The organism is Mycobacterium sp. E802 (genome assembly GCF_001666875.1).
Classification (GTDB): domain Bacteria; phylum Actinomycetota; class Actinomycetes; order Mycobacteriales; family Mycobacteriaceae; genus Mycobacterium.
The window spans coordinates 1-57671 of record NZ_LZJD01000185.1 but is presented as its reverse complement, the minus strand read 5'-3'; the positions used below and the strand labels follow the sequence as shown (position 1 = coordinate 57671).

Genomic DNA, 57671 nt, shown 5'->3' with positions numbered 1-57671 from the left:
GCCGCCGCCGACCGGCACGATCACCAGGTCCGGTTCCTCCTCGAGTTGGTCGAGGATTTCGGCGGCGATGGTGCCCTGACCGGCGATGGTGCGTACGTCGTCATACGGGGGCACCAGGGTGGCCCCGGTGCGCGCGACGTCGTCCAGCGCGGCGGCCGCCGCGAGATCGTACGTCGACCCCACGGCGATGAGGTCGATGAACTCCCGCCCGTGGTAGCGGATGCGGTCCCGTTTCTGTTTCGGCGTCTTGCCGGGTACGTAGACCCGGCCGTGGGTTTTCATCGACCGGCACGCCATGGCGAAACCCTGTGCGTGATTGCCCGCCGAGGAACACACCACCCCCGCGGCCAATTCGTCCGCCGAGAGCTGGGCCATCAGGTTGAATGCCCCCCGAACCTTGTACGAACGTACGGCCTGTAGATCCTCGCGTTTGAGGTAGACGTTGGCACCGGTGGCTTCCGACAGGCGTTCGTTGTATTGCAGCGGGCTGCGTGTGACCACGCCCGAAATTCGCTCAGCGGCCTCGTCGATGTCGGCCGCGGACAGCGGCGCAGTCGTGGGAGGCACTCGCGAGCTCTTGCTCAATTCGGCAGTCACCGTTCAATGGTGCCACTGGCCAGCGGTTTCACGGCACCGGGGTGAGCACAAACACCGGGATCTGACGCTCGGTCTTCTTCTGGTACTCGGCGTAGTCAGGGAATGCCTCCACCGCGCGCTGCCACCACAGCGCCTTCTCGTCACCGGTGACTTCGCGCGCCGTGTAATCACCCGACGCGGTGCCGTCTTGGAGTTCGACGTGGGGATTCTTCTTGACGTTGTAGTACCAGACCGGGTTTTTCGGGGCCCCTCCCAGTGACGCGACCACCGCGTATTCACCGTTGCGCTCGACGCGCATGAGTGGTGTCTTGCGGATCTTGCCGGTTTTCGCACCGATGGTGGTCAGCAGGATCACCGGTCGCCCGTTGAGCTCGGTGCCGGACGTGCCGCCAGAGGACATGTACGTCTCGGCGTTCTCGCGAGCCCAGTCGGATGTGCTCGGTTCGTAATCTCCGGTGAGCGGCATGCCACCAAGCCTAAGGCCGTCGTCGACGCGGTAGGCCCAATCGCACAAGACGGCCGAAATGTGGTTGACCTGGCTTCGAAGCGGGAAGACAACCCGCATGTGGCGGCTCGGTGTTCGGCAGTTGGCGGTCTGCGCTGTGACGGCCCCGGCCGTGGCCGTGGCTGCCTGCGCGAGCCCCACCGAAGTCCCTGCCGGCGCCTTGACCGCGCGGATGGTGATCGATAACAAGGAAACATCCGCGACGTATCCGGTCGACTGCACGCAGCGAGGCTGGCTCTGGACCATCGAGACCCTGCCGCAAACACCCGGCTTCACGGCGATCGTAGAGACGGGCGCCGCTGTCGAGCCCAAGGTGATGCGGATCGACGACTTGGCGGGGTTTACCGGTAGCGCGGCGGACGACGCCCTCGCCGGCGCGGAAATGGAGGGAACGACGATCCGGGTCAGCGGCACCGCGCATGGCGCCTTCGCCGATCGTCCTACCAAGCCGGCCGAGGTTCAGTTCGAGATGGAAGCCCACTGCTGAGGCCCCGATAACCGGATACCCCTCATTCCGCGTTTCGGGTAGCCGAAATCTTTCTTGCGAGCTATCGTCAATGTATGACCGCGGCCGGGAACTTTCGCAACGCCACCTTCCGGGCTGATCACCAGGTCGACATCGCCGGGGTGCCCTGGCCGGCCTACAAATTGATCGCCCTGGCGATCGGTGCCCTGGTGCTGCTGGGCGTCGGCGTGGTCACGATGAGCGCGGCACCTGCCGTCCTCGCCGCGAGCGCGGCCACCCTCGTGGTGTGGCTGGGCCTCGGCCACTCGTCCCCCTCGGGTCACTGACCTTCGAGCCACGTGATGGCAAGTGCGGTAAACGTTTTCGGCGAATCGTTCAGCCACGGACCAGGAGTACCGTCGGACTCGTGGGAATCGCGACGACTGGCCTGGCGCCGGTAGAAGAAACCGCATTCTTGACCCTGTACGCCAGGGCGCTCGACAGCCGATGTGCCCGGCCGATCCTCGGCGACGCACTGGCAGATCGAGCGGTCGGCGAACTCGACTACGACTTCGCCAGCTTGGGCGTGCAGACCAGTGTGGTGTGCCAGACGGCGTTGCGGGCCAAGATGCTCGATGCCCGGGTCCGCGCGTTCGTGGCCGAGCATCCCGACGCGGTCGTCGTAGACCTCGGAGGCGGCCTCGACAGTGGCGTACACCGGGTAGCGCCACCGGCGACGGTCGACTGGTACAGCGTCGACCTGCCTGGGGTCAGCGAACTGCGGGGGCGCGTGATTCCGCCACTCCCCCAGGCCCACATCGTCGCCGCATCACTGGACGACCCGGACTGGACCGATCCGATCCCGTCCGATCGGCCCACCATCTTGGTGGCGGACGGACTGTTCGCATTCCTTTCCGAGCCGGTGATCATCGGCATCTTCCAAAAGATCACCCAACACTTCGACTCCGGCGAGGTGGCCTTCAACGACTACGGCCGCATCGGTTGGATCAGCCGGGCGGCACTCAATCTGTTTCCGGCCAAGATGTTCAAAGACGTCGAGAGCCAGTGGGGATACCCCGGATTCAAGGATGCTCACCATCCCGAAACATGGAATCCACGACTGCATCTGGTCGAGGAGACCAGCCTTACCCGCCAGCCCGAGGTCGACCTCTTCCCCGGCTGGGTGCGCATTGCCACTCGAGCCTCAGCCTTCAGCAAGGCGACGGCCCGCAAAGCGCGGATCCTGCGGTACCGGTTCTGACCGCTTGCTCCATCAGGTCGGCACCGCCGCGTGAATGCCACAGGTACACGCATCGATGGACGGGCACGTGCACTGCATGCCCCACTCGATGATCGCCCTGGCCTGAGCCAGCGCACTCATCTGCTCATCGATCTGGGAGAGCTTGGCCTGAGCCAGGGCCCGCGCAGCCGGCCGCCCGGGGGTGTCGTCGTCCATCAGCACGGCGATGTCGTCGAGCGTGAATCCTGCGCTCTTGCAGAGCCGGATCACCTCCAGCCGCACGAGCACCGACTCCTGGTAACGCCGCTGCCCACCGACGCGCTCCGGAGCCGGGAGCAGACCCAGCTGTTCGTAATAACGCAGCGCGGTCTGCGCGACGCCCGCCCGACGGGCCACCTCACCGATGGTCAGCCGTTCGCTCACCGTGAACTCCTCGCCGCGGACTTGACTTAGAGTCAACTCTAAGTTGTTGACTCGTGGCATGTCATCCACCGACACCTTGAACCAAACCCGTTACGCGGTCCTACGCAGCTTCCGTCGTGACGGTTCGCCCGTCGACACCCCGATCTGGTTCGCCGTCGAGGGCGACCGAAGCATCGTCTTCCGGACGAAGCGGGGCCCAAAAACCAAACGCCTGAGCGCAAACCCAGAAGTCGAGCTCATCGCCTGCGACTATCGTGGTCGCATCACCGACGGCATTCGTCTGCACGGCCGGGCTTCGATGCTGTCGGGCGCGCCGGCACAGCAGGCCAACCGTGCGCTGCACCGGCGCTACGGCTGGCAGTGGAACATCGTGCCGCTGCTGAAGATCCCCGGTGTCACCAACGTGCACCGGGGCCTCCCGCTACGCGAAAAGCTACGCCGCGCGCGGATGCGTGAAGTGTGGCCTGACAGCGCCATCGTTCGCGTCGAGTTGACGCCGGACTCCCCCGGCTACCCCAGGCAGCCGGGGCCCAGCAGCGCCTTGAGGTCACCCATCAAGGCCGACGACGGAGTGACGCGCAGCGACTGATCCAACTCCAGCGTGGTGATCCGCTCACCGCTGATCAGCCGCAGATGCACCTGGGACGTGCCGGGGTGGTTGGCCAGCACCTGCTTGAGCGCACTGACCTTGTCGATCGTGCACTGCCTCGTGGGCAGGCTGACCGCCAGCGGACGGTCAGCCTGGGCGCTGCTGAAGTCGGGCACGACGAGCTCGTGGGCGATCAGCGAGATCCGGTCGTCGCGCGCGGCCACCTTCGCCTTGACCAGCACCACCACGTCGTCGGCGATCTCGTGACCGAACAGCGAATAGGTCTGCGGGAAGAACAGAACCTCGATACCACCGGTGAGGTCTTCCAATTGAGCTGACGCCCAAGGCAAGCCGTTCTTGTTCACGCGACGGTTGACCGAGGCCAGGATGCCGCCGACCACCACCTGCGCATCGTTGGCGACATCGCCGTCGAGGATCGCCGGAATCTGGGTGTCGACCTGGTTGGCCAACAGATGCGCGACGCCGTTGAGCGGATGCCCGGACACGTACAGCCCCAGCATCTCGCGTTCGAGGGCGAGCTTGTGCTTGTCCTCCCACTCCTCTTCCGGCACACGGATGGTGAACACAGCGTCCGTGCCGCCGCCGTCATCGGTGCCACCGAAGAGGTCGAACTGGCCCATCGCTTCGGCCTTCTTGGTGCCGAGCACCGAATCGACCGCATCGGTGTGCACCAGGAACAGCCCCTTGCGGGGATGGCCGAGCGAGTCGAACGCGCCTGCCTTCACCAATGATTCGGTGACCTTCTTGTTGCAGGCCGCGATGTCGATCTTGTTGAGGTAGTCGGAGAAGTCGGCGTACTTGCCCTTCTCGGTACGGGTATTGATGAGCGAGGCAACGACATTCGCGCCGACGTTGCGGATCGCGCCCAGACCGAACCGGATGTCGTCGCCCACCGAGGCGAAGTTCTGCACCGACTCGTTGACGTCGGGTGGCAGCACGGTGATGCCGAGCCGGCGGCAGTCGGCGAGGTAGACCGCGGCCTTGTCCTTGTCGTCACCGACGGAGGTGAGCAGACCGGCCATGTACTCGGCCGGGTAGTTCGCCTTCAGGTACGCCGTCCAGTAGGACACGAGACCGTAACCGGCCGCGTGGGACTTGTTGAACGCGTATCCGGCGAACGGAAGGATGGTGTCCCACAAGGCTTTCACTGCGGCCTCGGAGAACCCGTTGGCGGTCATCCCTTCCTTGAAGCCCTTGTACTCGGCTTCGAGCACCTCAAGCTTCTTCTTGCCCATGGCCTTTCGGAGCGCGTCGGCCTTACCCATGGTGTAGGAGGCGACCTTCTGCGCGATGAACATGATCTGCTCTTGGTAGACGATCAGGCCGTAGGTCTCGGCGAGGATGTCCTTGAGCGGTTCCTCGAGCTCGGGGTGGATGGGCTTGATCGCCTGCCGGCCGTTCTTGCGGTCGGCGTAATCGTTGTGGGCGTTCATGCCCATCGGACCGGGACGGTACAGCGCGAGCACCGCCACAATGTCGTTGAATCCGGTGGGCTGCATGCGCCGCAGCAGGTCGCGCATGGCACTGCCGTCGAGCTGGAACACGCCCAGGGTGTCACCGCGGCCGAGCAACTCGTAGGCCGCCGGATCGTCGAACGGCAGCGTGTCCAGGTCCAGGTCGATCCCGCGGTTGGCCTTGATGTTCTCCAGGCAGTCACCGATGATCGTCAGGTTCCGCAGGCCGAGGAAGTCCATCTTCAGCAGGCCGATGGCCTCGCACGACGGATAGTCCCACCCCGTGATGACCGCACCGTCCTGCGGGCGCTTCCAGAGCGGGATCGCGTCGATCAGCGGCTCGGAGCTCATGATCACCGCACACGCGTGCACACCAGCGTTGCGGACCAGGCCTTCCAGACCGCGCGCGGTCTCGAAGATGGTCCGCACATCCGGATCGGTGTCGATCAGCGCTCGGACCTCGGCGGCTTCCTTGTACCGCTCGTGGTTGGGATCGGTGATCCCCGAGACCGGGATGTCCTTGGCCATGATGGGCGGCGGCAGCGCCTTGGTGATCCGGTCGGCGATCGCAAAACCCGGCTGACCGTAATGCACGCGGGCCGAATCCTTCAGCGCCGCTTTGGTTTTGATGGTACCGAAGGTGATGACCTGGGCCACCCGGTCGCTGCCCCACTTGTTGGCGGCATACCGCAGCATCTCGCCGCGGCGACGGTCGTCGAAGTCGATGTCGATATCGGGGGCCGACGGACGCTCCGGGTTGAGGAACCGCTCGAACAGCAGACCGTGCGGGATGGGGTCGATATTGGTGATGCCCAGCGCGTAGGCCACCAGCGAGCCGGCCGCCGAACCACGGCCCGGGCCGACCCGGATGCCCACCGAACGGGCGTAGTTGATCAGGTCGGCCACGATCAGGAAGTAGGACGGGAAGCCCTTCTCGCAGATGACCTTGATCTCGTAGGCGGCGCGATCGGTGTACTCGGCGGGCACGGCTGCGCCACGGAACCGGCGCTCCAGCCCGGCCTGCACCTCATGGGTCAGCCAGGAGGCCTGGTCATGCCCGTCGGGAACCGGGAACACCGGCATCCGGTCGGTGGGCGTCCACACGTCGGCGTAGGACTGCACCCGCTCGCCGATGAGCACCGTGGAATCGCACGCGCCGGGCACCTGGGAGTCCCACAGGGCCCGCATCTCCTCGGCCGACTTGAGGTAGTAACCGTCGCCGTCGAACTTGAAGCGGTTCGGATCCGACAAGGTCTTGCCGGTCTGGATGCACAGCAGCGCCTCGTGGTTCTGCGAGGCCTCCCGCGTCACGTAGTGGCAGTCGTTGGTGGCCAGTGGCGGGATGCCCAGCTTCTGCCCGATTTCCAGCAGGCCTTCACGGACCCGGCGCTCGATGTCGAGGCCGTGGTCCATGAGCTCCAGGAAGAAGTTGTCGGGACCGAAGATCTCGCGCCATTTGGCGGCCGCCTCCAGCGCCTCCTGGCGGTGGCCGAGCCGCAGCCGGGTCTGCACCTCACCCGACGGACAACCCGTCGTGGCGATGATCCCCTCGGCGTGCTCGGCGATGATCTCGGCGTCCATGCGGGCCCACTTGCCCAGCTGCCCCTCGAAGGAGGCCAGCGACGAGAGCTTGAACAGGTTGCGCAGACCCGTCGCGTTCTCGGCGACCATCGTCATGTGGGTGTAGGCACCGCTACCCGAGACGTCGTCACCCTTCTGACTCGGGTCACCCCACTGGACACGTTTGGTCTCGAAGCGAGAGGCGGGCGCGATGTACGCCTCGATACCGATGATCGGCTTGATGCCGGCCTTGGTCGCCGAGTTGTAGAACTCGCTGGCCCCGAACATGTTGCCGTGGTCGGTCATTCCGATGGCCGGCATGCCGAGACGCTGCGCCTCGGCCAGCATCGGAGTGATCTTCGCGGCGCCGTCCAGCATCGAGTACTCGGTGTGGTTGTGCAGGTGGACAAAGGAGCCCGAAGATGAACCGCTCATAGGGCTGCCAGTCTATTGCGCCCCACCGACACCGCCGCGCGTGTCGCAACGCGTGTCTTTGGCGGCGGGCCGGCGGGATCCGCCGGACTCGGACAGCAAGCCGTTTCCGATCACCAGATGAAGTTGCTTGGCAATCTCGGGAAGGTCCACCGAACGGCGCTGCCAACCGGTATAGGCCCCCACGCCCCACACCATCGCGTACAGCAGCTCCACCAGAACCGCCGGATCGGTGTGCGGCGGCAGTTCGCGGTGCTCGACGGCCTGGACGATCACCTCACTCAGGAAGTCACGGGTGGCCGCGACGGTGACCGCGGGCAGCTCGGGGTGGCGAAGCGCTTCCAGCCGGGCATTGACCAGGAATCCGACCACCGCCCGGTCGTGTTGCCAGACCGCGACCACCGCCTCGACATACGCACGTAACCGATCCATCGCTAATTCATGCTTTTTCGCGATACGGATGCACTCGTCGACCACCTCGTGCGCGCGCGTGAGCAGGGCGCGGTAGAGCTCCTCGCGACTCGAGAAGTAGTAGTTCAGCGTGGGACGACTCAGCCCGCTGCGCTTGGCGATCTCCTGGAACGTCGTCGCGGCGTAGCCGCGCTCGTTCATGACGTCGTAGGCCGTTCGCAGGATGCGTTCACGGGTTTGCGCGGCATCGGCACCGACCGGTCGGCCGGGCCCTCGACGGCCACGCGGGTGTGCGCCTTGCGGAGTCATCGAGCAAACCCTATTGCATAGCTAAATCAAGGTCAAAAGTCCCACTCGCAAACGGCAGGGCCAGAATTCAGGAGGACAGTGGCTGGGCCCGGGCCCGGCCGGTGTCGTCCCGCCCTTGTTCGGCCGGCCGTTTGCGCAGCACACCGATGGTCATGATCAGCAGCGCGAGCCAGATCAAAGCGAACCCGATCCACCGGCCCGGCGGCATCGGCTCATGGCCGATGAACACACCCCATGCCATCTGCAGGCCAGGGTTGAGGTAGAACAGCAGCCCCAGCGTCACCATCGGAAGGCGTTGGGCGGCGGCGGCGAACAGGAGCAACGGCACGGCGGTGACCGGACCGGCCAGGAGCAACAATGCCGCGTGCCCGGGGCCATGGTCGAGGAAGTTTGCACCGCCGGTCAGTTCCAGCGCGAGCAGATAACCGGCGGCCAGCGGAAGGGCCAGCAACGTCTCTACGGCCACGCTCACTCTCGGATCGGCCTGGACCACTTTCTTGACCAGGCCGTAGAGGCCGAACGAGAGCGCCAGCGTGACCGCAATGTAGGGCGGTGCTCCCACGCCGACGGTCAGAATCACCACTGCGCCGACCGCGAGCAGCAACGCGACCGCCTGCCATCGGGTGATCCGCTCGCGGAACACCAATACGCCCAACAGCACACTGACCAGAGGATTGATGAAGTACCCGAGAGCGGCATCCACGACGTGACCGGTCGTGACGGCGTAGATGTAGGTTCCCCAGTTCAGCGAGATCAGAGCCGCTGCCGCGGCCAGTTGCAACCAGGTCCGCCACCGCAACCGGCGCAGATCCCCGAGACGTCGGCCTGCCGCGAGCACCAGCACGAGGAACACGGCACTCCAGACGATGCGGTGAGCCAGCACCTCAAGCGCACCCGCGGGCAGCAGGAGCAGGAAGAATCCGGGGCACAATCCCCACCAGATGTACGCCCCGGCGCCGTACAGCACCCCGGAACGCCCCGCGCCCGCCGGCTTCTGGCCCGCGTCGCCACCCACGGCTAGTGGCGACGGAGCACGTCGAGCGCGGCCTGCAGGTCAGCCGGGTACGGGCTGGTGATCTCGATGCGCCGGCCGTCGGCCGGATGCGCAAAGGCAAGTGACCGCGCATGCAACCATTGCCGTTCGAGCCCAAGCTTTTTCGCGAGCGTCGGGTCGGCTCCGTAGGTCATGTCGCCACAACAGGGGTGATGCAGCGCCGCGAAGTGCACGCGGATCTGGTGGGTCCGGCCCGTCTCCAACTCGATATCGAGCAGGCTGGCGGCCTGGAACGCCTCAAGAGTGTCGTAGTGGGTGATGCTGTGTCGGCCGCCGTCGACGACCGCGAACTTCCAGTCATGGCCCCGGTGCCGCCCGATCGGCGCATCGATGGTCCCGCTCGACGGGTCGGGGTGGCCCTGCACGAGGGCGTGGTACCGCTTGTCGACCGTGCGTTGTTTGAACGCTCGCTTGAGCACCGTGTACGCCCGTTCCGACAGCGCCACCACCATGACACCGGACGTGCCGACATCGAGTCGGTGCACGATGCCCTGCCGCTCGTGGATGCCCGACGTGCTGATCCGGAACCCGGCCGCGGCCAGCCCGCCCAACACGGTGGGCCCGTGCCAGCCGACCGTGGCGTGCGCGGCCACACCGGGCGGCTTGTCCACCGCGACGATGTCGGCGTCGGAGTAGAGGATGTCCATGCCCTCGATGTCGACCGGGGTGTTCTCGACGGGGGCCGGCGGCTCGGGCAACCGGACCTCCAACCAGGCGCCCGCGACGAGTTTGTCGGACTTGGCTGCGGGGGCACCGTCGAGGTCGACGCCGCCGTCCTCGGCCAGGGCGGCCACCGCGGTACGAGACAACCCGAGCAGCCGGGCCAACCCGGCGTCGACTCGCATTCCCGCCAGGCCCTCGGGCACCGGCATCGATCGGGTCGTCACTATGACGTCTCGGCCTGGCCGCCGACTGCGCTCGACTCGTCGGAGGGGGTCGCCGCCTCCCGGCCGCCCTCGGTGTCGGTCTTGGTGTCGGTCTTGGTGTCGGGGCGTCGGCGACCGACGGTGTCGAAGTCGAAGCCGAACAACGACAAGGCCACCAGCAGGATCGCGCCACCGACCACCGCCGGATCGGCGACGTTGAACACCGGCCACCAGCCGACCGAGAAGAAATCGACGACGTGGCCGCGCAGCGGACCGGGCGCCCGGAAGAAACGATCGATCAGGTTTCCGGTCGCGCCGCCCAGGATCATGCCGAGGCCGAGCGCCCACCACGGAGACACCAGTCGACGACCCATCCAGACGATGCCGATCACCACACCCGTCGCGATGAGCGTCAGAACCCAGGTGTATCCGGTCGCCATCGAGAACGCCGCGCCGGAGTTGCGCACCAACGTCCAGGTGACCGTGTCGCCGATGATCGACACCGGTTGACCCGGCGTCAGTAACCGAACCGCAAGCACCTTGGTCACGACGTCGACGAACAGCACCACTGCCGCCACGGTGAGCAGTAGGCGCAGTCGCCGGCGAGGCCGGGCAACGGCTGCTGAGGACGATTTCGTGTCCCCGGTTGCGTCGGTCACCGGCTCTACCGGGCCTGACGATTCATCAGTCACTCTCCCATCATCCCAAACAGTCGATGCGCGACAATCTGCACCGTGACCCAGACCTCGACGGTGCCCGCCCCGCCGGCCGAGCGCATCGTCGTCATCACGACCGGCGGCACGATCTCCACCAGCACCGACGACGCCGGAATTCGACATCCCAGGCGTACCGGAGCCGAATTGACGGCCGGTTTGGCGCCCGGCCTCGAGGTCGAGGTGGTCGACCTGATGACGGTGGACAGCGCGCTGCTCACCCCTGCCGACTGGGACGCGATCGCCGCCGCAGTGGCGGCGGCCTCGACCCGGGCGGACGGCATCGTGGTGACCCACGGCACCGACACCATGGAGGAAACCGCGCTCTGGCTCGAACTCGGCTACCACGGTGACGTGCCGGTGGTGCTGACCGGGTCGCAGCGTAGTGCCGATGCCCCCGACAGCGACGGACCGGACAACCTGCGTGACGCGATCGCGGTCGCCTCCAGTTCCCAGGCCCGCGGACTCGGCGTCGTGGTGAGCTTCGCCGGGACCGTGTGGCAACCGCTGGGCCTGCGCAAGCGCCATACCTGGGAGTTGAACGCGTTCACGGGCACTGCACTCGCCACGATCACCGCCGGCGCCTGTGACGTGACCGCGGCCAAGCACGGCGCATTCCTGGGCGAGCTGTCCGCGGCGACGGCCCCTCGCGTCGACATCGTTGCCGCCTATCCCGGCGGTGACGCGGCCGCCCTGGACGCCTGCGTCGCCGCCGGGGCATCGGCCGTCGTCATCGAGGCGGTGGGTTCGGGGAATGCCGGCGCCGCGTTGATCGACGGGGTGCGTCGGCACTGTCGCGACGGCGTGCTCGTCGCGATAACGACCCGGGTTCCCGATGGTCCGGTCGCCGCGCAGTACGGCCCCGGACAACAGCTCGTCGATGCCGGTGCGGTGATGGTGTCCCGACTGCGCGCACCCCAGGCCCGGGTGCTCCTGATGGCGGCGTTGGCCGCGGGCCGGCCGGTTGACGAAGTCTTCGAGGCCTGGGGTTGACGGCCTGTGCTCAAATAGAGAACGTGCGATTCCACATTGCGGCGGCGGTGGCCGTCAGCGTCCTCGCGCTCGGACCCGCCCCGACCGCGGCGGCGTGGCCGTGGCCGCCGCCACCGGGGGTCGAGGACATCGACGCGTACCCGATCGCGGAGGGTAACTACACCTCGCCCACCGACTTTTACGGGCTGTACTTTCAGACCCCGGACGGTCGGTTCTGTGGAATCCTGCCCAACCGCGGCCCGGTCGGCTGCGACGCGGTGCCCGCGGATGCGCCGGAGGGCATGACGCAGACCTTCGTCGAGGCCGGTGGACCGGCTTCCTATCGCCATTCGGGGACCACGCTGTTCACCCGTGACGTCGACGTGCTGCCCGCGGGTCACCGACTGGAGAATTGGGGAGCCGCCTGCGGTGTCGCCCATGACGGCACACTGATCTGTAAAACCTCTGGCCGGCACGGCTTTTCGTTGGATCGCGACACTGGATTTCTCTGGTAGGCGAGGTTCAATCGGTCTGTCCGGCCAGATAGTCGCCCCAGTCCAAGCTGTCGATCGGGTTGGCCCGCGCGAGCCCCGGCGTGTCCGCCGGAAACGTTCGGGCGATACCGGGTCCGCTGGCGCGGGTCTCGAAACGCACCGTCATCACGCCGTGTCCGGCGCCCTGAATCCAGCCGTGGCCGTGATCGGGGTGCTCCACATCATCACCGATGCGCCAACCGGCCGGCGAGCCAGCCGCTGTCCCGGCCTCGGACACTGTCTGCTCGGGGATGTCGACCACATCGTCGAGTCGCTCGAGATCGGGGAACAACGACTCCTGCCGGATTTCAGACAAGCCCGAAAAACCCACTCCGACAAGTCGGATCGGACCGACCTCGACCGGGTCGAGCAACAGACGATGGGCCGTGCCGATCAACGTGGAAGCCTCGGTGGTGGCATACGCCAGGGTGGCCGAGCGGGTCAGCGTGCTCATGTCGGACTTCTTGAGCTTGACCGTCACGGTGCGCGCGCCCCGTCCGTCCTTGGCCAGGCGCCGGTGGGCATGCTCGCCGATCGGGCCGATCGCTTCCTGCAACTGACGCAGCGTGGTGAGGTCTTCGGGAAACGTCGACTCCGCGCTGATCTGCTTGGCCTCGGCCCGCTCGGCCACCGGGCGGTCGTCGATCCCCTGAGCCAACCGGTGCAGCGCCGGCCCCACCGTGGTACCCAGCACGCTGGCCGCCTCGGTATCCGACAGCGCGGCCAATGCTCCGACCGTCTCGATGCCCAACCGGTGCAACTTCTCCTCGGCCACCGGCCCGATGCCCCACAACTTGCGCACCGGTAGCCCGTCGAGCAACAGGGCTTCCTCGTCGCGACGGATGATCCGGATGCCGTCAGGCTTGGCCAGACCCGACGCGATCTTGGCCATCTGTTTTCCGGATCCGGCTCCCACCGAGGCCACCAACCCGGTCTGCTCACGCACCTTGGCCCGCAACTGCTGACAAAACCACTCGACGTCGGTCGCGGAGGCACCGGCCAGCTCCTCGGGTTCCCCGAATGCCTCGTCGAACGACAACTGTTCGAGCACCGGTATGACGCTGCGGACGGTGTCGAGCGCTCGACGACTGGCCACGCCGTACACCGCACCCCGCGGCGGCAACACCACCGCCGGTGCGCCGACGAGCCGGCGGGCCTGATGCATCGGCATCGCCGAGCGCGCACCGTAGCGACGCGCCTCATAACTGGCGCCGGCCACCACGCCGCGCCCACCCAGACCACCGACAAGGACGGGCCGGCCACGCAGGGTGGGCCGGGTCAGCTGCTCGACCGACGCGAAGAACGCATCCATGTCCAGGTGCAGGACCCAGCGTCCGCCCGCTCTCTCGGCGCCACCCATGGCTGCTGATGCTATGGCGCTAGCCTGACGTGCATGACGCCGGACGACGTACCGATCAGTGACGACTCGATTCGCCTCGGGCAGTTCCTCAAGCTCGCCTCTCTGATCGACAGCGGTGCCGACGCCAAAGCCGTCATCGCCGATGGTCTGGTCAGCGTCAACGGCGAGGTCGAGTACCGCCGGGGCCGCCAGCTGCACGACGGTGACGAGGTCAGCCTGGCCGGCCGGATGGCCCGGGTCCTACGCCGAGTGTGAACTTCATTTCGAAGAAAGCGTGAAATCTCGCCATCAAGTTCACGTTCGGCGGGATTCACGCCTTGGCGATCGCGACCCGCACCCCGTCGCCGATCTCGGTGCCATCGGCGACGTCACCGAAATCGAAACTGGTGGCCAGGATCTCACCGGCGATCAGATCACGATGGGCACGCGCCCACGGCTCGAACTGGGCCGGCACCGACATCTGCACCACGATCCGATCGGATACCTCCAGACCGGTGGACTTGCGCAGCTCCTGTAGTTCACGGATGCGGTCCTTGGCCCAGCCCTCGGCCTCGAGCTCCTCGGTGACCGTGCCGTCGAGGACCACCAGGCCCGCACCGCCGGGCAGCGCCGCAGTCCACTCCGGATCAGCCGCAACCAGTTTGGCGGTGTACTCCTCGGGCTGCAGCACCACCGGACCGGCGGTCAGCGTGCCGTCGGGGTTGACCACGCCCTCCCCCGCCTTGACCGCCTTGATCGCGGCCTGCACGTCCTTGCCGATGCGGGGACCCGCGACACGGGCGTTGACCGCCAGGTCGAACTTGCCGTAGGTGTCGATGTCGTCGGTCAGCTCGACGGTCTTGACGTTGAGCTCGTCGGCGATCAGGTCGGCGAACGGGGCCAGCGCGGCCGGGTTCACCGACTTGTCCAGAGCCACAGTCAACTTGGGCAGCGGCAACCGCACCCGCAGCTTCTTGGCCTTGCGCAGTGAGGAGCCCACCGAGCACACCTCGCGCACCTGGTCCATCGCCGCCACCAGATCGGCATCCTTGGGCAGGATGTCGGCTTCCGGCCAGTCGGTCAGATGCACCGAACGCTCACCGGTCAGGCCGCGCCAGATCACCTCGGTGGCCAGCGGCAACAGCGGCGCGGCCAGTCGGCAGGTCACCTCCAGCACGGTGTGCAGGGTGTCGATGGCGTCGGCATCTTCTTCCCAGAACCGCGATCGTGACCGGCGCACATACCAGTTCGTCAATGCCTCGGTGAACTGCCGCAGCTCGTCACACGCCCCGGAGATGTCGCAGGTGTCCAGCGACACGGTGAGGTCGTCACGCAGCTGGGCGAGCTTGGCCAGGATGTAGCGATCCAGCACGTTGGCCGAATCGGTGCGCCATGTGCCCTTCTTCGGCGCGTACAGCGCCAGGAAGCTGTAGGCATTCCACAACGGCAGCAGCACCTGTCGCACGCCTTCACGGATGCCCTGTTCGGTGACGATCAGGTTGCCACCGCGCAGGATCGGCGACGCCATCAGGAACCAGCGCATGGCATCGGACCCGTCACGGTCGAACACCTCGGACACATCGGGGTAGTTGCGCAGCGACTTGCTCATCTTCTGGCCGTCGTTGCCCAGGACAATCCCATGTGCCACACAGGTTTTGAAGGCCGGCTTGTCGAAGAGTGCGGTGGCCAGCACATGCATGGTGTAGAACCAGCCGCGGGTCTGGCCGATGTATTCGACGATGAAATCGCCGGGGAAGTGGGCGTCGACACCGTTGTGGCCGTCGAACCACTCCCGATTCTCGAACGGGTAGTGCACCTGGGCGTACGGCATCGACCCGGAGTCGAACCACACGTCGAACACATCCTCGATGCGGCGCATGGTGGACTTGCCAGTCGGATCGTCGGGGTTGGGCCGGGTCAGCTCGTCGATGAACGGCCGGTGCAGATCGGTCGGCCGCACCCCGAAATCGCGCTCGAGCTCGTCGAGGCTGCCGTAGACGTCGATCCGCGGATAGGCCGGATCATCCGATTTCCACACCGGGATGGGGCTGCCCCAGTAGCGATTTCGCGATACCGACCAGTCGCGGGCATTGGCCAGCCATTTGCCGAACTGTCCATCCTTGACGTGTTCGGGATACCAGGTGATCTGCTGGTTGAGCTCGACCATCCGGTCGCGGAACTCGGTGACCTTGATGAACCACGACGAGACCGCGCGGTAGATCAACGGATTACGGCACCGCCAGCAGTGCGGGTAGGAGTGCTCGTAGGTCTCGTGCCGCAGTAGCACCGCCCCGTTGGCCGCGGCCGACCCGTCACCGTTCTTGAGATCCCGGATGATCTGAGAGTTCGCCTCGAAGACCTGCTGACCCGCGTAATCGGGCACCGAGCTGTCGAAGCGTCCCTTCGAATCCACCGGCGTGACCGCGACGATGTCGGCGGTGTCCGCGGTGGCCTTGTCGTCCTCGCCATAGGCCGGGGCCATGTGCACGATGCCGGTGCCGTCCTCGGTACTGACGAAGTCGGCGGCCAGCACCTGGAACGAGTTGGGTGCGTCCATGAAGTAGGTGAACGGCGGCAGGTAGTGCGTCCCCAGCAGATCCCGGCCGGCGTAGCTGCCCAGCACCTCGGGTTCCTCGCCGAGCTCCCGGGCATAGGCGGCGAGCCGGGCCTGCGCCAGGACATAACGCCGGCCGTCGGGTCCCTGTACCTGGACGTAATCGATGTCCGGGTGGACGGCCACGGCCTGATTGGACGGCAACGTCCATGGCGTCGTCGTCCAGATCAACAGGTGCGCACCCTTGAGCGGGCCGTCGGTCACGGTGAAGCCCACCGTCACCGCCGGATCCTGGCGGCTCTGGTAGACGTCGTCGTCCATGCGGAGCTCATGGTTGGACAGCGGGGTCTCGTCGTTCCAGCAGTACGGCAGGACGCGGTTGCCCTCGTAGGCCAGCCCCTTGTCCCACAGCTGTTTGAAGGCCCAGATCACCGACTCCATGAAGGTCAGGTCCAGGGTTTTGTAGTCGTTGTCGAAGTCCACCCAGCGGGCCTGGCGGGTGACATAGGCCCGCCACTCGTCGGTGTACTTCAGCACCGAGGCGCGGCAGGCCGCGTTGAACGTCTCGATGCCCATCTCTTCGATCTGGGCCTTGTCGGCGATGCCCAGCTGGCGCTGCACCTCGAGTTCGGCGGGCAGGCCGTGGGTGTCCCAGCCGAACCGGCGCTCCACCTTGTAGCCGCGCATGGTGCGGTAGCGGGGCACGATGTCTTTGACATAGCCGGTCAACAGGTGGCCGTAGTGCGGCAGTCCGTTGGCGAAGGGCGGGCCGTCATAAAAGACGTATTCGGGCGCGCCGGCGCGTCTTTCCAGGCTGGCCCGGAAGGTGTCGTCGGCGGCCCAGTAGTCGAGTACCTCGAGTTCCCGCTCGGGGAAATTCGGGGCGGCCGGTTTGGGGTAGGCCGGGTTCGAGTTGGTCGGCTGGGAAGAGGCAGTCACGTCGTCTCCTGTGCCTATGACGCTTCCAGGCACGGGGACGACGTTGCACGGGTGCGCAAGCGCCGCGGTACCACCCCGCTTACGCGTTGTCCTGCAACGCGCCGCTCAACTCGGGCGATCACGGGCCCACCCGTCCGGTTCTACTGGGCATCAAAGCCGTTCTTCCGGAAGCTCCCCGGTGATGGCCGGATCAACGCCGCTGCACCAAGTCTAATGAGGACCGCAAATCGCGATGCGGCCACACCTATCCCGAGGTGAGCTCGATCAGCGCCAGCGGGAACTGTTCGGCCAATTCCTCGATTGTGCACCGGTCGAATCCCCGGGTGTCGAATCGCCAGTGCAGACGCATGGCCGCGGCGCCGGGTTCGACGTGGACGGCCAGTGGCGATCCGCCCTGGTCGACCGTCAGGCCCTGGCCGTACGCAACGCTGACATCCGCCGTCAGGTGGGCGGCACTGTCACTTGTCGGGTAAGCGGCCGCCAGCAGTTCCGGGCCGGAAAGGCCGCGCCGGGACACACAGGGCACTCCGATCCGGCGAACGTCGGTGCCTGCGGGGCCACTGACGATGTCCACGCTCAACATGCCTTCACCGATCGTCCGGGCCACCGCGCGGCCCAACGCGGCCAGCACCAACTCCTCGGCGGTGCATCCCATGGCCACCTGGGCTCCGCGAAGTTCCTCAGTCATCACGTCGTCCAATGAACTGGACACCGTGGCCAGGTCAGCACGGCATGGTCGTCCGGGGATGCCGTAGTCGACTATCCACGAACTCGCGCCGGGTGCATCTCGCAAGACGGAAACAGACATATCTGTAACGGTAAACCAGCGAGTCCCAGAAATGGGAGACCCGTGCCAAAACTCTGACATTGCTGTCAATAAGATGGCAGCTGTTTCGCCGCGGTTCACGGTGACCAAATGCCGGGACGAGGTTTATGGTGTTCAAATGCCGCGAACCGACGAGAACGGCAGGCAACTCAAGGCCCTGCTCGACTACCTTCTGGATGGCGAAGTCGACGCCAAGGCCGTCTACAGCGCATTGGGCGTGTCGAGCAGCACGTACTACCGGCGGATCAAAGAAGCCGACTATCCCAACGCCGAAGAACTGCGCCAGGTCGCCGATCGCTTTCGCCTCAGCTATCCGGACCTGCAGATCCGGTTCGGGCTGATGAGCCATGAGGAAGTCTGGCACTACATGGAATCAGCGCCCGTCACCGTAGAAGCCGGCAACACGGTCATCCGCCACCGGCCCGCTGTTCATCGACGCCCGAAACTGTCCCAACTCACGCCGCGGCCCGACGCGCCACCGCTCTGAGCAGAGTTTCGATGTCCGTCGCCACGCTCATCGCCATCACCCTCGGCTGCATCCTGTGGAGCCTGTGGATCCGACGAGTCACTTGGTCCTGCCGATGGGAAGTGGCCGCCACCCTCAACATCGCGCTCCAAGGCGCGGCGGTACTGCTGATGTCACCGTGGGCGTCGAGCACGATCGGTCCTGTCCTGTACGACCTGACCGGCAAGTGGAACCTTGAGGATTACATCGGCCACGACTGTTACATCGTCGCCGCGTCGGCCATCGTCTACAACTCACTGGGCCGGCTCCAGGACGACAACGCCATGCAGCGGTCGTTCAAGCAGTACGTCGAACGCCCGGCGACGATCTGCATCCCGGTGCTGCTGGCCACCTTCTCACTGGGCAACGGAGCCGCGGTGTACCGGCCGGACTTCTTCCAGGTGCCCACCGACTTCTGGCTGAGCGCCTACTGGATCCTGCTCTGCGGCACGTTGCTCTACCTGCTCGGTTACGGTGCCCGCGCCATGCTGGCGCTGCGCCAGGACCCGCGGTCCCGGCGAATCGCCAACATCTATCTGTTCGCCTCGGCCAGCGGGATGCTCGCCTGCACGATCCGCATCGTCACAGCGTTGGTGCCGTCCCTGCAACCGATCGAAAACGGCCGACTGGTATGGATTTTCGCGTGCGGCTGCGGTGCGATTTTCGCCCTGACCTCGGCGCACTCCTGGCGGATCAAGACACGTTGGTTGGAGTCGAGTAATCGGTGACGTCGAGAGCTCACCGTATCGCAGGTACCGACCGCTGCGGTTGCGCCCGCCCGTAGGATCGAAAAGTGCCGACGCAGACCGAACGTAGCAGCGGCGCAGAACACTCCTCACTGTTCGTCCGGCTCGGCTCGCTGATCGTCCGATGGCCGTGGGTGGTCATCGGAATCTGGTTGGTCATCGCGGCGGCTCTACCGCTGACATTCCCGTCGTTGACGCTGATGGTGCAACAACGGCCGGTCGCGATCCTGCCGTCGCACGCACCGGTCACCCTCGCCACCCGCGAGATGACCGAAGCCTTCCACGAATCGGGTTCGGAGAACGTCCTGTTGGTCGTCTTGACCAACGCCAAGGGGCTCGGTCCGTCAGACGAGGCGACCTATCGCACACTGGTCGAGAACCTGCGCAAGAACGACAAGGACGTCGTGATGCTGCAGGATTTCATCAGCGCCCCTCCCCTGCGGGAGTTCATGGCCAGCAAGGACGGCAAGGCCTGGATTCTGCCGGTCGGCATCGCCGGTGAGGTCGGGTCACCCCAGTCCTACGCGTCCTATACCCGCGTCGCCGGCATCGTGAAAGACAGCGTCGACGACGCCTCTCTCACCGCAAGCCTCACCGGGCCGGCCGCAACCGTCGCCGACCTCACCGACATTGGCGAACGCGACACGACCGCCATCGAGATTGCCACCATCGGACTGGTTCTGGTGATCCTGCTGCTCATCTATCGCAACCCGGTCACGATGTTGCTGCCATTGCTCACCATCGGAGCATCACTGGTCACCGCACAATCGGTGATCGCCGGGCTGGCGTACCTCGGCATGGGCATATCGAATCAGACCGTCGTCTTCCTGACCGCGATGATGGCCGGCGCCGGCACCGACTACGCGGTGTTTCTGGTCAGTCGGTACCACGACTACCTACGGGACGGACTGGAGTCCGATCGCGCGGTCGAACAGGCACTCGGCTCGATCGGCAAGGTCATCGCCGCGTCTGCCGCCACTGTCGCCGTCACATTCCTCGGTATGACGTTCGCCCAACTCGGCGTGTTCTCCACGGTGGGCACTGCTCTCGCAGTCGCCATCGGCATCGCCCTGCTGGCCGCACTTACCCTGCTACCGGCAGTGATGGTCCTGGTGGGCCGCCGCGGCTGGATCGCCCCGCGTCGTGACCTGACCAGCCGGATGTGGCGACGCTCCGGCATACGTATCGTGCGCCGGCCGTGGTCGCACCTGGCCGTGAGCCTCGTCATCCTTGCCGCCCTGGCCAGTTCGGCGGCGCTGATCCAATACAACTACGACGACCGCAAAGCGCTGCCGGCACATGCCGAGAGTTCGATGGGGTACGCGGCCCTGGAGAACCATTTCCCGATCAGCTCGGCGATCCCCCAGTACCTGATAATCCAGTCGCCGAACGAGCTGCGTACCCCCCAGGCGCTGGCCGATCTGGAGCAGATGGCTCAACGGGTGAGCCAGCTGCCCGGAATCGCGACGGTGCGCGGCATCACCCGACCGACGGGAGAATCACTCCAACAGGCACGGCTGAGTTATCAGGCCGGCGAGGTCGGCACCAAGCTGAACGACGCGTCCACTCAGATCAACGGGCGGGCAAGTGATCTCAACCGGCTCAGCGACGGGGCCGATTCCTTGGCCACCAGCCTTCTGGACGTGCGCACCCAGGTCACCCGTGGCGTGGCCGGAGCGCGAGGCCTGGTCGATGCGCTGGCCGCGATGCAGAGACAGGTCGGCGGCGACGCGACACTGCAGCAGATCGACAGCGCAGCCAAGCTCGTCACCAGCATGCGTGCCCTCGGGGACTCTCTCGGTGCCAATTTCGCCGACCTGACCAACGGCATGCCGTGGATCGATCCGGTGCTGCGCGGTCTGGACACCAGCCCGGTCTGCCTTACCGATCCGGCCTGTCAGGAGGCCCGCGGGGCACTGCGTCGGCTGGCCGCGGCGCGCACCGACGGAACCTTCGATCAAATCGCTGCGCTGGCAAGGGATCTGCGGGCCACCGAACCCATGCAAACCCTGGACGACACCGTCAAGAAGCTCGGCGCCACCATCGACACGGCGAGCAAGGCCATGCAATCCATGGGACTGGCCAACCCGGCGCAGGCTCAATCGCAGCTGAGCACCCTACAGAAAGGTGCCGATACCCTCGCCGACGCCAGCCGACAGATCGCGGACGGGGTTTCGCAACTGGTCGGCGAGACCAAACGGATGGGATCGGGGCTCGACGAGGCTTCGGCGTTCCTGCTCACCATGAAGACCGACGCGGCCAGCCCGCCGATGTCCGGTTTCTACGTACCTGCACAGGTTCTCACCCAGGACGAGTTCCGCAAGGCCGCAGCGACATTCATCTCCCCCGACGGCCACACTGCCCGCTATCTGATCCAGACCGACATCAATCCGTTCAGTGTCGAGGCGATGGATCTCGTCAACTCGATCGGCGACACCGCCCGCAGCGCCCTGCCCAACACCGCGCTCGAAGGCTCCTCGGTATCGGTCGCCGGTTATCCGGCGATGCTCCGCGACACCCGCGATTTCTACAACCACGACATCCGGCTCATCATCGCCGTCACGATCGCGGTGGTGCTCCTGATCCTGGTTCTGCTGTTGCGCGCCCTCATCGCACCCTTGTACCTGATCGCCTCGGTGGTGATCTCCTACCTGTCGGCGCTGGGCATCGGTGTGGTGATGTTCCAGTATGTGCTTGGCCAGCAGTTGCATTGGAGCGTTCCCGCACTGACCTTCATCGTGCTGGTGGCGGTCGGCGCCGACTACAACCTGCTGCTGATCTCACGGATTCGGGACGAGTCACCGCATGGCGTGCGGTCAGGGGTGATCCGGACCGTCGGCTCCACCGGCGGTGTGATCACCGCGGCGGGGCTGATCTTCGCCGCCTCAATGTTCGGGCTGTTGTTCGCCAGCATCACCACGGTCGTCCAGGCCGGATTCGTGGTGGGCGTCGGGATCCTGCTGGACACGTTCCTGGTGCGCACCTTGACCGTTCCGGCGATCGCCACCCTGATCGGCACGGCAAACTGGTGGCCGTCCGATTTCGTCACCAAACAGCTCGACCGGCTCCGGAGCCGGCTGCCGAAATCGGCGAAGCGAGCGGCCGAGACCGGGAATTGAGCCTGGCCGGCTAACCGATCCCGGGGAACAGGTTCTTCATCTGCTGAGCGGCGTTGTCGATGTTGGCCTGATCGGTCGGGCTCAGCTTGATGCCCTGTAGAGCCTCGTCGATGTTCTCCTGGTCGGTGCGGCTCAGTTTGATGGTGGGCTGCGGAGCCACACTTTCCGGTGCCGGCGGTGCGGCCGGTGGCAGGGCGGCGCCGGCCTGACGCAGCCAGTTCTCCACGTTGGCCCGGGCCACTGGATCGATGCCGGTCGCCGGGGCGCCCGGGTAGTCGTTTCGGGAGTATCCGGAATCCACCATGGGCCGCACCACACCATCGAGTTGGTCGACCAATTCGTTCGGGACTCCGAGATCGCGAAGCGGCCTGGTCAGCGGCAAGACCTTCGTCGGCAGGAAATACGTTGTCTGTGTTGCTCCCTTGGAGTTCACGGTGACCACGACGTTCTGCGGCGGTACGTCCTCGCGAGAACTGTAAGAGGTCTCGGTGTGCAGATACTCCAGGGCGACAAGCGAATTCGCCAGGGCCAGCCAGTTGTCCGGCCGGTCGGGGAAATCGGCGATGAAATCGTATTCCCCCACCACCATGGTGGTGTCGTACTGGCTTTCCACTACAGGGCGCACCGTGTAGTCGATCAGCGGAATGTAAGTTCCCGGCGTCACCGACGACAACACCGAATGACTGAACGGTGTCACCGCCTGCGGCGGGCCGAACAGCGTGAACGAAACCCCTTCTGGGGCGCGCGCACTCCGATCCTGCGCCAGGCGCGCCAAGGCCTCACTGAGCACGAGCGCGCCTTCGGAGTTGCCGACCACCACCGTCTCACCCGGGGTGTTGTTCAGGGCGGTCTTCAGATTGCGGGCACCGGTGTCCACCGACACTCCGACACTGTCGGTCGAGATCGTGTTGCCGGGCCACAAGGCGTCCGGCAACCGGCCGTACACCATTCCGGCCGGATACTCGACGATGCGTCGCTGGGCGTGCGGGTAATAGCCCCGGCCGACTCTGTTGGTGATCTGATCCCACGGAATTCCCGGCCCACGGGCGCCGCCGAAGATCAGCGCCGTCTCCGCCGATGCCGTGCCGCCGCCGAAAACCATTCCCGCCGCGACCAGTCCGACGGCAAACGTTCCGGCGAGCAGGGTCTGCGGTGCCCTCCGCAGAGCGCCACGCGAGCGACCACGGAGTTCCCCGTTGCCTACAGCCATTCTGCCGTCTCCCTTCCGAGCCGCGTGCGGCGGCGTCATGCTGGCGCTCACAGCCCCAGCAGACCGATCGCGATGAACAACGCCCCAGCCGCGGCCAGAATCATCGCCACGTCGCGACGTGTGCATGAACGAATCCAGGTGTGCACCCGTGCCATCCACGCCAGCGTACGTTCCGGGGCGATCAGATAACTCACGAGTGGGATTTCCACCAGCGAGAACGCCACAAGATTGAAGGCGAACACCGCGCCAATCTGTGTAGCCGGTCCAACCCCGGAGGCGTGAATCACGCCCAGTGCCGCCAGATAGTCGACCGAAGGCAACGCGATACCCAGCCCGCTCACGCCGGCCACCCACAACGAATTGCCTTGCATCACCGCGCGGATCCGGGATCGCAGGCCCACGCGAGGCGCCGCGACTGCCACCTGCGCGGTGGCGGGCTCCGGCGTCTCGGTCGGTATCGCCGTCGGCAACCTGGACCCGCGCGCGCCCACGTTGACCGCCAGCACGGCGGCGACCACCAGTGCGAGGATGCCTATCCCGATCTGCATCCTCGGCACCGTGAGCGTAGCCGCCAAGGGGACGGCACGCAGTATGAGCAACGCCGTCGTCCCGACGATCATGCCCATCAGGAACCCGCCGGCCAGGAAGGCGAGCAACTGCCGGATCGGCCGCGGCCGGTTCAGCATCAGCACGGTCAGCCCGATCCGCACCGGTTCGAGACTGACCGCGACGGCCATCAGGAAAAGGGTTGCCCACATGGTGTTTTCAGCGCTCCAGGTCGGCGCGCTAAGCGTCCAACCTCGCAAATTCCTTCCGCCGGTACAGTTCGGCGCTCGCCGCGCGGCGGACTTTCCCGCTGGTGGTGATCGGCAGCGAGCCGGGTGGGACAAGCGCCAGATCGGCCGGGTTCAGACCGTGCGTGGTCGAGATCGCCGACGTCACTTCGCGCTTCATGGCCGCCAAACGCTCCGTCAGCTCCTCAGGCGATTCGCCGGACCGTTTCTTGACCTCGATGACGGCGACGAGTTTCTCTTCCTCGTCCTGGTTCACCGCGATCGCGGCCACCCGGCCCCGCGAGATCGACGACACCGTGGCCTCGATGTCATCCGGGTAGTGGTTGCGGCCTCGAACGATCAGCAGATCCTTGACCCTGCCGATGATGAACAACTCGCCTTCGGAGATGAAGCCCAGATCGCCTGTCCGCAGCCATGTCCCCGGTACCCCGGCGACCTCCGCGCCGAACGTCTCCTCGGTTTCGCCCGGGCGGTTCCAGTACCCGACCGAGATGTTCTCCCCTTGGGCCCAGATCTCTCCGATCATCCCGGCCGGGACTTCGGAACGGGTGTCGGGATCGACGATCCGCACGGCCGGACTCTGCGGGGTGCCGTAACTGATCAAGGCTGTTCCGCGTGTGCATCGTTCGGCGTGCCCGGCCGCCAACTTCTCCGGCTCGAAGTGGACCACGTGCGGCGGCTTTCCCGGCTCTCGCGTGGCGACGTACAACGTGGCCTCTGCCAGACCGTACGAAGGCCGAATCACCTTCGGCGCCAGGTTGAAAGAAGCGAATCGCTTGCTGAAGCGCTCGACCGTTGCTTCGTGTACGCGCTCGGCACCACTGATGATGCTCAACACGTTGCCCAGATCGCAGCCCGCCATGTCGTCATCTGTGGTTTTGGCAGCCGCCAGGTCGAAAGCGAAGTTCGGCCCGGCAGTCAGCCCCGTGGTCACGCTGCCCAGTTGCTGCATCCAACGGGCCGGGCGGGCGAGAAAGGCCAGTGGGCTCATCATCACGGTGCGCCAGCCGCCGAGAATCGGGGCGACGATTCCGGCCATCATGCCCATGTCGTGGTAGAGCGGTAGCCAGGTCACCACCGTGGTGTCGGACGGCGGCACCCGGTTGTAATCCGGATAGAAACTGGCCATCATCTGCTCGAAATTGGCCGTGAGGTTGCGATTCGACACCATCACGCCCGCGGGTGTCCGCGTCGAGCCGGAGGTGTACTGCAGGTAGGCGGTCTGCGGAGCCGTCTCACGCCGTAATCGCACCGACTTGCGGGAGTCGAGGTCGAGCTTGTCGACCTCGAGCACGACCGGCGCCGAATCACCGCCCTGTGCCACCGCGTACGGTCTGACCGTCTCCGCAATCGCGGAGGTGGTCAGGACGACGGTGGGTGACGCATCGCTGAGCACGGCGGTGACCCGCTCATCGTGCGCGCCGATCATCGGCGTCGACAGCGGAACCGAGACCACACCGGCTTCCAACGAAGCCAAGAACGCCACCACGTAATCGAGCCCCTGCGGCGCCAGCACAACCGCGCGGTCCCCCGCTGCGGCGTGAGTCTGCAGTTCGGCCGCCAGGTTTCGGATGCGACGGTAGAGCTGCCTCCAGGTCAGGGTCTCTTCGACGCCATCCGAGTCCCGCTCGTAGTCGACAAAGGTATAGGCGACGTCGTTGGGCTGGAAGCTTGCGCGTTCCCGCAGCACGCCGTTGAGTGTTGATTCAGTCACCAAGTGTGCCTTCCTGTTTCGACTTCATGCCGTGACTCACCTGCGCGACCCTGCGCCGAGGCTTTCCAGGACCCGTGCACAGGTCGATTTGAGTACCTTGACGTACCGGCCGACGGACTCGTGTGCCTCGGGATTGTTCGGATACACCACCGACACGGCGGTACGGTCCTTCAACCGCACCAAGAAGATGGTCATCTGATACGAGTACACACCGTCGCTGAACATTCCGATCCGCATCGATTCCAGCTCGGTCGTGAGGAGCACCGACAACGGTGCCGCTCCGGCATCCAGAAAGTTGATCACCTGGAAATTCGGTCGCGGCCAATCCAGTTCGGGTCGCAGTTCGAGCACCCGGTAGAACGGTACGTCCACGAGTTCGCGCCCCGCATCGAAGGATTCCTGCGCGGCGACGGCGGCTTCGGCGAACGACCTCTCCGCGATCGGAACGGTGATCGGGATCAAACCGGTGAACCAACCCATCGTCATCAGGTCGGCGGTGGTCTTCCTGGTGTCGCTCGGGGTCAGGCCGTAGTACGTCTCGGCACCGGTCAACTCATGCTCGACCAGGCCGGTGCAGGCGAGCATGCCGCCGATGAAGCGCGCCCCGGCATTGACGCACAAAGCCTCGAAGTCGGCGGTCTGCTCCTCGTCCATGATGGTCTCGACCCACACCTCTGCCCCGCACGGTTCAAGTGGATCACCAAGGGGCAACGGGAAATCCGGCAGACTCCCGTTGTTGTTGGCGGCGAAGTCGGCCCAGGCCCGAACCTCGGGAGAGTCAGGCGTCAAGGAACCTAGAAGCTCCTTCTGGCGAAGGCAGAAGGCATCGTAACTACCTGCTTCCGGCAGCGCCAGCGGAGCACCGCCGCCGACCAGCGTGCTGTACATGGCGTGGAATTCCATGAGCGTGACGCCGGCGAACGTCGCGTCCATGTGCAGGTGGTCGATGCTCACGTAGATCGTGAACCGATCCGGGTACTGAACGATGCCATAGGTGAAGCAGTCCCAGTGCAGCGGATCCGGTGTCGACAAGGTCAGCCGACGTAGCTCCTCTGACGTCAGGTCGCCGTGCCGGGTGGGCACGAACTTGATGTCGGCCGGATTGGGCATCGTGTGCCGAACGATGTTGTGGATGTCGTGGTACTCGAACCAGCTGCGGAACGTATCGTGCCTGCGCACATGGGCGTTGACCACATACGTCATCGCCCGGATATCGCACTGGCCGGGCACATCACATGTGACGATCACCAACCGCGAGTAGTCAAGGCCCTTGGCGCGCTGATCGACGAACCCGCGCAGGTGCTGGGCCTGCATGTAACTGACCGGTATCTCACTGACCGGCGCTTGCGCCGCCTTCGCGCACGATCCCGGAGAGGCGCGCCACGAAACGGCCGCACCGGGCGGAGCTTCCCACTCTTCGATCGAACCGATCGCAACGGACCCTAACAGCAACGTGACTCCTCTACACACTCAACCGATTTCGGCTTCACGCCGTCGGTGTCAGCTCCGTGTCGGCATTGGCGATCAACTTCTCGCACAGCTTGTCGGCGAGACCGCGAACCGTCGTGATGTCCGCCGGACTGATCCGGACGCCGGTCTCGGTTTCGATCCTGGTCCGTATCTCGAGGTTGCCCAGCGAGTCGATGCCGTACTCGGCCAGCGGACGGTCCGGGTCGATCGACCGACGCAGCAACACGCTGATCTGATCCGAGACCAGACGACGCAGCCGCGAGGGCCATTCGTCCCGTGGGCTGGCCGACAGTTCACTCAGGAACCCGCCGGCATCGGAGTCGCCGTCGCCGGCCGGACGGAACGATTCCGCGAACGGGACGCGCTTGGCGAAGTCGGCGAGCCACGACACCCCGGCGATCGGCGTGTAGCCGGCGTATCCGCGGTCATGCCGCAGCATCGTCTCGAAGGCGTGTGCACCTTCATCGGGTGCGATTGCCGATTCCGACATTTCGGCGAATCCGGCGCCTTTGCCGATCTGGGCCCAGGGGCCCCAGGCGATCGCGTTGGACGGCAGGCCGTGGGCCCGCCGCCACGCGGTGAATCCGTCGAGCCAACTGTTCGCCGCCGCATACGCGCCCTGTCCGGGTGAACCGACCAGTGCCGCAGCGGAGGAGAAGCAGCAGAACCAGTCCAGCGATTCCGTCCTCGTCGCCTCGTGCAGGTTCCACGCCCCCAACGCCTTTGGCGTCCAATCCCGGGCCAGCAGGTCGTCGGTGATGTTGGCCAGGGTGGCATCCTCGACCACGGCTGCGGCATGCAACACGCCTCGCAGGGCCAGCCCGGTCGCGGTCGCGGCCGAAACCAGCGCCGCGGCGGTGGCCGGATCGGCGATGTCGCCGGTGACCAGCTCCACCTCGGTGCCGAGGTTCCGCATCCGGTCGAGCTCCTCGGCTGCCTCCGCAGAAGGTTGCGACCTGGCGTTGAGCACGATCCGGCCACAGCCCGCAGATGCCATTGTGTCGGCAAGGAAAAGACCGAGCCCACCGAGGCCACCGGTGATGACGTAGGCGCCGTCGGCGCGGAAGGCCGGAGCGTTCTCGGGCGGCACCACGGCCGTTGCCGTGCCCGAGGCGGGCACCTCCAGCACGAGCTTGCCGGTGTGCCCCGCCGTGCTCATCAGTTCGATCGCCGCCGGCCATTCGTTCAGCGGGTAGCAGCTGACCTCGGGCACGGGCAGCGTGCCATCCCCGATCTTGGCGAACACGGTATCCAGCACGCGGCGAATGATGTCGGGACGCCGTTGGCTCAACGTCGACACATCGACCGCGTGGAAGGAGACGCCTTGCCGGATCATCGCCGGGGTGAGGGTTGCGTCGCCGCGAGGCTCACCCACGCCGGTCTCGATGAACCGACCGCCGAAGGCGAGCAGTTCCAGCCCGGCCCGCTGCACCGGACCGGTCGACGAGTTGAGCACGATGTCGACACCGTATCCGTCGGTATCGCGGCGAATCTCGTCGACAAAGCTCAGCGAGCGGGAGTCGTAGACGTGCTGGATTCCCATGTCACGCAACCGCTGCCGACGCTCGGGGCTGCCGGCTGTGGCGAACACCTGAGCACCGCACTCACGCGCGATTGCGATGGCCGCCATGCCGAGACCGCCAGTGGCGGAGTGGATCAGCACCTTGTCGTGTGCGCAGACCCGCGCCAGGTCATGCAGCGCATACCAGGCGGTCACGTGCGAAGTGGGCACCGCCGCGGCCACATCGGTCGACAGGTGATCGGGCAGTCCGACCGCGAGTTCGGAACGGCAGGTGACGAAGGTGCCCCAGCAACCGGCCGCCACACCGGCAACCCGGTCGCCGACCTGGTGATCGGTGACATCCGGTCCGACGGCTGTGATGACGCCGGCGAAATCGCGGCCCAGCGTTGTGGATTGCTCTGCCGGCATCGGGTGGCGGCCCGAGGCCGCCAGGACGTCGACGAAGTTCAGGCTCGACGCACTGACCCTGACCTCGACACAACCTGCGTCGGGCGCGGTCCGGTCGACGGCCGTGAGCTCCACCGATCGGAAGTCACCGGGCGTCCGAACCCCCACACGCACAGCGTCACTGGCCATGTCGACGGTGGTGGTGACGCGGTCGCCGGCATCAAGCGGACTCGCACCGAGACGCGCGGTGTACCAGGTGCCGTCACGCCAGGCCGTCTCGTCCTCGGGACTGCCGGCGAGCAGTTGCCGGGCGATGTCCTTGGCCGCGGTGCGCGCATCGATGTCGATTTGGGTGGCGTGTAACCCCGGTTGTTCGTTGCCGATGACGCGGACCAGTCCGCGCAGCCCGACCTGGTCGAGGTTGATCGGATCCCCTGGGAGCACCGACTGCGCGTCGCGGGTGATGAGATGCAGCCGGGGCACCAAGTCCTCGAGGTCGCCAAGTTCCTGCACGATACGCACGGCACGCTGCACGACCTCCAGGCCGCCCGACGCCGATTCCCGGTCTCCCGCAACGGAGGTCGCCGCCGCAGGCAACACGACGACGTCGCTGTACGTGTCGGCTTCCAGCTGATCACGCAGGAACTCGGCATCGGAGGAACCGATTCCGATGCCGGACCACACCACCGTCGACACCTCGCCTGCGTCGACGCTCAGCGCGTCGGCCAATTCGACGGTGAGCAAATCATTCGCGTCAGGGGTGATCAACAACCACCGACCCGCTGCGGACTCCCGCATCTCGGGCACTTCCTGCTCATGCCATTCGACGGCCAGCAGGCGCTCGTTGAAGATGTGTTCCCGCTGACCACTCTCGGACATCCCGCTGCCCAGGCGCAGCCCTCGGACGGCCAGCAGGACCGTCCCGTCCTCATCGAGCAGGTCGAGATCAGCCTCCACCCCGATCGCGTCGGCGGCGGTGACCCGCAGCAGGCAGTAGTGCGCCGCGCGCGTTGAACCGGATGCACGCAGGCTCTTCACGCCGAGTGGCAACAGCAACCCACCGGGTTCCGCCCCTTCGGCGTACGCCGCCACGGATTGGAAACACACGTCGAGCAGAGCCGGATGGATCTGGTAGGCGCCCTGCTGGGAACGGATCGCGCTCGGCAGGGCGACCTCGGCCAGGACGCTGCCGACAACGTCCTCGGCGGTGTAGGCCGCCGCCAGCCCGGAGAACGCCGGACCGTACTGAATACCTCTATGGGCGAACCACTTTCGCAGTCCATCTCCCTCGATGCGGCGGGGATGGGCCGACTTGAGAGCGGTCAGGTCATGGCGGTCCACAACATCGGACGGGTCGGTCTCGACGATCACCGCCGTGGCACGCCGGATGCTCTCACCCTTCTTCGCGGTCTCGACCACGAATTGCACCGCGCCGTCACCATTCCCCGTCGCCTCGGCTGAGACCGGGGTCTGCTCGTCGAGCAGCAGCATCTGGTCGAAGGTGATGTCACGCACCTCGCAGGCGTCGCCGAGCAACGAGCGCCCGGCGGCCAACGCCATTTCGCAATACGCGGCGCCGGGCAGCGCGGGCACGTTGTGGACCTGATGGTCGGCCAGCCAGGGCTGGGCTCCGACACCGACATCGGCCTGCCAGATGTGCCGCTCAGGATCCTCCGGCAGAACGACGTGTGCGCCGAGCAGCGGATGAACGCTCAGCAGATGTCCCCCGCCGGAATGAGGTTCGCGCGAGTCTCGGCTGACCGTCAGGGGCAGCCGGGTCCAGGTGGGAAGCGGTGCGTCGACGAGGCTGCCGGCCGGGTAGAGCGTCGCGAAATCGACTGCCGCACCGGCATTGTGCAGGTCACCGACAAAGCCCAACAGACCCTTCCGCAGCTGCGTTTCGCGTCGCATGCTCGCCAGGGCGGCGATGTTGATGTCCAAACTGCGGGCCACCTGCTCGGCCGGGTGCACCAGCAGTGGGTGCGGGGCCAGCTCGCCGAACACCCGATAGCCGTCTTCGAGGGCAGCCTGCACCGCCGCGGAGAACCGCACGGCATGGCGCAGGTTGTCGACCCAGTAGTCGGCGTCGAGGTACGGCTCGTCCCGCGGGTCATACGAGGTCGACGAGTAGTACGGAACCGCCGGGGTCAGCGGGGTCAGGTCGGTGAGCACCTCGGCGAGTTCGTCGAGGATGGGGTCGACCTGCGGCGAGTGCGACGCCACATCGACGGCCACCTCGCGGGCCATGATGTCGCGCTGTTCCCAGTCGGCGATGAGTTCCCGGATGCGCTCGGTGGTGCCGCCGACCACGGTCGACCGAGGTGAGGCGATCACCGAGATCACCACGTCGGTGATGCCCCGTGCGGCAAGTTCGGACAACACGTGCTGCGCAGGCAGTTCCACCGATGCCATGGCACCGGAGCCCGAGAGGCGTGTCATGAGAGCCGACCGCCGGCAGATCACCCGCACCCCATCCTGCAGGGACAACGCACCGGCCACCACAGCGGCCGCCGCCTCACCCATCGAGTGGCCGATCACCGCCCCGGGCTGCACTCCCCTGGCCTTCATCGCCGCGGCGAGCGCCACCTGCATCGCGAAGATCGTGGGCTGGACCCGGTCGATGCCCTCGACCGGCACCGATTGTGAAATCGCCTCTGTCACAGAGAAGTTCGACTCTGCCTGGATGAGGGGTTCCAGCTCGGCGATGGCCGCGGCAAAAGCCGGCTCGGTGGCCAGCAACTGCGCGCCCATCCCGGCCCACTGTGAGCCTTGGCCCGAGAACAACCAGACCGGGCCACGGTCCCCGGTACCGACCGCTGCCTCGTAGACGGCGTCCCCCTCGGCGACCTCTCGCAGGGCTGCCCCGAGTTCCTCGGCGCTCGCCGCCGTCACCGTGGCGCGGAACGGCCGGTGGGCCCGACGCCTGGCGAGGGTGTACGCCAGATCCGGCAGCGGCTGATCACCGGCCTCGTGAGCCAGCCAGTTGGCCAACCGGCCGGCAGTGCGTCGCAGTTCGTCGGGCGACGTCGACGACACCGCGAAGATCATCGGCTCCGATCCGCCCCGCGTTGCGGCGGAGGAATCCGCTGCGGCGTCGGGCGCCTGCTCGAGCACGGCATGCACGTTGGTGCCCGACAACCCGTAGGAGGACACCGCCGCGCGACGCGGATGGATCGCCTCGAGCGGCCATGCCATCAGTTCGGTCGGCACGATCAGTGAGCTCTTGAGCCGGGCCATCGGCTCGGGCAGCTCGGTGAAATGCAGATTGGCCGGAACGGCGCCGTGCTGCAGCGCGAGCACCGCCTTGATCAGGCCGATCGCACCGGATGCGGACTGGGCGTGGCCGATGTTGGTCTTGACCGATCCCAGCGCGCAGGGTCCGCCGGTGCCGTACACCGCGGCCAGACTCGCGAACTCGATGGGATCGCCGACCGGCGTGCCCGTTCCGTGCGCTTCGATCATGCCGACCGTGGCGGGATCGACCCCGCCGGCCGACAGCGCCGCCCGATAGACGGCGCTCTGCGCTGCCTCGGACGGGGTTGCGATGTTGATCGTGTGACCGTCTTGGTTGGCTGCGGTCCCGCGTATCACCGCGAGCACCCGATCACCGTCGCGCTCGGCATCGGCCAGGCGTTTCAACAGCACCATTGCCACGCCTTCGCCTGAGACGAACCCGTCGGCGCCGACGTCGAACGCGCGGCACCGCCCCGTGGGCGACAGCATGCCCTGGGCCGAGCCGGCCACCATCTTCTTGGGATCCAGCAGGAGGGAAGCGCCGCCGGCCAGCGCCAGGTCACTTTCCGATTCGTGCAGGCTGCGGCACGCCAGGTGAATGGCGAGCAGGCCCGACGAGCAGGCCGAATCAACCGTCAGCGCAGGTCCGTGTGCGCCGAGTGCGTAGGCGACCCGGCCTGACGCCAGGCTGAAATTGGTTCCGGCGAAGCCATATGCGCCGTCGAGCGCATCCGCCTCGGCAGCGACCATCTGATAGTCGTTGTGGGTCATTCCGAGGAACACGCCGGTCAGCGACTCCGCGATGTCGGCCGGGGCCAACCCCGCGTGTTCGAGAGCTTCCCACGACGTTTCGAGAAGCAGTCGGTGCTGAGGGTCGATGGACGGGGCCTCGCGCTCGCCGTAGCCGAAGAAATCTGCGTCGAAGCCGGCCACATCGTCGAGGAATCCACCCCACTTGGACACCGATCGCCCTGGTACGCCAGGCTCCGGGTCGTAGTACTCGTCGGCGTCCCAGCGATCGGACGGAACCTTCGTGACCAGGTCGTCGCGGCGCAGAAGGGCCTGCCAGAACCCGTCCGGTGAGTCGATCCCGCCGGGGAGCCGGCATGCCATGCCGATCACGGCAATCGGGGTGACGGGCGTCTCGGCCAAGCGGCTCAACCTCTCTCGATGTCATCGACGAGCAAAGTTCGATCAACGTACTAGGACTGCGGAAAAGAATGGGCCCTACGTCACCATCGGCGGACCGTAACCGAATCCCCCGCGTCCGACTCGGGTCGTTGCCAATGGCGCGCCGTAGCGTAACGCGTGAACCATCCTTCATGTTGGAAACAACCGTTCCCAAAAACTGCTCGCGTTCGCTGTGTCGCGCGTTTTCGGAAATTTGGCAGAGGCTGCCAATGTCAGGGCAAGCAACCGACCAAAACCGTCTCAGGCCGCCTTTCCCGCCTAGTTATGTTGCGCAACAACGTCTTTGGGACGACAGCTCAAGGCGTGACCGAACTAATCGAGCGCAGTCCGCTAACCAGAAAAGCGGTAGCGCCACTTCACCGGACGCAATTTCACAGGTTGTCCATAGCTTGAAAACGATGACCATCTCGGACGGTGCGGCTAATTCAGCAAGGTATACGAAGCAGTTAGCCAGCCAATGGCACGCAAACGCGTATTCGTCTTTAGAACCGAATTTATGTTCCGCTCCGATTGGCCGCTCCAACCGGTACGAATACGTACCCAGGCGACCGCATCAGCTAATGGTTGACGTTGACAATGCAACGTAAGTGACCAGCGTCGATCATGAACCCCTGCCCGGCAGTCGCAACCGTGCCGCGGGGCGCGAAACCGAGTTCGACAACGACGGGTGTCAGTTCGAGATCCAGCTCACGTTGGCCATCTGCCGTGAGTGCCCGCACAGGCCCCACCCCGAAGCAAAGGCGCCCCGGTTAACGACACGCATGCGCTCCACAGACGGGAAGGTTTTCCCGCGACCGGGACGCGATGTGATGCATGTCACTGACACTTGCAGGTACACAGCCGTTCCGCTCGCCGGGGCTGCCGGGACAACAAAAAGCCGACCTGACATCGCACGTCAGGTCGGCTCAGGGCGAAATAGGGTCACCCGGCGACGGGCTTGGACACCTCGTATGGCGCAGCACCGAGTTCCGGCACCGCCTCGAACCCGCGTTGCCGGGCTCGAGCGACGTCCTTGCGGATCAGGGCGTTGAGCCCGACGAAGGTGGCCATGTCCAGAACCATCGGCGTCAACAGCCGGTTGTGGACGAAGCCGATCGCCAATCCGCTGGACGGGTCCGCCCAGCCCACCGATCCGCCCAGCCCGACGTGGCCGAACCCCGGCATCACCCCGAAGGGCACGGAGTGGTAACCGAGGTAGAAGCCGAGTGGGACGCCCAGGTTCCGGTCCGGCCGTAACCCGGGCGGACCGGTCAGACCTGCGACGGTGCGCTCCGATAGGTATTCCGTGCCGAGCAGCCGGCCGCGGTTGGCGATCGCGCCGTACATTCTGCCCAGCCCACGTGCGGTGGCGACGCCGTTGACAGCAGGTGCTTCCGAATCCAGGAACGGGGTTTCACCCTGGACCAGCGACATCACCCCGGGGAAGTACATCGATCCGAATACGCCGGAGAATTTCAAGGCCGCGACCCGCGGTGCCACGAAGTCGAAGAGGTGGTTGGGCCATTTCCCTTGCGGCCCCAGGATCTGGGCTGCCCGGGTGGGGGCATCAGCGGGCGGACGTCCCAGATGCAAGCCGTCGGTTCCCAGCGGTTCGGCCAACTCGATGCGGAAAAGTTCACGCATGCCCTGCCCGGTCACGGCGCGGGCCAGGCCCGACAGCAGCCAGCCGTAGGTCAGCGCGTGATAGGCGGACTTCCCGAACAGCAGCGAATTCACGGAAGCGGCGGCCACCCGGGCCTCCATCGCACGATGGTCCAGCAGATCAGCTTTGCTCACACCGTTCAGCTGCGACAGTCCGGCTTCATGCGCCATCACCTGCCGAACCGTGACCTCGGATTTACCGTTGACCCCGAACTCAGGCCAGTACGCGCACACCGGGCTGTCGTACTCGATCAGGCCGCGGTCGACGAGGCGATGGATGACCGTCGAGGCCATCCCCTTGGTCGCCGAGAACACCATCGCGCCGGTGTCGGCAGTCCAATGTTGGGTGCCTGCACGATCGGAGTACCCGGTCCAGACGTCGACAAGTGGCACGCCATCCAGGTAGATCGCCAGCGCGCCGCCCCCGTACTTGCGGCCCGGGAACAGTTTCGAGAAGCCGCGCACCGTGCAGGAAAAGTTTCGGTCCGCAGCACCTTGGACGCCGTGTGGGAGCGCCGCGTCGCGCGCCGGATTGTGATCGGTCACACAGTCGAATTTACCTGGAGTCACAGCAAATTATTCAAGTGTTACCTACCTGTTAGCCAAGCATCGCGGCGGCAGGTCACGTGCGGTGCTTGGCCGCCAGCACCGCATCCCTCATCGTTTCGCCTCGGCCGCGTCGAGAATCTCCTGGGCCGCCAGTGCCGGGGTGAGTTCGCCCTCACGCACCCGGTGTTCCACCTCGGCACGGATACCGCGTACCCCTGGATGCGACAGCACCCGATCCAGCACCGCGTCGCGCACCATCGACCAGGTCCAGTCCACCTGCTGAGCACGGCGGCGAGCCTCGAACTCGCCCGCCTCGGTGAGCACCTCGCGGTGCTTGTTCACCGTCTCCCAGAGCTCGGACAGCCCCTGGCCCTCGATCGCGCTCATCGTGAGAACCGGTGGCCGCCAGAGTGTTTCACGCGGATAGATCAGCCGGATGGCGCCGGTCAGCTCACGTGCGGCCTGCTTGGCCTCGATCGCGTGCTCTCCGTCCGCCTTGTTCACGACGATGACGTCGGCCAGCTCGAGCACACCCTTCTTGATGCCCTGCAACTGATCGCCGGTACGCGCAAGGGTGAGAAAGACGAAGGTGTCCACCATGTGCGACACCGTCACCTCAGACTGGCCCACCCCGACCGTCTCGACCAGGATGACGTCGTAACCCGCTGCCTCCAGCAACACGATGGTCTCGCGGGTGGCCTTGGCCACCCCACCGAGCGTTCCAGAGGTCGGTGACGGCCGGATGTAGGCGTCGGGATGCACTGCCAGGCGGGCCATCCGGGTCTTGTCACCCAGGATCGAACCGCCGGTGCGGGTCGACGAGGGGTCCACGGCCAGCACCGCCACCCGGTGACCGGCCTCGATCAGGAACATGCCGAGCGCTTCGATCGTCGTCGACTTACCGACCCCCGGCACGCCGGTGATACCGATGTGTTGGGCTTTGCCGGCGTCGGGCATCAGTTCCAGCAGCAACTGCTGAGCCTGATCACGATGGTCGGCCCGGGTGGACTCGACCATGGTGATGGCCCGGGCCAGGGCAGCGCGGTCACCGCCCCGGATCGCGGCCGCGAGCTCGGTAACTGAGAGCGCCACGGCTAGCTCAGCTGGTAACCGAGCCGCTGGGCCAACTTCTGCAACAAGCCGACCGCGGCATCGGCGATCACGGTGCCCGGCGGGAAGATCGCGTTGGCCCCCGCCTCATACAGCTCATCGAAGTCCCCGGGCGGGATCACGCCACCGACGACGATCATGATGTCGGGACGGCCCACCTCGGCCAGCGCGTCCCGCAGCGCGGGCACCAGAGTGAGATGTCCGGCGGCCAGTGACGACACCCCCACCACATGCACGTCGTTGTCGGCGGCCTGCCGGGCCACCTCCTCCGGCGTGGAGAACAGCGAGCCCACGTCGACGTCGAAACCGATGTCGGCGAACGCGGTGGCGATCACCTTCTGCCCGCGGTCGTGCCCGTCCTGGCCCATCTTGGCCACCAGGATGCGGGGCCGGCGGCCGTCGGCCTCGGCGAACTTGCCCACGAGCTCGGTCGCCTTGGAAAGCGGAGTGATGTTCCCGGCTCCAATCTCATCGCGGTAGACGCCCGAAATCGTACGGATCTCGGCCTGATGGCGTCCGTATACCTTCTCCAGGGCGTCGGAGATCTCACCGAGGGTGGCCTTGGCCCGGGCGGCGTTGATGGCCAGCGCCAGCAGGTTGTTGCCCAGACCGTCGTCGCCCGCGGCCCCGGTCGCCTCGGCGGCGCGGCTCAACTCGGCCAGTGCGGCCTGCGTCGCCGACTCGTCACGGTCGGCCCGCAGCTGCTGCAACTTGGCCAGCTGCTCGGCCCGCACGCGACTGTTCTCGACCTTGAGGACCTCGATCTCCTGGTCCTCTTCCACCTGGTACTTGTTGACGCCGATCAGCGGCTGGGCGCCGGAGTCGATCCGAGCCTGGGTGCGAGCAGCGGCCTCTTCGATGCGCAGCTTGGGGATGCCGTCGCTGATGGCCTGGGCCATGCCGCCGTGCTCGTTGACCTCGTGGATGTGAGCCCGCGCCTTGTCGGCCAACTGATGCGTGAGCCACTCGACGTAGTACGAACCGCCCCACGGGTCGATCGGCCGGGTGGTACCGGACTCCTGCTGCAGCAGCAGCTGGGTGTTGCGGGCAATGCGCGCGGAGAAATCGGTGGGCAGCGCCAGCGCCTCGTCGAGCGCGTTGGTGTGCAGCGACTGGGTGTGGCCCTGGGTGGCGGCCATGGCCTCGATGCACGTGCGCGCGACGTTGTTGAACACGTCCTGCGCGGTCAGCGACCAGCCCGAGGTCTGCGAGTGCGTGCGCAACGACAACGACTTCTCGCTCTTGGGGTCGAACTGGGCCACCAGCTCGCTCCATAGCAGGCGCCCGGCCCGCAGCTTGGCCACCTCCATGAAGAAGTTCATGCCGATGCCCCAGAAGAAGCTCAACCGCGGCGCGAACTTGTCGATGTCCAGCCCGGCGTCGAGGCCGGCCTTGATGTACTCGACACCGTCGGCCAGCGTGTAAGCCAGCTCCAGATCCGCTGTGGCACCGGCCTCTTGGATGTGGTAGCCCGAGATCGAGATCGAGTTGAACTTCGGCATCTTGGCGCTGGTGTAGGCGAAGATGTCCGAGATGATCCGCATCGACGGCTTGGGCGGGTAGATGTAGGTGTTGCGGACCATGAACTCTTTGAGGATGTCGTTCTGGATGGTCCCGGCCAGCTTCTCCGGCGGCACCCCCTGCTCCTCGGCCGCGACGACGTAGAGCGCCAGGATCGGCAGCACCGCGCCGTTCATCGTCATCGACACACTGACCGACGACAGGTCGATCCCGTCGAACAGCTGGCGCATGTCGAGGATCGAATCGATGGCCACACCGGCCATTCCGACGTCACCCTGTACGCGCGGATGGTCTGAGTCGTAGCCGCGGTGGGTGGCCAGATCAAAAGCCACCGAAAGGCCCTTCTGGCCGGCGGCCAGGTTGCGCCGGTAGAACGCATTGGATTCCGCGGCGGTGGAGAATCCGGCGTACTGGCGGATGGTCCACGGCTGGTTGACGTACATGGTCGGGTACGGCCCGCGCACGAACGGCGGTGCCCCGGGGAAGGTGTCGAGCGGATAGCCCGCCTCGGCCGCCGCGTCTCGGTCAGCTGCGATGTACACCGGCTTGACGTCGATGCCCTCGGGCGTGGCCCACGTCAGTTGTTCCGGGGCGTACCCGTGTGCGGCGGCTGCTGCGGCGACGTGCTGCTCGACGGCGTCCGGGGTGGCCGGCTGCGCCTGCGCGTCACCCTTGAGCGGTACGTCGGCGAAACTACGGATCTCTGATCCTGTTGTGGCAGTCATGTCAGGCCCCCAGTCCGGTGAGCAGGTTCGACAGTGCTTCGACCGCGTCGATCTTGGCGGTCAGATATCCGTCGGGTTTCGAATCGGCTTCGGCCACAGCCTTTTCCGGGCCGGCCAGCAGCACCTGCCGGACACCGGCCGCGCGGGCGGCGGCCACCGCATCGGAGGCCTCGGCCCCGTAGCGGGTGTCGGCACCGCACAGCACCGCCACCGTGGGCGCGCCGGCATCGGCGACCGCCGCGGCGATCGTGGCCGCATCCAGGGGTCCGGGATTGACCGCCTCGATGCCGCCGGAAGCCAACAGGTTCGCGGCGAAGGTGGTGCGGATGTTGTGCTCGGCCAGCGGTCCCAGCGGCAGCAGCAGAACCTTGGGCCGGGATCCGTTGGATGCCAGGAAGGCATCCGAGCGGTCCCGCAGCGACTCGAATCCGGCGGCGTACCGAGCGATCGACGATGCCGAATCGGCCTGCGGGAGCGGCTTTTCGTCGAGGTTGGGGAATTCGTTGACCCCGGTGATCGCGGTGCGACGGTGCGCGATGTCGTCGCTCCGTCGTGCGGCGACCTCGGCAATCTGAGTCGCGATGTAGTCGCGGGCGGCGACGAAACCGCCGCGTGCCTCGATGTCCTGGAAATGCGCCCAGGCCTGTTCGGCGAGCGCAGCGGTCAGGTCCTCGACGAACCACGATCCGCCGGACGGGTCGAGCACCTGTCCGATGTGTGACTCCTCGAGCAGCAGCAGTTGCGTATTGCGGGCGATGCGCCGCGCGAAACTCGTGGAGGTACCTGGAAGTCCGCCGGGGATCGCCGCGTCGAACGGGTGCACCTGGACGGTGTCCGCTCCCCCGACACCCGCTGAGAAGGCGGCCAGCGTGGTACGCAGCATGTTCACCCACGGATCGCGCTGGGTCATCATCGGCAGCGAGGTGACGGCATGAATCCGGGCGGCTCCCGCGTCCGGGGCGCCGACCACTTCGGCGACGCGGGCCCACAACTGGCGTGCCACCCGCAGTTTGGCGATCGTCATGAACTGGTCGTCATCGGCGGCGTAGCGGAAGCTGATCTGGCGCAACGCATCCGGTGTGGCGACCCCGTGATCGCTGAAGATGCGGAGGTAGGCGACGGCTGCGGCGACCGATCCTGCGAGCTCCCAGGCGGCGCTGGCGCCGAGGTTGTGGAAGGCCGGACCGTCGACGGTGATCGCCCGTACCCCGCCGCCGTGCCCGATGAGCTTGGCGACCGTGGCACCCAGATGCGACTCAGTGGTGGCCGGCCGGCCCGAAAGCGGCGCGGTCAACGGGTCGACGCCCAGGTCGATCGACAGGCGCGAACGCTGATCGTCGTCAAGGTTCGCCAGCAGGGGCAGCACCGCGTCAGCGGTGCCGGCCAGGTCGACAACGCCTTCGAAGATGACCGGCACCAGATCGAGGAACACACCGTCGAGCAGACGGTCCAGCTCGGCCAGGTCGATACCGTCCTCGCCACCGACTCGGACCGCCAGCGCGCTGGCTCCCTCGGTCAGGGCCACCAGCACCGCGCCGTTGACGGTGCCCACGGCCGAACCGGCAACGGCCGGGAAACTTTCGACGACCTTCCAGCCGGACTTCACGTCGCGAAGGGCGTCACCGCCACGCACAAAGGGCCACTGCCCGGGAAGCGCGGTCTCGGGCCGGGCGTCCAGGCTGGTGTACAGCGGCCGAATCGGGAAGCCCTCGTACGTCTGCGAATCCAGCAGGCGTTCCGGTTCGGCCGGCAGATCCGCCGCGTCACGCCGGCTGCTCTTGGCCAGCACGCCGGCGACCGCCGTCCGCCATTTCTGGCGGTCCGCTTCGACCGCACTAGTCCCCTGTAATGACACCCGCATCTCCTGTTATCGCAGCGTGTGACCTACCCACTGGCCATCAGGCTAAATGATCGCCATCACGGCCCTGACCGCCGGGCAGCAGACTCACGGCGCTGCCGGACGGTGTTCGGTGGCCGCGGCCCGTACTCTGGTAAGACGTGAAACCCGTCGTCAGAACCCTGCGCGTAGTGCGCGCCGCGGTGATCGCGACGGCTTCCCAGTTGCCACCACGGCGCATCGTCGGCCTGTTGGCCGGCATTGTGATTCTCGTCGCAGTCGCCGTGCTCGTCCCGCTGCCCACCGCCATGCAGATGCGGGATTGGGCCACCTCGGTCGGACCGTGGTTCCCGCTGGCATTCCTCGGCGCGCACATCGTGGTGACGGTCTTTCCGTTCCCCCGTACCGCGTTCACCTTGGCCGCCGGCCTGCTGTTCGGGCCGGTCCTGGGCGTGGCGATCGCGGTGGTGGCGAGTTCGGTCAGCGCGGTGCTGGCATTGTTCCTCATCCGCGCAGCCGGCTGGCAGCTCAATCGCCTGGTGTCGCATCCGCGGATCGACTCACTCGATACCCGGCTGCGCCGACGTGGCTGGCCGGTGGTGCTGTCGATGCGGTTGATACCGGCCGTGCCGTTCTCGGTGCTCAACTATGCGGCGGGCGCGTCGGCCGTGCGGGTCCTGCCCTACACGCTGGCAACCGTCGTCGGACTGTTTCCCGGTACGGCGGCCGTCGTCATCCTCGGCGACGCCCTGACCGGCAACATCAGCCCGGCGCTGTTCCTGGTGTCGCTGAGCACCGCGGCGCTCGGGGTGGCCGGCCTGGTCTACGAGATGCGCCTGCACCGCCGCGAACGTGCGCGTCTGCAGGCCGACACACCGAAATCGGTAGGCATTACGGGCACGCTCAGCGAACCGTGAGCGCCCGCTGCCGCGTCGGCGTGACCTTCGCGGCCCGTGACGAGAGGAGCCAACGAATGAGCGGTATGAGCGCACTGGCCGACATCGGTGCTCGACTGCTCCGCAACCGCCGCCTCGTGCGTGCCCCGATCTGGCTCTACCGGATCCGCGCCGGGGCGCTGCTCGGATCGCGGGTGATGATGCTCGAACACATCGGCCGCACCTCCGGGCAACGGCGCTATGTGGTGCTCGAAGTCGTGGACCGGCCGAATCCCGACACCATCATCGTGGCGTCCGGTTTCGGCACAAAAGCCCAGTGGTACCGCAACATTGCCGCTGATCCCCACGTCCGGGTGTGGCTCGGCAGCCATCCACCGGTCGCGGCCATCGCCCATCCACTCGACCAACACGGCGTCGACCGCGTCCTGGCCGATTACCGCAGACGCCATGCCAAGACCTGGGATCAGTTCAAGCTTGTGCTCGAGCAGACGCTCGGCCAACCGATCACCGACACCGATTCCCCGCTGCCGATGGTGGAGATCGCGCTACAGCGCCGTCGTTGACGGCCTCACTGTGCGCGGTGCGCACCGCCGGGAAGCTCGTGGGACGGCGGGTTCTCCAACGACGCCTGTGATGAGGGGGCGCCCAGCGGCGGTGTGCTCGCCCGCGCCTCGGCCTCGGCCTTGGCCACGGCTTCGGCGATCGCCGGATCGGTGTCCGTGGAGAACCACTCGGCGACCTCGTCGGTGTCGTCCTCGGGCTTGGGCAGATTCTCCTCGACCGGCGAGGGCGTGTACCGGAACACCCCGTCCTCGCCGGGAGCCCCGAGCAACTTGGTGAAGCCCTGCAACGCCGCACCGAAGTCGCTGGGAACCAGCCAGACCTTGTTCGCCTCGCCCTTGGCCATCTGCGGCAGCGTCTGCAGGTACTGATACGCCAGCATCTCCGGGGTCGGCCGGCCCGCCTTGATCGCCGCGAACGTCTTCTCGATGGCCTTGGCCTGGCCCTGAGCCTGTAGGTACTGTGCGGCCCGCTCGCCCTGGGCCCGCAGCATCCGCGACTGCCGGTCGGCCTCGGCGGCCAGGATCGCTGCCTGCTTGGCACCCTCGGCCGCCAGGATCTGCGACTGCTTCTGTCCCTCGGCCTGCTTGATCGACGACTCTCGCACACCTTCGGCGGTCAGGATCATGGCCCGCTTCTCGCGGTCGGCCTTCATCTGCTTTTCCATCGACTCCTGGATCGACGGGGGCGGGTCGATGCTGCGCAACTCCACCCGGGCCACCCGCAGGCCCCACCGCCCGGTCGCCTCGTCGAGCACACCCCGCAGCTGCTGGTTGATCGAATCGCGGGAAGTCAACGTCTGTTCGAGGGTCATGCCGCCGACCACGTTGCGCAGCGTGGTGGTGGTCAGCTGCTCCACGCCGACGATGTAGTTGCTGATCTCATACACCGCCGCCTGCGGGTTGGTGACCCGGAAATAGACGACGGTGTCGATGGCCAGGGTCAGGTTGTCCTCGGTGATCACTCCCTGCGGCGGGAACGACACCACCCGCTCGCGCAGATCCACCCGCGCCCGGATGCGGTCGATGAACGGCACGAGGAGGGTCAGCTGACCGCTGACGGTCCGGCTGTACCGGCCCAGCCGTTCGATCACCGCGGCCTCGGCCTGAGGAATGAGCGCAACCGATTTGGCCACGATGATGATCGCGAAGACCACCAGCACGAGCAGCACGATGAGCCCGGCTACGGCACCTTCCATGGCGATTCCCTCCCTGGGTCCTACGTCGTTTTGAAGACCACCGCGGTGGCGCCGTCGATTCGCACGACGGTCACATGGTCACCCGGTTCGTACACATCATCGTCATTGAGCGGTCGCGCCGTCCAGACCTCGCCGTCGAGCTTGACCTGGCCGCCGTGCTCGGCCACCCGGTCCAGCACCAGAGCGGACTTGCCCTCCAGCGCCTTGACCGGGTCGGGAAGCCCCTGGCCCGCTTCGAAACGCCGTCGCAGCGCGGGCCGGACCAGCACCAGCAACAGCACCGACACCACGAGGAACACCACGCCGTCGGCCCAGATCGGCAGGTCGAACAGCCAACTCGAACCGGTTGCCGCCAGCGCACCACCGGCCAGCATGAGCAGGAACATGTCGCCGGTCAGCGCCTCGGCTCCGGCAAGTCCCAGCGCCACGATGAGCCAGATCAGCGGTGCCGCCATGGACCCACCCTAGCGAATACCGCCTCACCGGCGACCGGCAATTACACTGCCAACATCATGTGGTGTCCAAGTGCAACGCTCTCGATGTGGGTCAACGCCTGGCTCGCCGGCGCGGCCGCGCCCGACGACGTGCTCGACGCGTTATCCCAATGGGCACCAATACATTCTGTGACCGCCTACGACTCGCAGGCGGCGGTCCGCACCGGCCTGCCCTGGCCCGAATTGGAGGACTCGGGTTCGGTGTCGTTGCTGCAGACCCTGCGCACCGCGGTCGGCCGATCCGGTACCAGACCCTCCATCAGGGTGGCCTTGCCCGTCCCCGGTGACGTACGCGGACTGCCCGCAGGCACCCAATTCCAGCGGGACGCCCTCACCGTCGGCGAAGCAGTACTGGTCACCCACGACGAATTGGACGGCGTCGGCCTGGTGCCGGAGTTCGAGTACTTCGAATTCGATGACCCGGAAACCGAATCCACCTTCGAGCCCGAGCCGCGGGCACTGTCGTGGACGGTGTACTCCCTTCCAGTACTCCCGCCGGCACAGCACTACGATTTGGGCGAGGCCGAGTACGAATTGCGCTCGGCAGTACGCTCGGCTGCCGACACCCTGGGCGCGTTGCAAGCCGGCGCCGCGGCCGATGTCGACGATCCGCGCGGCCTGGTGCGCGACATCATGGAAGCCACCCAGATGCACCGGATCCCCGACCACGCTCCCACCCGCGCGGTGCGGGTGCTGGAGACTGCTGCCCACGTGGACGCGATCATCACCGTGAGCACCGGGCTGATGCCGATCGGCCTGCAAAGCTCCTCCGAGCTCCAGATTGCCGGCGACGCCATGCGACCACTGGCGCTGGTGGTCCGCTCGGCACGGTTGGCCGCACTTGAGGCGATCCTGCAATCCGCTTGGCGTGACTGAGTTCTGGGCCCGAGCAGTCGAGTCAGGACACGGTGCCGCAGCACTCCGGTGCGCACGGAGCGCCGTTGACGCTGAATCCGTAACCGGCCACCGGATCGGGGCCTGCGACACGCAGCGGCGTTGCGCCGCTGCGCAGTTCATCGATCAACCCGGCGGCCAGCCGGGCGAAACGCACGTCGGCGTTGGGAGTGCCGGCCCGAGCGAAAGCGATGCCGGCCTGCTCCGCCTGCAGCCGCAGCTCGTAGTCGAGGTCCCAGACGACCTCAATGTGGTCGGCCACAAAACCGATCGGACAAACGATCACCGCCCGGGTTCCCTTTTGTCCCAGCGTGGTGAGGTGATCGGCGACATCGGGCTCCAGCCACGGGATCCGGGGCGGACCCGACCGCGACTGCCACACCTGGTCGTAGTCCGCGTAGCCTGCTGCCGCGGCCACCAGTCGGGTCGCGTAACCGACCTGCCGGCTGTAGAGCCGTGGGCCGTGCCGCTCGTCGGCGGCGATCGGCACCGAGTGCGCGGTGAATACCAGCCGGGCCTCGTTGCGTAGCTCCTCGGGCAACGAGGCGGCCGCGGCGCCGATGGCGTCGGCGAACATTTCCACGAACAACGGATGGTCGAAATACTGTCGTAGCTTGACCAGTTCCGGGGCGTCAGCGCCCACCGCGGCCCGTGCCCGAGCGATGTCCTCGACATATTGTGTGCAGCTGGAATAGCCACCCCAGGCCGATGTGGTGAACACAGCTGCGCGCCGAATACCGTTGTCGCGCATCGCCGCAACAGTGTCTTCGACGTAGGGTTCCCAGTTGCGGTTACCGAAATAGACGGGGAGGTCGGGCAATTCACCCCGCAACTGCTCGATCAGTGCCCGGTTGATGCCATTGATCGGCGATACCCCACCGAAATGCAGGTAATGCTCCGCCACATCGGCCAACCGCTCGGCCGGGATGCCGCGCCCCCTGGTCACGTTCTCCAGGAACGGCATCACCTGCTCCGGCGCCTCCGGGCCCCCGAAGGACAGGAGCAGGACGGCATCGAAGCCTGTTTCATCGCCGGCCATCATCTCGCCTCCCTCATACCTCGAAACCGCATTCCAGCAGTACTTGTGCAGGTGCACACCGGCCGGAATGCGGTTTCGACGAAGAAATCACAGCAACTGCGTGCTGGCGCCACCGTCGGCGTAGACGATGGTGCCGGTGGTGGCAGGCAGCCAATCGGACAGCAACGCACACACGGTCTTGGCGACCGGCGTCGGATCCTTCATGTTCCAGCCGATCGGCGCACGCTGATCCCAGCCTTCCTCCAGCAGCTGCATCTGCTGGCCGGCCTCGTCACCCAGCGCACCGCCGACGATCGCGCTCATCGCCAGGGTCCGGATCGGCCCGGCGGCAACGAGATTGGAGCGCACACCGAACTTTCCGGCCTCGCGGGCCACGAAGCGGTTGACCGACTCGAGTGCGCTCTTGGCCACCGTCATCCAGTTGTAGGCCGGCATCGCCCGCGTGGGGTCGAAGTCCATGCCGACGATGCCGCCGCCTTCGTTCATGATCGGCAGCAGCGCCTTGGCCAGTGAGGCGTAGGAGTAGGCCGAGATGTGGATGCCCTTGGCGACATCCTCATACGGAGCGTCGAAGAACGGGTTGACGCCCATGCCGCTCTGCGGCATGAACCCGATGGAGTGCACCACACCGTCGAGTTTGTTGCCCTCGCCGATCACCTCGGTCACCCGGTCGGCGAGCGTGGCCAGGTGCTTCTCGTCTTGCACGTCCAGCTCCAGCAGCGGCGCCTTGTTCGGCAACCGGTCGGCGATGCGCTGGATCAGCTTCATCCGGTCGAACCCGGTGAGCACCAGTTCGGCACCGGCCTCCTGGGCCACCTTGGCGATGTGGAATGCGATCGACGAATCGGTGATGATCCCGGTTACGAGAATGCGCTTGCCTTCGAGCAAACCTGCCATCAGTGGGACTCCTTCTTCACAGAAATTTGGGGAAAGGTTCGGTACACCAAGGCTTCTGGATCAGTGACCCATGCCCATGCCGCCGTCGACCGGGATCACGGCGCCGGCGATATAGCCGGCGTCCTCAGAGGCCAGGAAGCTCACCGCCCCGGCCACCTCCTCGGCGGTGCCGACGCGCTTGGCCGGGATGAAATCCAGAGCGCCGGCCTGGATCCGCTCATCGAGGGCACGGGTCATCTCGGTGTCGATATAACCGGGCGCGACGACGTTCGCGGTGACCCCGGCCTTGGACAGTTCCCGGGAGATCGAGCGGGCCATGCCGATCAGGCCGGCCTTGGCGGCGGCGTAGTTGGCCTGGTTGCCGATGCCCCACATGCCCGAGACCGATCCGATGAAGATGATCCTGCCGAAACGCTTGCGCTGCATGCTGCGCGAGGCCCGCTGCGCCACTCGGAAGGCCCCGGTCAGATTGGCGTTGATGACGTTCTCGAAGCGCTCCTCGGTCATCCGCATCAAAAACGCGTCCTGGGAGATACCGGCGTTGGACACCAGCACCTCCACCGGCCCCTGGTGCTCCTCGACCTCTTTGAACGCGCGGTCGACGGCCTCGTTGTCGGTGACGTCGCACACCACGCCGAACAGTCCGTCGGGGGCGCCGGAGCCACGGTGGGTGACGGCCACCTTGTGACCGTCGGCGGCCAACCGCTGCGCGATCGCCAGACCGATACCCCGGTTACCACCGGTGACCAGTACGGAACGGGAGACGAACGCCGGTCGACCGCCGGCTTCTGCGGGGGCACTTTCAGTGGCGACAGTGTCACTCATGCCCGTCAACTTATCTCCTCACCGGCAGGGTCTGAAAATCGCATCGCTCGTGGTGACCGCGGTCCGCCGGCCCGGGATCGACGGCTAACCAGGCAGTCTGCGGTTGATCACCAGGGCCGCCACCCCCGCGACCGCCAGCACCAACGCGCCCAGCCGCAGCCAGCCGAGGCTGGCGTCGCCCTTGATGGTCTCGTAGCCGATCTGCTGCTGCAGCGAGGTGAACACCTGCTTGAGCTGCTCCAAGCTGGACGCAGTGAAGGCGTCACCACCGGACAGTTTGGCGATCTTGTCGAGCATCTCGTCGTCGACCGGAACCGGCTGCCGCTGATCGTTGATCTCGACGTAGCCGTACGGGGTTCCGAAGGACACCGTGGAGATCGGGACACCCTGGTCCTTGGCCGTGCGCGCCGCGGTGTAGGCGCCCTTGGGGTTGTCCGGGTTGGACGGCACGGTCTCCTTGCCGTCGGACATCAGCACGATGCGCGCGGGAGGCTTCTCGTCACCGCCGCCGATCACCGCGCCCACCGTGGCGATCGCCTGCAACGCGGTGAAGATGCCCTCACCGGTGGCGGTGCGATCGGCCAACTGCAGTTTGTCCAGGCCGTTCTTGGTCGCCTCGCGGTTGGTGGTCGGCTGCACCAGCACCGTCGCCGTCCCCGCATAGGCGATCAGACCGAGGTTGATACCCGGTGTGAGCTGATCGGCGAACTGCTTGGCCGCCTCCTGCGCGGCCACCAGCCGGCTCGGCGACACGTCAGTGGCCCGCATCGACTGCGATACGTCGATCACCAGCATCACGACTGCCCGATTGCGTGGGATCCGCACGTCATGCGTGGGACCGGCCATCGCCACCGTCAGGAAGACGAGCGAGATCGCCAGCAGGATTGCCGGAAGATGTCGCCAACGCGTGGGCTGTTTGGGTGCGACGCTCTCCAGCAACTCCATGTTGGCGAACCGCAGGATCCGCTGCTTACGCGCGCGCTGCACCACGACGTAGTAAGCGATCAGGCCTGCCACCACGAACAGGAACAGGAACCACCACGCGTGCGCGAAGCCCGACAGGCTCATCGGACCGAGTATCGGTAAAGTCATGTGCTAGAAGTCATTTCGGTTTGGTTGCTGATCAGGCATTCGTCTACCGCTGGCCGGCCAGGGCACCCCGCCGCCGATTCGCCACAAACCGCACCACGTCGGCGATCCAGTCACGGTCGGTGCGTAGGCTCAACAACGGTGCGTCGCATCGCCGCAACGTGCGGGCAACCTCGGCGCGGTGCGCCGCAGCGGCCCGCTCGAAATCGCTGCGCAACTGTTCGTCGATGGTGAACTCACGGGTGGCCCCGGTCTCGGTGTCCTGCAGCACCACATCGCCGACGGCGGGCAGTTCCACGTCGCGCGGATCCAGGACCTCGATGCCGAGCACCTCATGCCGACCGGAGATCGCCCGCAACGGCCGCATCCAGTTGATCGGCCCGAGGAAGTCGCTGATGATCACCGCCATGCCGCGGCGCCGCTCCGGCCGCCGCAGGGCGTCGATCGCGGCGGCCAGGTCACCGCGGACGCCGACCGGCGCCCGTGGGGTGGTCGCAATCGCCCGCAACAGTTCCTGCTCGTGCACTCGGCCACTCAGCGCCGGTACGCGGCGCGTGGTCTCACCGTTGGAGATCACCGCGCCCAGCCGGTTGCCGCCGCCGCTGTTGAGGAAGGCGATGGCGGCCGCGGCGGCCACGGCCAGGTCGCGCTTCTCACAGCCGGTGGTGCCGAAATCCAGGCTCGCCGACATGTCGACCACCAGCCAGGTCTCCAGCTCACGGTCGGCGATCATCTGCCGCACGTGCGGCGTCATCGTCCGCGCCGTCACCGACCAGTCCATGCGCCGGACGTCGTCGCCGGGCTGGTAGATCCGTGAGTCCCCGGGCTCCGAGCCGGGGCCCGGAATCAGACCGAGGTGGTCGCCGTGCAGCACACCGTCGAGCTTGCGCCGCACGGTCAGCTCAAGTTTGCGCAGCGCAGCGCTCAGCGCGGGGTCACGGATCTCACCGCGCTGCAACGACGGCAGGTCCACGGTGCGCCGCGAAGTGGTCACCGACCACCCGCGCCGGCCGCGGCGGGAACGGCGGGCGGAACCGAATGTCCTTGCTGCGGAAGGGCATTCACCTGCGGAAGGGCAACCGTCTGCAGGATCCGGTTGACCACGGTCTCGGCCGAGACTTCGTCGGCCAGTGCGTCGTAGGTGAGCACCAGACGGTGCCGCAGAACGTCGGGGATGACCTCGACGACGTCCTGCGGGATGACGTAGTCCCGCCCACGCACCAGGGCCAGCGCCCGCGCTGCCGAGATGATGCCCAGCGAGGCACGCGGCGAGGCGCCGTAGGCGATCCAGGCCTTGGCGTCGGGCATGCCGAACTTCTCCGGCTCACGGGTCGCGGTGACGATCCGCACCACGTAGTCGACCAGCGCGTGGTGCACAAAGGTGTTGGCGGCGAGCTCCTGGAGCCGCAACAGATCGCCGGTGTCCAGGATCTGCTTGGGCTCCGGCGGCTTGACGCCCATCCGGTAGATGATCTCGCGCTCTTCTTCCGGCGACGGGTAGTCGACGTTGAGTTTGAACAGGAAGCGGTCGCGCTGGGCTTCCGGCAGCGCGTAGACGCCCTCCTGCTCGATCGGGTTCTGCGTCGCCATCACCAAGAACGGGCTGGGCAGCGGGAAGGTCTTGCCGCCGATCGAGATCTTTCGCTCGGCCATCACCTCCAGCAGCGCCGACTGCACCTTGGCGGGCGCGCGGTTGATCTCGTCGGCGAGCAGGAAGTTGACCACGACCGGGCCCAGCTCGATGTCGAAATCTTCCTTGCCCTGGCGGTAGATGCGGGTACCGATGATGTCGGTAGGCACCAGGTCGGGCGTGAACTGGATGCGGGCGAACGTGCCGCCGACCACCTTGGCGAACGTCTCGACGGCCAGCGTCTTGGCCACGCCGGGGACACCCTCAAGCAGGACGTGACCTTTGGCGAGCAGACCGACGAGCATGCGCTCGACGAGCTGGTCCTGGCCGACGATGATCCGCTTCACCTCGAAGATGGCGCGTTCCAAGGTGTGCACCTCGGCCTGCAGACTTCCGTTGGTCGCGCCCTGCGGCGCGGCCGGCGCAGCGTGGGAGCCCGTTGACCCGGGCGGGAAGCCCGGCGCCGGGCTCGAACCGGGATAGCCTCCGGCGCCCTGCGGCGGTCCACTCGGTGACGTCATCAACTTCCTCCCACGGTGTTCGACTACATAACGCTGGTCATGCTCGTTGCTCTGTAGGCACACGGGTGCCCGCCGTCAACTATTCCAGGCACTTCGAGATCCGTCGACGCTGCCCGGAAGAGTTCAGCTTCCGCTCAGGATTCGACGATGCGTGCGGCATAGGGCTGAATGCCCGCGGTGCGTACGGGGCTTACGGTCACCTTGCCCGCGCTGCCCGACGCCTCGAGCATCTTCCCGCCACCGAGGTACATCGCCACATGTTGGCTGCCGCCGGGACCCCAGAACAACAGGTCACCACGTTTGGCCTGGGCCACCGGCACCTTGCGGCCGGTGTTGTACTGGTCGCCGGAGTACTTGGGGATCAGCACCCCCACCCCGGCGTACGCGAACTGAGTCAGCCCCGAACAGTCGAAGCCGACAGTGTTGGCACCGGACTCGATACCCTTGGTCGGTCCGCTGGGCTTACCGCCGCCCCAGGAGTACGGCACTCCCATCTGCGATCCGCCCCGACGGATCGCGTACTCGATGGCCTGCGGGCCCCGGACACTGCCGACCGCCACGCTGGCCGGTTCATCCTTGACCAGCCCGAGGCTGGCCAGGAACTTGTGCCCCAAACCCATGGTCACCTGGGTGGCCTGCGCTGTCGCGGCCAGCGACGCGTTCGCGATGGCCAGCGGATCCCCCGGTGCGCCCGCGCTGATCAGCTTCGGCAGCGTCGGATCCCATCCGTCATCTGGTGCGGCATTGGCCGGCGCCACGAGACCGATCGCCGCAAATGCGATTGCGGCGATCAGGGTCAGGCAACGTAAGGCGAAGAAGCGCAAGGTATTCCCATCAGTATTCGATGTAGCGGACGACGTACGGCGTCATCCCGCTGGTCCGGACCGGCGAGATCTTGACGTGCGAACCCGTATAGGGCGCCTCGAGCATTTGGCCGTTGCCCAGGTAGAGCGTCACGTGCTGGCTGCCGCCGGGGCCATAGAAGATCACGTCGCCGCGGCGCATCTGCGAGGACGGAATCTTGCGGCCGGCGTTGTACTGCGAGCCCGAATAATGCGGCAGTTTGATACCGACACCGGCGAACGCGTAAAGGATCAGACCCGAGCAGTCGAAGCCGACGGTGTTGGCGCCCGAGTCGATACCGCGGCTCGGGCCCGCCGCGTTGCCGCCGCCCCAGGAATACGGCACACCCATCTGGGAGCCGGCCCGCTGGATGACGTACTCGGCGGCCTGTCGGCCGTACACCCGCGGGATCGCCCCGTTGGTGTAGCCGGTCGGCGTCGGCAGAATCCCCAGCTTCTGCAGGAACTGGCGACCCATGTTCTGGGTCACCTGGGCCGAGGTCGCCGAAATCCCGAGAACGGTGTTGATGATCGCGATCGGGTCGCCGCTGACGAAGGCACTGGGAATCGCCGGCAGCGTGGGATCCCATGCGGTGTCCCAGTTTTGACCCGATTGGACGGGCGCGCCAGGTTGACGATCCCAATTGCCCGCTGCCGCCTGCGGCGGTGGCGCCGACGTGGCCGGCCCGGTCGAGGCCGAGGCCTTCTGCACCTGGGCGAGTTGCGCTTGCGCGGAGGCACGCTCGGCGGTCAACCGGTTCAGCTCACCCTGCTGAGAGTTGAACGTCTCCTGAGCCTGGCGTAGCGCGTCGACGGCGTTGTCCTGGCTGGTCTGCGCGTTGAGCGTGGCCTGATCGGCGTTCTGCTTGGCCAACCGTGCCGCCGACTCCCGGTTCACCTGTTCGATGCGGGCCCGTTGCAGATCGGCGATCACCTTGTCGGCGCTGGCAATCAGGGTCTGGCCGGTGGCGGCCGTGTTGACGATGTCGGAGGGATCCGAGGCGGTCAGATACGAACTCGACGGTCCGTTGACGTACGTCGCGGCGGCGAAGGTGTCGAATCGTTTCTGCGCCTGGTCGATGGCCACGTTGGCGTCGGTGATCGCCTGTTGGCTGGCCTCGACCTCCTGTTGCGCGGTCGCGGCGGCGTCGCGGGCGTCCTGGACTTCGACGATCGCCTTGTTGACGGCTTCCTGCTGGGTCTGAATGGCGGCACCCAACTCCTGCAGCTTCTGGTCTGCGTTGGCCACCGCCGCCACGAGCGTTGCCAGCTGATCGGACCCGCCCGGTTCAGCGGACGCCGGGGCACCGCCCGACACCGCCGTCGCCACCAGCAACGCAGCGGTCAGCGGCACAGCCCAGATCCGACCGAATACTTTCGCGACAACAGAGCCATCCGCTCCTCGCGTGCGCAGAGACTGTTTTGCTCCTCGCGTGCGCGGGACGCCAACGGTGCGTCTCATTCGACTCAAGTCTCCTATGGCTCAACGGGCGGCGTACCGGCTGATTGCTCGGAGCCTTTGCGCAGAAGTCACATGAAGCACAACTACAACAATGGGTACCGTTTGCACCGTACGTCACATCTGACGCCAAAGAAACTTTAGTCACAAACTACATTTATGTAATTGCGCAGAGTGTGACCAATTAGTGATATTGAGCGTTATTTCGAACGAATGTTCGAGCGACTACGAAGATTCAGCGGACGGTGCGCCCGACGCCTCTGACCGGGCGAATCGTTTGCTACGCACCTGCAAAACCCGGGTGAGAGCAGCCGCTGCGGCAACACCCAAGACGAGCGTGATCGCGAGCGCTGTCCAGGGAAAATCGGGAGTCGAGATCTCCCCCACGAAATTCTTCGCCGACAACACGGCATTACCGGTTTTCGCCACATCCTGACCGGCTTCCAAAGTCACCCGATCGATTGTCGGACTGTAGGTACCGGCAAAAGACGGGCTCAACACCAGGACGGTGGCACCCGGGTTCGCGTGCCCGACCTCGCTGGCGATGTCACGCAGCGGGGTATCGATGCCGGGGTTGTTCGGCAACACGACGATCTTGAGGTCGACGCCGTTCTGGCGGGCATCACTGACGACCTGACGCAGACCCGCGACGTCGGCGTCGGGCGCACTGACACCGTCATCACGGACGTCGGCCTGCACAGCATCCATGCACTTGGCCACGCCGTCCGGTTGAGCCGGGTCCATCCCAACCGTCTCGCACACCTCGACCGGGATGTAGGCTGGCAGGAACGGGATGACATGGGGTCCGGTCACAGGGGCACGGTACGCCGCAACCGCCCTGCAGGAGAAAGCGGCACGGCAATTGTCACCGCTTCGACCGCCGATCGTCACGCCGGCGTGACGCTCGGTCAGGCCCCCCGGTTTTCTACGCCAAGGTCGTTCGTCGGCCGGGTTGGCGACCCTGACGTAGAAATCGGCGTGGGCCAGGGGTCGGGCCGGGGCTCCTCGACTGCCCCCCGGTTTTCTACGCCAAGGTCGTTCATCGGCCGGGGTGGCGACCCTGACGTAGAAATCGGCGTGGGCCAGGGTTCGGGCCGGGGGGTAGCACCGCGCACACGACTGGAGAAGACTGGACCCCGGCCCGCTGGGCATTGCAGGACAAGCGTACTGTTAAGGTCATAACGCCGCCGACACAGCCCGTCGCGGTGAGATCTAGCCGGGAGTTGATGTGAGCAGCGAGAATACGGAAAATTCGTCCCTTAACTCATTTGGTGCCCGCGACACACTGACCGTCGGGGATCAGAGCTATGAGATCTACCGCCTCGACGCGGTACCCGGCACCGAGAAACTTCCTTACAGCCTCAAGGTGCTGGCCGAGAACCTGTTGCGCACCGAGGACGGTGCCAACATCACCAAAGAGCACATCGAGGCCATCGCGAACTGGGATCCCTCGGCCGAGCCGAGCATCGAGATCCAGTTCACCCCGGCCCGCGTCCTGATGCAGGACTTCACCGGTGTGCCGTGCATCGTCGATCTGGCCACCATGCGCGAGGCCGTGGCCGCCCTCGGCGGCGACCCGAACAAGGTCAACCCACTCTCTCCCGCCGAGATGGTCATCGACCACTCCGTCATCCTCGACGTCTTCGGCAACGCCGGCGCCTTCGAGCGCAACGTCGAACTCGAATACGAGCGCAACTCGGAGCGCTACCAGTTCCTGCGCTGGGGCCAGGGCGCCTTCGACGACTTCAAGGTCGTCCCCCCGGGCACCGGCATCGTGCACCAGGTCAACATCGAGTACCTGGCACGCGTCGTCATGGTCCGCGATGGGAAGGCCTACCCGGACACCTGTGTGGGCACCGACAGCCACACCACCATGGAGAACGGCCTCGGCGTACTCGGCTGGGGCGTCGGCGGTATCGAGGCCGAGGCGGCCATGTTGGGCCAGCCCGTCTCGATGCTGATCCCCCGCGTCGTCGGCTTCAAGCTGAGCGGTGAGATCAAGCCGGGCGTGACCGCCACCGACGTGGTGCTCACCGTCACCGACATGCTGCGCAAGCACGGCGTGGTCGGAAAGTTCGTGGAGTTCTACGGCAAGGGTGTGGCCGAGGTGCCCTTGGCCAACCGCGCCACGCTGGGCAACATGAGCCCTGAATTCGGCTCCACCGCAGCCATTTTCCCGATCGACGAGGAGACCATCAACTACCTGCGGCTGACCGGCCGCACCGAGGAGCAGTTGGCCCTGGTCGAGGCGTACGCCAAGGCGCAGGGCATGTGGCACAACCCGGACAAGGAGCCGGTCTTCTCCGAGTACCTGGAGCTGGACCTGTCCACCGTGGTGCCCTCGATCTCGGGCCCGAAGCGTCCGCAGGACCGCATCGAGTTGTCCGACGCAAAGAACGCCTTCCGCAAGGACATCCACAACTACGTCGAGGAGAACCTGCCGGCCCCGGAGACCAAGCTCGACGAGGCTGTCGACGAGTCCTTCCCGGCCAGCGACCCCGTGTCGCTGTCCTTCGCCGACGACGGTGCGGTAGATGTGCGTCCGTCGGCGGCCAACGGCGCCGAGGGCCGGCCGTCGAAGCCGATAACGGTCAAGTCCGAGGAGCGCGGTGACTTCGTGCTCGACCACGGTGCCGTCGTCGTCGCCGGAATCACCTCGTGCACCAACACCTCCAACCCCTCGGTCATGATCGGCGCCGCGCTGCTGGCGAAGAAGGCGGTCGAGAAGGGCCTGACCTCCAAGCCGTGGGTCAAGACCAACATGGCCCCGGGCTCGCAGGTGGTCACCGACTACTACAACAAGGCCGGGCTCTGGCCGTACCTGGAGAAGCTGGGCTACTACCTGGGCGGCTACGGCTGCACCACCTGCATCGGCAACACCGGTCCGCTGCCGGACGAGATCTCCAAGGCCATCAACGACAACGACCTGTCGGTCACCGCGGTGCTCTCGGGCAACCGCAACTTCGAAGGCCGCATCTCCCCCGACGTGAAGATGAACTACCTGGCGTCCCCGCCGTTGGTCATCGCCTACGGCATCGCCGGCACCATGGACTTCGATTTCGAGACCGACCCGCTCGGACAGGACCAGGACGGCAACGACGTCTTCTTGAAGGACATCTGGCCGTCGGCCGCCGAGATCGAGGAGACCATCGCCTCCTCGATCAACCGCGAGATGTTCTCCGAGTCCTACGCCGACGTGTTCAAGGGCGACGAGCGCTGGCGTTCGCTGTCCACCCCGGAGGGCAACACCTTCGAGTGGGACGACGCCTCCACCTACGTGCGCAAGGCCCCGTATTTCGACGGCATGCCCGCCGAGCCGGAGCCGGTCTCCGACATCAAGGGCGCCAGAGTCCTTGCCCTGCTCGGTGATTCGGTGACCACCGATCACATCAGCCCGGCCGGTTCGATCAAGCCCGGCACTCCCGCGGCGCAGTACCTCGATGCCAACGGCGTGGAGCGCAAGGACTACAACTCGCTGGGGTCGCGGCGCGGCAACCACGAGGTGATGATCCGCGGCACCTTCGCCAACATCCGCCTCAAGAACCAGTTGCTCGACGACGTCTCCGGCGGCTACACCCGTGACTTCACCCAGCCCGGTGGGCCGCAGTCGTTCATCTACGACGCCTCGGTCAACTACAAGGAGGCCGGCATCCCGCTGGTCGTGCTGGGCGGCAAGGAATACGGCTCGGGCAGCTCGCGCGACTGGGCGGCCAAGGGCACGGTGCTGCTGGGTGTGAAGGCCGTCATCACCGAATCGTTCGAGCGCATCCACCGGTCGAACCTGATCGGTATGGGTGTCATCCCGTTGCAGTTCCCCGCGGGTGAATCGGCCGCGAGCCTCAAGCTCGACGGCACCGAGACCTACGACATCACCGGCATCGAGGAGCTCAACAACGGCAAGACCCCGAAGACGGTGAAGGTGACCGCGACGCGCGAGAACGGCGAGAAGGTGGAATTCGACGCCGTGGTCCGCATCGACACCCCCGGCGAGGCCGATTACTACCGCAACGGCGGCATCCTGCAGTATGTGCTGCGCAACATGCTGAAGTCGAAGTAATCCTGACCGGACTGACCGAAGCAGCGCCGGGCGCCGTCGAGGATCTGACGGCGCCGGGCCGCGAGATGGTCGTCCGTCACCCGGGGCATTCAGACCACTCCTCGCGCAAGCGCCGGTCGCGGCGCTGTCCCTTACCTGCTTCGGTCAGTCCGGTCAGGATTACTTCGACTTCAGCATGTTGCGCAGCACATACTGCAGGATGCCGCCGTTGC

Annotated in this window: 44 protein-coding genes and 2 pseudogenes (1 of these 46 running past the window's edge); 14 read left to right on the top strand and 32 right to left on the bottom strand. The window is 66.3% G+C overall.

Translation table 11 applies throughout. From position 1 onward, the window contains the following. On the bottom strand, positions 1–597 hold the beginning of the coding sequence (gene ilvA, locus A5699_RS26925; RefSeq protein ID WP_067776534.1) for a threonine ammonia-lyase IlvA. The gene continues 696 nt to the left of window position 1, outside the view; the window shows 597 of its 1293 coding nt (coding positions 1–597); its start codon is at positions 595–597; its stop codon lies beyond the left edge, outside the window. 28 nt (positions 598–625) lie between these two features. After that, entirely contained in the window at positions 626–1063 is a 438-nt protein-coding gene (locus tag A5699_RS26920) for a nitroreductase family deazaflavin-dependent oxidoreductase (protein WP_067776531.1), read from the bottom strand. A 136-nt stretch (positions 1064–1199) separates the two neighbouring features. Here A5699_RS26920 and A5699_RS26915 point away from each other — a divergent pair, with 136 nt between their 5' ends. The 3 genes from A5699_RS26915 (at position 1200) to A5699_RS26905 (ending at position 2808) form a co-directional block, all read left to right on the top strand. Beyond that, a complete protein-coding gene (locus A5699_RS26915; protein WP_231965850.1) occupies positions 1200–1589 on the top strand; it encodes a lipoprotein LpqH in 390 nt (129 codons plus the stop codon). Positions 1590–1663: 74 nt separating this feature from the next. Beyond that, the gene (locus A5699_RS26910; RefSeq protein ID WP_067776529.1) at positions 1664–1894 is read left to right on the top strand and encodes a hypothetical protein; all 231 of its coding nucleotides are present in this window, start codon (positions 1664–1666) and stop codon (positions 1892–1894) included. 80 nt (positions 1895–1974) lie between these two features. Next, the gene (locus A5699_RS26905) at positions 1975–2808 is read left to right on the top strand and encodes a class I SAM-dependent methyltransferase (RefSeq protein WP_067776527.1); all 834 of its coding nucleotides are present in this window, start codon (positions 1975–1977) and stop codon (positions 2806–2808) included. Between the two features lie 12 nt (positions 2809–2820). Here A5699_RS26905 and A5699_RS26900 read toward each other — a convergent pair whose 3' ends face one another. Then, positions 2821–3210, bottom strand: a complete 390-nt coding sequence (locus A5699_RS26900) for a MerR family transcriptional regulator (RefSeq protein WP_067776524.1) — start codon at positions 3208–3210, stop codon at positions 2821–2823. Positions 3211–3268: 58 nt separating this feature from the next. On the opposite strand from A5699_RS26900, the pseudogene A5699_RS28845 reads away from it, so the two are divergent. Beyond that, a pseudogene (locus A5699_RS28845) lies at positions 3269–3700 on the top strand (PPOX class F420-dependent oxidoreductase); the annotation flags it as partial. Positions 3701–3720: 20 nt separating this feature from the next. Here A5699_RS28845 and dnaE read toward each other — a convergent pair. From dnaE to lspA, 5 genes are all read right to left on the bottom strand, one after another. Beyond that, on the bottom strand, positions 3721–7269 hold the full coding sequence (gene dnaE / locus A5699_RS26890; RefSeq protein WP_067776518.1) for a DNA polymerase III subunit alpha: 3549 nt from the start codon (positions 7267–7269) through the stop codon (positions 3721–3723). Between the two features lie 12 nt (positions 7270–7281). Continuing rightward, positions 7282–7986 (bottom strand): TetR/AcrR family transcriptional regulator, encoded by a 705-nt coding sequence (locus A5699_RS26885; protein ID WP_067776515.1) that lies wholly within the window; start codon positions 7984–7986, stop codon positions 7282–7284. A 67-nt stretch (positions 7987–8053) separates the two neighbouring features. After that, positions 8054–8953 carry an EamA family transporter RarD gene (rarD, locus tag A5699_RS26880; RefSeq protein ID WP_067776656.1) on the bottom strand — a complete coding sequence of 300 codons (900 nt, stop codon included), beginning with the start codon at positions 8951–8953 and terminating at the stop codon, positions 8054–8056. Between the two features lie 50 nt (positions 8954–9003). Then, a complete protein-coding gene (locus A5699_RS26875; RefSeq protein WP_067776512.1) occupies positions 9004–9927 on the bottom strand; it encodes an RluA family pseudouridine synthase in 924 nt (307 codons plus the stop codon). Next, positions 9927–10565, bottom strand: coding sequence for a signal peptidase II (gene lspA / locus A5699_RS26870; RefSeq protein WP_067776509.1), 639 nt, complete (start codon positions 10563–10565; stop codon positions 9927–9929). The genes A5699_RS26875 and lspA overlap by 1 nt, the downstream gene beginning before the upstream one ends. 75 nt (positions 10566–10640) lie before the next feature. Here lspA and A5699_RS26865 point away from each other — a divergent pair, with 75 nt between their 5' ends. Next, positions 10641–11612, top strand: coding sequence for an asparaginase (locus A5699_RS26865; RefSeq protein ID WP_231965849.1), 972 nt, complete (start codon positions 10641–10643; stop codon positions 11610–11612). A 23-nt stretch (positions 11613–11635) separates the two neighbouring features. After that, positions 11636–12106 (top strand): hypothetical protein, encoded by a 471-nt coding sequence (locus A5699_RS26860; RefSeq protein ID WP_369806782.1) that lies wholly within the window; start codon positions 11636–11638, stop codon positions 12104–12106. A gap of 7 nt (positions 12107–12113) precedes the next feature. Here the strand turns inward: A5699_RS26860 and A5699_RS26855 are convergent, their stop codons facing one another. After that, positions 12114–13484, bottom strand: coding sequence for a DNA polymerase IV (locus A5699_RS26855; protein ID WP_067776506.1), 1371 nt, complete (start codon positions 13482–13484; stop codon positions 12114–12116). Positions 13485–13517: 33 nt separating this feature from the next. On the opposite strand from A5699_RS26855, the gene A5699_RS26850 reads away from it, so the two are divergent. Further along, positions 13518–13739, top strand: coding sequence for an RNA-binding S4 domain-containing protein (locus A5699_RS26850; RefSeq protein WP_067776503.1), 222 nt, complete (start codon positions 13518–13520; stop codon positions 13737–13739). Positions 13740–13794: 55 nt separating this feature from the next. Here the strand turns inward: A5699_RS26850 and ileS are convergent, their stop codons facing one another. Further along, positions 13795–16956 carry an isoleucine--tRNA ligase gene (gene ileS / locus A5699_RS26845; RefSeq protein ID WP_067776500.1) on the bottom strand — a complete coding sequence of 1054 codons (3162 nt, stop codon included), beginning with the start codon at positions 16954–16956 and terminating at the stop codon, positions 13795–13797. 244 nt (positions 16957–17200) lie between these two features. Beyond that, positions 17201–17668, bottom strand: coding sequence for a polyketide synthase (locus A5699_RS26840; protein ID WP_231965848.1), 468 nt, complete (start codon positions 17666–17668; stop codon positions 17201–17203). A 232-nt stretch (positions 17669–17900) separates the two neighbouring features. Here A5699_RS26840 and A5699_RS26835 point away from each other — a divergent pair, with 232 nt between their 5' ends. From A5699_RS26835 to A5699_RS26825, 3 genes are all read left to right on the top strand, one after another. Beyond that, complete coding sequence (locus A5699_RS26835; protein WP_067776647.1) at positions 17901–18269, top strand: DNA-binding protein; 369 nt, start codon at positions 17901–17903, stop codon at positions 18267–18269. A gap of 11 nt (positions 18270–18280) precedes the next feature. Further along, positions 18281–19015 carry a hypothetical protein gene (locus A5699_RS26830; RefSeq protein WP_067776494.1) on the top strand — a complete coding sequence of 245 codons (735 nt, stop codon included), beginning with the start codon at positions 18281–18283 and terminating at the stop codon, positions 19013–19015. Between the two features lie 110 nt (positions 19016–19125). Beyond that, positions 19126–22152 (top strand): RND family transporter, encoded by a 3027-nt coding sequence (locus A5699_RS26825; protein WP_197508412.1) that lies wholly within the window; start codon positions 19126–19128, stop codon positions 22150–22152. A gap of 10 nt (positions 22153–22162) precedes the next feature. Here the strand turns inward: A5699_RS26825 and A5699_RS26820 are convergent, their stop codons facing one another. From A5699_RS26820 to mutA, 9 genes are all read right to left on the bottom strand, one after another. Next, positions 22163–23362 carry a PE-PPE domain-containing protein gene (locus A5699_RS26820; protein WP_197508408.1) on the bottom strand — a complete coding sequence of 400 codons (1200 nt, stop codon included), beginning with the start codon at positions 23360–23362 and terminating at the stop codon, positions 22163–22165. A 47-nt stretch (positions 23363–23409) separates the two neighbouring features. Next, a complete protein-coding gene (locus tag A5699_RS26815) occupies positions 23410–24120 on the bottom strand; it encodes a GAP family protein (RefSeq protein WP_067776488.1) in 711 nt (236 codons plus the stop codon). 28 nt (positions 24121–24148) lie between these two features. Then, on the bottom strand, positions 24149–25870 hold the full coding sequence (locus A5699_RS26810) for an AMP-binding protein (protein WP_067776485.1): 1722 nt from the start codon (positions 25868–25870) through the stop codon (positions 24149–24151). A gap of 36 nt (positions 25871–25906) precedes the next feature. Further along, on the bottom strand, positions 25907–27322 hold the full coding sequence (locus A5699_RS26805; protein ID WP_067776482.1) for a condensation domain-containing protein: 1416 nt from the start codon (positions 27320–27322) through the stop codon (positions 25907–25909). A gap of 34 nt (positions 27323–27356) precedes the next feature. Then, positions 27357–33635 (bottom strand): type I polyketide synthase, encoded by a 6279-nt coding sequence (gene pks2 / locus A5699_RS26800; protein WP_067776479.1) that lies wholly within the window; start codon positions 33633–33635, stop codon positions 27357–27359. Positions 33636–34595: 960 nt separating this feature from the next. Continuing rightward, complete coding sequence (locus A5699_RS26795; protein WP_067776476.1) at positions 34596–35861, bottom strand: serine hydrolase domain-containing protein; 1266 nt, start codon at positions 35859–35861, stop codon at positions 34596–34598. 111 nt (positions 35862–35972) lie between these two features. Next, on the bottom strand, positions 35973–36956 hold the full coding sequence (gene meaB / locus A5699_RS26790; RefSeq protein ID WP_067776473.1) for a methylmalonyl Co-A mutase-associated GTPase MeaB: 984 nt from the start codon (positions 36954–36956) through the stop codon (positions 35973–35975). Between the two features lie 2 nt (positions 36957–36958). Next, a complete protein-coding gene (scpA, locus tag A5699_RS26785) occupies positions 36959–39220 on the bottom strand; it encodes a methylmalonyl-CoA mutase (RefSeq protein ID WP_067776471.1) in 2262 nt (753 codons plus the stop codon). 1 nt (position 39221) lies between these two features. Further along, entirely contained in the window at positions 39222–41081 is a 1860-nt protein-coding gene (gene mutA, locus A5699_RS26780) for a methylmalonyl-CoA mutase small subunit (RefSeq protein WP_197508407.1), read from the bottom strand. A gap of 137 nt (positions 41082–41218) precedes the next feature. On the opposite strand from mutA, the gene A5699_RS26775 reads away from it, so the two are divergent. Both A5699_RS26775 and A5699_RS26770 read left to right on the top strand, forming a co-directional pair. After that, positions 41219–41974 (top strand): TVP38/TMEM64 family protein, encoded by a 756-nt coding sequence (locus A5699_RS26775; protein ID WP_067776467.1) that lies wholly within the window; start codon positions 41219–41221, stop codon positions 41972–41974. Positions 41975–42030: 56 nt separating this feature from the next. Beyond that, positions 42031–42516, top strand: a complete 486-nt coding sequence (locus tag A5699_RS26770) for a nitroreductase family deazaflavin-dependent oxidoreductase (protein WP_369806781.1) — start codon at positions 42031–42033, stop codon at positions 42514–42516. 5 nt (positions 42517–42521) lie between these two features. Here A5699_RS26770 and A5699_RS26765 read toward each other — a convergent pair whose 3' ends face one another. Together A5699_RS26765 and A5699_RS26760 are read right to left on the bottom strand one after the other, a co-directional pair. Further along, positions 42522–43712 (bottom strand): SPFH domain-containing protein, encoded by a 1191-nt coding sequence (locus tag A5699_RS26765; protein WP_067776463.1) that lies wholly within the window; start codon positions 43710–43712, stop codon positions 42522–42524. A gap of 20 nt (positions 43713–43732) precedes the next feature. Next, entirely contained in the window at positions 43733–44167 is a 435-nt protein-coding gene (locus A5699_RS26760) for an NfeD family protein (RefSeq protein WP_067776461.1), read from the bottom strand. Between the two features lie 57 nt (positions 44168–44224). Here A5699_RS26760 and A5699_RS26755 point away from each other — a divergent pair, with 57 nt between their 5' ends. Then, positions 44225–45082 carry a hypothetical protein gene (locus A5699_RS26755; protein WP_067776458.1) on the top strand — a complete coding sequence of 286 codons (858 nt, stop codon included), beginning with the start codon at positions 44225–44227 and terminating at the stop codon, positions 45080–45082. A 22-nt stretch (positions 45083–45104) separates the two neighbouring features. On the opposite strand, the gene A5699_RS26750 is transcribed toward A5699_RS26755, so the two are convergent. The 9 genes from A5699_RS26750 to A5699_RS26710 all read right to left on the bottom strand — a co-directional run bounded on the left by A5699_RS26750 (position 45105) and on the right by A5699_RS26710 (position 54215). Continuing rightward, positions 45105–46139, bottom strand: coding sequence for a ferrochelatase (locus A5699_RS26750; RefSeq protein WP_067776636.1), 1035 nt, complete (start codon positions 46137–46139; stop codon positions 45105–45107). An 87-nt stretch (positions 46140–46226) separates the two neighbouring features. After that, complete coding sequence (gene inhA / locus A5699_RS26745; RefSeq protein ID WP_067776455.1) at positions 46227–47036, bottom strand: NADH-dependent enoyl-ACP reductase InhA; 810 nt, start codon at positions 47034–47036, stop codon at positions 46227–46229. A gap of 60 nt (positions 47037–47096) precedes the next feature. Continuing rightward, complete coding sequence (fabG1, locus tag A5699_RS26740) at positions 47097–47861, bottom strand: 3-oxoacyl-ACP reductase FabG1 (protein ID WP_067776451.1); 765 nt, start codon at positions 47859–47861, stop codon at positions 47097–47099. An 84-nt stretch (positions 47862–47945) separates the two neighbouring features. Beyond that, entirely contained in the window at positions 47946–48953 is a 1008-nt protein-coding gene (locus A5699_RS26735) for a VWA domain-containing protein (protein ID WP_067776449.1), read from the bottom strand. 43 nt (positions 48954–48996) lie between these two features. After that, positions 48997–49944, bottom strand: coding sequence for a DUF58 domain-containing protein (locus A5699_RS26730; protein ID WP_067776446.1), 948 nt, complete (start codon positions 49942–49944; stop codon positions 48997–48999). Further along, positions 49941–51101, bottom strand: a complete 1161-nt coding sequence (locus A5699_RS26725) for a MoxR family ATPase (RefSeq protein ID WP_067776443.1) — start codon at positions 51099–51101, stop codon at positions 49941–49943. Before A5699_RS26725 ends, A5699_RS26730 begins: the two co-directional genes overlap by 4 nt. Positions 51102–51235: 134 nt before the next feature. Then, on the bottom strand, positions 51236–51925 hold the full coding sequence (ripB, locus tag A5699_RS26720) for an NlpC/P60 family peptidoglycan endopeptidase RipB (protein WP_067776440.1): 690 nt from the start codon (positions 51923–51925) through the stop codon (positions 51236–51238). Positions 51926–51935: 10 nt separating this feature from the next. Further along, entirely contained in the window at positions 51936–53297 is a 1362-nt protein-coding gene (ripA, locus tag A5699_RS26715; RefSeq protein WP_231965847.1) for an NlpC/P60 family peptidoglycan endopeptidase RipA, read from the bottom strand. A 330-nt stretch (positions 53298–53627) separates the two neighbouring features. Beyond that, positions 53628–54215 (bottom strand): DUF6676 family protein, encoded by a 588-nt coding sequence (locus A5699_RS26710; RefSeq protein ID WP_067776437.1) that lies wholly within the window; start codon positions 54213–54215, stop codon positions 53628–53630. A gap of 415 nt (positions 54216–54630) precedes the next feature. Here A5699_RS26710 and A5699_RS26705 point away from each other — a divergent pair, with 415 nt between their 5' ends. Continuing rightward, positions 54631–57459 (top strand): aconitate hydratase, encoded by a 2829-nt coding sequence (locus tag A5699_RS26705; protein ID WP_067776434.1) that lies wholly within the window; start codon positions 54631–54633, stop codon positions 57457–57459. Here A5699_RS26705 and A5699_RS29405 read toward each other — a convergent pair. Continuing rightward, positions 57459–57548, bottom strand: a pseudogene (locus tag A5699_RS29405) (TetR family transcriptional regulator); the annotation flags it as partial. The gene A5699_RS26705 and the pseudogene A5699_RS29405 overlap by 1 nt on opposite strands. Positions 57549–57671: the final 123 nt, after the last annotated feature.

What these genes read in the sequence shown, in the direction of transcription:
- A5699_RS26920 (WP_067776531.1), bottom strand. Translation starts at nt 1,063, where the DNA reads ATGCCGCTCACCGGAGATTACGAACCGAGCACATCCGACTGGGCTCGC.
- A5699_RS26910 (WP_067776529.1), top strand. Translation starts at nt 1,664, where the DNA reads ATGACCGCGGCCGGGAACTTTCGCAACGCCACCTTCCGGGCTGATCAC.
- dnaE (WP_067776518.1), bottom strand. Translation starts at nt 7,269, where the DNA reads ATGAGCGGTTCATCTTCGGGCTCCTTTGTCCACCTGCACAACCACACC.
- A5699_RS26885 (WP_067776515.1), bottom strand. Translation starts at nt 7,986, where the DNA reads ATGACTCCGCAAGGCGCACACCCGCGTGGCCGTCGAGGGCCCGGCCGA.
- A5699_RS26855 (WP_067776506.1), bottom strand. Translation starts at nt 13,484, where the DNA reads ATGGGTGGCGCCGAGAGAGCGGGCGGACGCTGGGTCCTGCACCTGGAC.
- A5699_RS26850 (WP_067776503.1), top strand. Translation starts at nt 13,518, where the DNA reads ATGACGCCGGACGACGTACCGATCAGTGACGACTCGATTCGCCTCGGG.
- A5699_RS26835 (WP_067776647.1), top strand. Translation starts at nt 17,901, where the DNA reads ATGCCGCGAACCGACGAGAACGGCAGGCAACTCAAGGCCCTGCTCGAC.
- A5699_RS26830 (WP_067776494.1), top strand. Translation starts at nt 18,281, where the DNA reads ATGTCCGTCGCCACGCTCATCGCCATCACCCTCGGCTGCATCCTGTGG.
- A5699_RS26820 (WP_197508408.1), bottom strand. Translation starts at nt 23,362, where the DNA reads ATGGCTGTAGGCAACGGGGAACTCCGTGGTCGCTCGCGTGGCGCTCTG.
- A5699_RS26815 (WP_067776488.1), bottom strand. Translation starts at nt 24,120, where the DNA reads ATGTGGGCAACCCTTTTCCTGATGGCCGTCGCGGTCAGTCTCGAACCG.
- scpA (WP_067776471.1), bottom strand. Translation starts at nt 39,220, where the DNA reads ATGACTGCCACAACAGGATCAGAGATCCGTAGTTTCGCCGACGTACCG.
- mutA (WP_197508407.1), bottom strand. Translation starts at nt 41,081, where the DNA reads ATGCGGGTGTCATTACAGGGGACTAGTGCGGTCGAAGCGGACCGCCAG.
- A5699_RS26770 (WP_369806781.1), top strand. Translation starts at nt 42,031, where the DNA reads ATGAGCGGTATGAGCGCACTGGCCGACATCGGTGCTCGACTGCTCCGC.
- A5699_RS26765 (WP_067776463.1), bottom strand. Translation starts at nt 43,712, where the DNA reads ATGGAAGGTGCCGTAGCCGGGCTCATCGTGCTGCTCGTGCTGGTGGTC.
- A5699_RS26760 (WP_067776461.1), bottom strand. Translation starts at nt 44,167, where the DNA reads ATGGCGGCACCGCTGATCTGGCTCATCGTGGCGCTGGGACTTGCCGGA.
- A5699_RS26755 (WP_067776458.1), top strand. Translation starts at nt 44,225, where the DNA reads ATGTGGTGTCCAAGTGCAACGCTCTCGATGTGGGTCAACGCCTGGCTC.
- A5699_RS26750 (WP_067776636.1), bottom strand. Translation starts at nt 46,139, where the DNA reads ATGGCCGGCGATGAAACAGGCTTCGATGCCGTCCTGCTCCTGTCCTTC.
- inhA (WP_067776455.1), bottom strand. Translation starts at nt 47,036, where the DNA reads ATGGCAGGTTTGCTCGAAGGCAAGCGCATTCTCGTAACCGGGATCATC.
- fabG1 (WP_067776451.1), bottom strand. Translation starts at nt 47,861, where the DNA reads ATGAGTGACACTGTCGCCACTGAAAGTGCCCCCGCAGAAGCCGGCGGT.
- A5699_RS26735 (WP_067776449.1), bottom strand. Translation starts at nt 48,953, where the DNA reads ATGACTTTACCGATACTCGGTCCGATGAGCCTGTCGGGCTTCGCGCAC.
- A5699_RS26725 (WP_067776443.1), bottom strand. Translation starts at nt 51,101, where the DNA reads ATGACGTCACCGAGTGGACCGCCGCAGGGCGCCGGAGGCTATCCCGGT.